At 71.3% G+C, this 57,671-nt stretch carries 45 protein-coding genes and 1 pseudogene; 25 read left to right on the forward strand and 21 right to left on the reverse strand.

Going from position 1 to position 57,671, the window contains the following annotated elements; translation table 11 throughout:
* Positions 1–112 precede the first annotated feature (112 nt).
* A complete protein-coding gene (locus ACWCQK_RS27495) occupies positions 113–1,672 on the reverse strand; it encodes a CehA/McbA family metallohydrolase (protein WP_451159328.1) in 1,560 nt (519 codons plus the stop codon).
* Between the two features lie 467 nt (positions 1,673–2,139).
* Between ACWCQK_RS27495 and ACWCQK_RS27500 the strand changes: the two genes are divergently transcribed.
* The 4 genes from ACWCQK_RS27500 to ACWCQK_RS27515 all read left to right on the forward strand — a co-directional run bounded on the left by ACWCQK_RS27500 (position 2,140) and on the right by ACWCQK_RS27515 (position 7,726).
* Positions 2,140–2,835 carry a FadR/GntR family transcriptional regulator gene (locus tag ACWCQK_RS27500; protein WP_451159330.1) on the forward strand — a complete coding sequence of 232 codons (696 nt, stop codon included), beginning with the start codon at positions 2,140–2,142 and terminating at the stop codon, positions 2,833–2,835.
* Complete coding sequence (locus ACWCQK_RS27505) at positions 2,832–4,217, forward strand: hypothetical protein (protein WP_451159332.1); 1,386 nt, start codon at positions 2,832–2,834, stop codon at positions 4,215–4,217. The genes ACWCQK_RS27500 and ACWCQK_RS27505 overlap by 4 nt, the downstream gene beginning before the upstream one ends.
* Positions 4,214–6,064: a GMC family oxidoreductase N-terminal domain-containing protein gene (locus tag ACWCQK_RS27510; protein ID WP_451159334.1), complete on the forward strand. Its 1,851-nt coding sequence runs from the start codon at positions 4,214–4,216 to the stop codon at positions 6,062–6,064. The genes ACWCQK_RS27505 and ACWCQK_RS27510 overlap by 4 nt, the downstream gene beginning before the upstream one ends.
* A gap of 447 nt (positions 6,065–6,511) precedes the next feature.
* Complete coding sequence (locus tag ACWCQK_RS27515) at positions 6,512–7,726, forward strand: MFS transporter (RefSeq protein WP_451159336.1); 1,215 nt, start codon at positions 6,512–6,514, stop codon at positions 7,724–7,726.
* A gap of 73 nt (positions 7,727–7,799) precedes the next feature.
* Here the strand turns inward: ACWCQK_RS27515 and ACWCQK_RS27520 are convergent, their stop codons facing one another.
* Complete coding sequence (locus ACWCQK_RS27520; protein ID WP_451159338.1) at positions 7,800–8,705, reverse strand: AraC family transcriptional regulator; 906 nt, start codon at positions 8,703–8,705, stop codon at positions 7,800–7,802.
* Positions 8,706–8,849: 144 nt separating this feature from the next.
* On the opposite strand from ACWCQK_RS27520, the gene ACWCQK_RS27525 reads away from it, so the two are divergent.
* The 4 genes from ACWCQK_RS27525 to ACWCQK_RS27540 all read left to right on the forward strand — a co-directional run bounded on the left by ACWCQK_RS27525 (position 8,850) and on the right by ACWCQK_RS27540 (position 11,711).
* On the forward strand, positions 8,850–9,167 hold the full coding sequence (locus ACWCQK_RS27525) for a putative quinol monooxygenase (protein ID WP_451159340.1): 318 nt from the start codon (positions 8,850–8,852) through the stop codon (positions 9,165–9,167).
* A gap of 98 nt (positions 9,168–9,265) precedes the next feature.
* The gene (locus ACWCQK_RS27530; RefSeq protein WP_451159342.1) at positions 9,266–10,342 is read left to right on the forward strand and encodes an alpha/beta hydrolase; all 1,077 of its coding nucleotides are present in this window, start codon (positions 9,266–9,268) and stop codon (positions 10,340–10,342) included.
* Positions 10,343–10,607: 265 nt separating this feature from the next.
* Positions 10,608–11,216: an SRPBCC family protein gene (locus ACWCQK_RS27535; RefSeq protein ID WP_451159344.1), complete on the forward strand. Its 609-nt coding sequence runs from the start codon at positions 10,608–10,610 to the stop codon at positions 11,214–11,216.
* 126 nt (positions 11,217–11,342) lie between these two features.
* Positions 11,343–11,711, forward strand: coding sequence for a low affinity iron permease family protein (locus ACWCQK_RS27540; protein ID WP_451159346.1), 369 nt, complete (start codon positions 11,343–11,345; stop codon positions 11,709–11,711).
* Positions 11,712–11,884: 173 nt separating this feature from the next.
* Here ACWCQK_RS27540 and ACWCQK_RS27545 read toward each other — a convergent pair whose 3' ends face one another.
* Complete coding sequence (locus tag ACWCQK_RS27545; protein WP_451159543.1) at positions 11,885–12,826, reverse strand: L,D-transpeptidase; 942 nt, start codon at positions 12,824–12,826, stop codon at positions 11,885–11,887.
* Between the two features lie 367 nt (positions 12,827–13,193).
* Between ACWCQK_RS27545 and ACWCQK_RS27550 the strand changes: the two genes are divergently transcribed.
* Entirely contained in the window at positions 13,194–13,469 is a 276-nt protein-coding gene (locus tag ACWCQK_RS27550; protein WP_451159348.1) for a hypothetical protein, read from the forward strand.
* A 161-nt stretch (positions 13,470–13,630) separates the two neighbouring features.
* Here ACWCQK_RS27550 and ACWCQK_RS27555 read toward each other — a convergent pair whose 3' ends face one another.
* Positions 13,631–14,221 carry a flavodoxin family protein gene (locus tag ACWCQK_RS27555; RefSeq protein WP_451159350.1) on the reverse strand — a complete coding sequence of 197 codons (591 nt, stop codon included), beginning with the start codon at positions 14,219–14,221 and terminating at the stop codon, positions 13,631–13,633.
* Between the two features lie 279 nt (positions 14,222–14,500).
* Between ACWCQK_RS27555 and ACWCQK_RS27560 the strand changes: the two genes are divergently transcribed.
* A complete protein-coding gene (locus tag ACWCQK_RS27560) occupies positions 14,501–15,904 on the forward strand; it encodes an FG-GAP-like repeat-containing protein (RefSeq protein WP_451159352.1) in 1,404 nt (467 codons plus the stop codon).
* Positions 15,905–15,993: 89 nt separating this feature from the next.
* Here ACWCQK_RS27560 and ACWCQK_RS27565 read toward each other — a convergent pair whose 3' ends face one another.
* Both ACWCQK_RS27565 and ACWCQK_RS27570 read right to left on the reverse strand, forming a co-directional pair.
* Positions 15,994–16,881: an NAD-dependent protein deacetylase gene (locus ACWCQK_RS27565; RefSeq protein WP_451159354.1), complete on the reverse strand. Its 888-nt coding sequence runs from the start codon at positions 16,879–16,881 to the stop codon at positions 15,994–15,996.
* 242 nt (positions 16,882–17,123) lie between these two features.
* Complete coding sequence (locus ACWCQK_RS27570; protein ID WP_451159356.1) at positions 17,124–17,795, reverse strand: hypothetical protein; 672 nt, start codon at positions 17,793–17,795, stop codon at positions 17,124–17,126.
* 227 nt (positions 17,796–18,022) lie between these two features.
* Here ACWCQK_RS27570 and ACWCQK_RS27575 point away from each other — a divergent pair, with 227 nt between their 5' ends.
* The 5 genes from ACWCQK_RS27575 to ACWCQK_RS27595 all read left to right on the forward strand — a co-directional run bounded on the left by ACWCQK_RS27575 (position 18,023) and on the right by ACWCQK_RS27595 (position 28,171).
* Complete coding sequence (locus tag ACWCQK_RS27575) at positions 18,023–19,234, forward strand: HupE/UreJ family protein (RefSeq protein ID WP_451159358.1); 1,212 nt, start codon at positions 18,023–18,025, stop codon at positions 19,232–19,234.
* A 128-nt stretch (positions 19,235–19,362) separates the two neighbouring features.
* On the forward strand, positions 19,363–21,339 hold the full coding sequence (locus ACWCQK_RS27580) for a fibronectin type III domain-containing protein (protein WP_451159360.1): 1,977 nt from the start codon (positions 19,363–19,365) through the stop codon (positions 21,337–21,339).
* 71 nt (positions 21,340–21,410) lie between these two features.
* Positions 21,411–22,487, forward strand: a complete 1,077-nt coding sequence (locus ACWCQK_RS27585) for a WxL protein peptidoglycan domain-containing protein (protein WP_451159362.1) — start codon at positions 21,411–21,413, stop codon at positions 22,485–22,487.
* Between the two features lie 397 nt (positions 22,488–22,884).
* The gene (locus tag ACWCQK_RS27590; protein ID WP_451159364.1) at positions 22,885–25,737 is read left to right on the forward strand and encodes a TIGR03767 family metallophosphoesterase; all 2,853 of its coding nucleotides are present in this window, start codon (positions 22,885–22,887) and stop codon (positions 25,735–25,737) included.
* 211 nt (positions 25,738–25,948) lie between these two features.
* Positions 25,949–28,171 carry a TIGR03767 family metallophosphoesterase gene (locus ACWCQK_RS27595; RefSeq protein WP_451159366.1) on the forward strand — a complete coding sequence of 741 codons (2,223 nt, stop codon included), beginning with the start codon at positions 25,949–25,951 and terminating at the stop codon, positions 28,169–28,171.
* A gap of 302 nt (positions 28,172–28,473) precedes the next feature.
* Here ACWCQK_RS27595 and ACWCQK_RS27600 read toward each other — a convergent pair whose 3' ends face one another.
* The 3 genes from ACWCQK_RS27600 to ACWCQK_RS27610 form a co-directional block, all read right to left on the reverse strand.
* Entirely contained in the window at positions 28,474–30,450 is a 1,977-nt protein-coding gene (locus tag ACWCQK_RS27600; RefSeq protein WP_451159368.1) for a hypothetical protein, read from the reverse strand.
* A 180-nt stretch (positions 30,451–30,630) separates the two neighbouring features.
* Entirely contained in the window at positions 30,631–31,410 is a 780-nt protein-coding gene (locus tag ACWCQK_RS27605) for a DUF1963 domain-containing protein (protein ID WP_451159370.1), read from the reverse strand.
* 88 nt (positions 31,411–31,498) lie between these two features.
* The gene (locus tag ACWCQK_RS27610; RefSeq protein WP_451159372.1) at positions 31,499–32,470 is read right to left on the reverse strand and encodes a GlxA family transcriptional regulator; all 972 of its coding nucleotides are present in this window, start codon (positions 32,468–32,470) and stop codon (positions 31,499–31,501) included.
* 102 nt (positions 32,471–32,572) lie between these two features.
* On the opposite strand from ACWCQK_RS27610, the gene ACWCQK_RS27615 reads away from it, so the two are divergent.
* The 4 genes from ACWCQK_RS27615 (at position 32,573) to ACWCQK_RS27630 (ending at position 37,119) form a co-directional block, all read left to right on the forward strand.
* On the forward strand, positions 32,573–33,211 hold the full coding sequence (locus tag ACWCQK_RS27615) for an HD domain-containing protein (RefSeq protein WP_451159374.1): 639 nt from the start codon (positions 32,573–32,575) through the stop codon (positions 33,209–33,211).
* 147 nt (positions 33,212–33,358) lie between these two features.
* On the forward strand, positions 33,359–35,152 hold the full coding sequence (locus tag ACWCQK_RS27620) for an FAD-dependent oxidoreductase (RefSeq protein WP_451159376.1): 1,794 nt from the start codon (positions 33,359–33,361) through the stop codon (positions 35,150–35,152).
* Positions 35,153–35,155: 3 nt separating this feature from the next.
* The gene (locus tag ACWCQK_RS27625; RefSeq protein WP_451159378.1) at positions 35,156–36,211 is read left to right on the forward strand and encodes a maleylacetate reductase; all 1,056 of its coding nucleotides are present in this window, start codon (positions 35,156–35,158) and stop codon (positions 36,209–36,211) included.
* The gene (locus ACWCQK_RS27630; RefSeq protein ID WP_451159380.1) at positions 36,208–37,119 is read left to right on the forward strand and encodes an intradiol ring-cleavage dioxygenase; all 912 of its coding nucleotides are present in this window, start codon (positions 36,208–36,210) and stop codon (positions 37,117–37,119) included. The genes ACWCQK_RS27625 and ACWCQK_RS27630 overlap by 4 nt, the downstream gene beginning before the upstream one ends.
* 58 nt (positions 37,120–37,177) lie before the next feature.
* Here ACWCQK_RS27630 and ACWCQK_RS27635 read toward each other — a convergent pair whose 3' ends face one another.
* Together ACWCQK_RS27635 and ACWCQK_RS27640 are read right to left on the reverse strand one after the other, a co-directional pair.
* Positions 37,178–38,119, reverse strand: a complete 942-nt coding sequence (locus tag ACWCQK_RS27635; protein WP_451159382.1) for a helix-turn-helix domain-containing protein — start codon at positions 38,117–38,119, stop codon at positions 37,178–37,180.
* On the reverse strand, positions 38,116–39,039 hold the full coding sequence (locus ACWCQK_RS27640) for a LysR substrate-binding domain-containing protein (protein ID WP_451159384.1): 924 nt from the start codon (positions 39,037–39,039) through the stop codon (positions 38,116–38,118). The genes ACWCQK_RS27635 and ACWCQK_RS27640 overlap by 4 nt, the downstream gene beginning before the upstream one ends.
* 84 nt (positions 39,040–39,123) lie before the next feature.
* Between ACWCQK_RS27640 and ACWCQK_RS27645 the strand changes: the two genes are divergently transcribed.
* From ACWCQK_RS27645 to ACWCQK_RS27655, 3 genes are read left to right on the forward strand one after another with little or no spacing between them, the layout of a single operon-like run.
* Positions 39,124–40,326, forward strand: coding sequence for a thiolase family protein (locus ACWCQK_RS27645; protein ID WP_451159386.1), 1,203 nt, complete (start codon positions 39,124–39,126; stop codon positions 40,324–40,326).
* A complete protein-coding gene (locus ACWCQK_RS27650; RefSeq protein ID WP_451159388.1) occupies positions 40,323–40,994 on the forward strand; it encodes a 3-oxoacid CoA-transferase subunit A in 672 nt (223 codons plus the stop codon). Before ACWCQK_RS27645 ends, ACWCQK_RS27650 begins: the two co-directional genes overlap by 4 nt.
* On the forward strand, positions 40,991–41,659 hold the full coding sequence (locus ACWCQK_RS27655) for a 3-oxoacid CoA-transferase subunit B (RefSeq protein WP_451159390.1): 669 nt from the start codon (positions 40,991–40,993) through the stop codon (positions 41,657–41,659). Before ACWCQK_RS27650 ends, ACWCQK_RS27655 begins: the two co-directional genes overlap by 4 nt.
* 82 nt (positions 41,660–41,741) lie before the next feature.
* On the opposite strand, the gene ACWCQK_RS27660 is transcribed toward ACWCQK_RS27655, so the two are convergent.
* The 5 genes and pseudogenes from ACWCQK_RS27660 to ACWCQK_RS27680 all read right to left on the reverse strand — a co-directional run bounded on the left by ACWCQK_RS27660 (position 41,742) and on the right by ACWCQK_RS27680 (position 47,979).
* Positions 41,742–42,980 (reverse strand): hypothetical protein, encoded by a 1,239-nt coding sequence (locus tag ACWCQK_RS27660; RefSeq protein ID WP_451159392.1) that lies wholly within the window; start codon positions 42,978–42,980, stop codon positions 41,742–41,744.
* Positions 42,981–43,003: 23 nt separating this feature from the next.
* A pseudogene (locus ACWCQK_RS27665) lies at positions 43,004–43,726 on the reverse strand (dolichyl-phosphate beta-glucosyltransferase); the annotation flags it as partial.
* Between the two features lie 173 nt (positions 43,727–43,899).
* A complete protein-coding gene (locus tag ACWCQK_RS27670) occupies positions 43,900–44,394 on the reverse strand; it encodes a hypothetical protein (protein ID WP_451159394.1) in 495 nt (164 codons plus the stop codon).
* An 11-nt stretch (positions 44,395–44,405) separates the two neighbouring features.
* Entirely contained in the window at positions 44,406–44,912 is a 507-nt protein-coding gene (locus ACWCQK_RS27675; protein WP_451159396.1) for a SigE family RNA polymerase sigma factor, read from the reverse strand.
* 88 nt (positions 44,913–45,000) lie between these two features.
* Complete coding sequence (locus ACWCQK_RS27680) at positions 45,001–47,979, reverse strand: FAD-binding and (Fe-S)-binding domain-containing protein (RefSeq protein WP_451159398.1); 2,979 nt, start codon at positions 47,977–47,979, stop codon at positions 45,001–45,003.
* Between the two features lie 566 nt (positions 47,980–48,545).
* On the opposite strand from ACWCQK_RS27680, the gene ACWCQK_RS27685 reads away from it, so the two are divergent.
* Both ACWCQK_RS27685 and ACWCQK_RS27690 read left to right on the forward strand, forming a co-directional pair.
* A complete protein-coding gene (locus ACWCQK_RS27685) occupies positions 48,546–49,220 on the forward strand; it encodes an SDR family NAD(P)-dependent oxidoreductase (protein ID WP_451159400.1) in 675 nt (224 codons plus the stop codon).
* 306 nt (positions 49,221–49,526) lie between these two features.
* A complete protein-coding gene (locus tag ACWCQK_RS27690; protein ID WP_451159402.1) occupies positions 49,527–50,492 on the forward strand; it encodes a phosphotriesterase family protein in 966 nt (321 codons plus the stop codon).
* A gap of 21 nt (positions 50,493–50,513) precedes the next feature.
* On the opposite strand, the gene ACWCQK_RS27695 is transcribed toward ACWCQK_RS27690, so the two are convergent.
* Positions 50,514–51,476 (reverse strand): AraC family transcriptional regulator, encoded by a 963-nt coding sequence (locus tag ACWCQK_RS27695; RefSeq protein WP_451159404.1) that lies wholly within the window; start codon positions 51,474–51,476, stop codon positions 50,514–50,516.
* A 252-nt stretch (positions 51,477–51,728) separates the two neighbouring features.
* Between ACWCQK_RS27695 and ACWCQK_RS27700 the strand changes: the two genes are divergently transcribed.
* The gene (locus ACWCQK_RS27700) at positions 51,729–52,568 is read left to right on the forward strand and encodes an SDR family NAD(P)-dependent oxidoreductase (protein ID WP_451159406.1); all 840 of its coding nucleotides are present in this window, start codon (positions 51,729–51,731) and stop codon (positions 52,566–52,568) included.
* Positions 52,569–52,605: 37 nt separating this feature from the next.
* Here ACWCQK_RS27700 and ACWCQK_RS27705 read toward each other — a convergent pair whose 3' ends face one another.
* The 4 genes from ACWCQK_RS27705 to ACWCQK_RS27720 all read right to left on the reverse strand — a co-directional run bounded on the left by ACWCQK_RS27705 (position 52,606) and on the right by ACWCQK_RS27720 (position 57,492).
* Positions 52,606–54,426 (reverse strand): ATP-binding protein, encoded by a 1,821-nt coding sequence (locus ACWCQK_RS27705; RefSeq protein ID WP_451159408.1) that lies wholly within the window; start codon positions 54,424–54,426, stop codon positions 52,606–52,608.
* A gap of 221 nt (positions 54,427–54,647) precedes the next feature.
* Positions 54,648–55,406 carry a hypothetical protein gene (locus ACWCQK_RS27710; RefSeq protein ID WP_451159410.1) on the reverse strand — a complete coding sequence of 253 codons (759 nt, stop codon included), beginning with the start codon at positions 55,404–55,406 and terminating at the stop codon, positions 54,648–54,650.
* A gap of 182 nt (positions 55,407–55,588) precedes the next feature.
* Positions 55,589–56,449: a DUF427 domain-containing protein gene (locus ACWCQK_RS27715; RefSeq protein ID WP_451159412.1), complete on the reverse strand. Its 861-nt coding sequence runs from the start codon at positions 56,447–56,449 to the stop codon at positions 55,589–55,591.
* Between the two features lie 173 nt (positions 56,450–56,622).
* Entirely contained in the window at positions 56,623–57,492 is an 870-nt protein-coding gene (locus ACWCQK_RS27720; RefSeq protein WP_451159413.1) for an alpha/beta fold hydrolase, read from the reverse strand.
* Positions 57,493–57,671: the final 179 nt, after the last annotated feature.

Raw genomic sequence — 57,671 nt, forward strand, 5'->3', positions numbered from 1 at the left:
CCCCTCGGTTGGCTGGCCCGGGCTGGGAAACCCGGGGGGCGCGCCCCCCCCACACCTCCCACCCCCCCCCCTTTCCCCGGCCGGGGCCATCGCCCCTCGCCGGACGGTCCGGTCAGTCCCGGACCTTCAGCACGATGGGGTTGGTCAGCGCCGCCATCGGGCCCCACTGCAGGTCAGCCGCCATGGTGTTGCCCTTGCCCGGCGTGCCGTCCGCCTTCGGGTGCCGGACCTCGGCGCGCACGTACGCGGCCAGTGAGGCGGTCGTGCGCCAGACGACGGTGCCCGTGCCGGACGCGCCCAGCGACTCCTGGTGCATCTGACCCTCGTCGGTGATGAGCCGCACCGTGCCGCCCGGCACGCCGGTCACGTCCAGGCGCACGTCCACGGGTGCGTCGGCGGCCACCTTCAACGTCTCGGCGATGCCTGCCTGACGGCCGCCGCCGGTCGCGGTGAAGGCGACGGTGACGGCGGACGACTCGGCGACGTACGTGCGGCCCTCGCGGATGCCCTCCAGGATCGCGGGCCGGCTGAGGTCGTCCGCGTACACGACCGTCTGCGGCAGTCCGATGACCTGCGGGACGCTGTGCGCGTCACTGTTGGCCATGGCCGGCAGCCAGCCCTTGCCGGTGCGCATCGCGGTACCGAGCATCGCGTCCCAGGTGTCGACGGCGGACTCGTCGTCGTACGTCCAGGGGCCGTTCCACACCTCGACGGCGTCGGCGTCCTCGTAGCCGAACTTCCACTGGCAGGCCACGTACGGGCAGTAGGGGTGCGCCGGGACGACCAGGCCGCCCTGGCGGCGCACCTGGCGTGCGAAGCGCGGGAAGTGGTCGTCACGCGAGCGGTAGCGCCAGTCGATCCACGAGCCGGAGTCCAGGCCCAGCGCGAGCCAGTGGCCGTTGCGGGTGGTGATCTCCTCACCGTTGATGATCAGCAGGTCCGGACCCGCGTACTCACCCCAGACCCCGTGCGCCGACGAGGTGTTGTGGTCGGTGGAGATCATGAAGTCCAGGCCGGCCGCGCGCGCTCCGGCCGCGACCTCGGACGGCTGACGCTTGCCGTCGGAGTGCACGGTGTGCAGGTGGCAGTCACCTCGGTACCACGCGCGCCCGCGGCCCTCGGCGCGCTCGCTCGGGTAGTTCGGCTTGTACGGGGCGCCCGCGGGGCCGTACCGGAGGGTGATGGTCACCGAGTAGTTCATGCCCTGCGGGGCCACCTGGTAGGGGCCGAGCACCACGTGCCAGGTGCCGTGGTTGACCGGGCCGGGCAGGTAACCGGGCGTCGTGGCGTCGCTGTTGACCACGAACGACGTGCGCGCGCCGCCGGACCAGCCGCGGAAGCCCCGGCCGCCCAGCGCGATGCCGTGCTCGTCGAAGATGCCGATGTCGCACGAGTTGCCCGGCGTGCCGCTCGGGACGCCGGGCTTGTCGTAGGTGTACGAGACGGCGATCTGGTTGACGCCCCGGGGAACCTCCACCGGCAGGTAGACGAAGTCGGCGGCGCCCGTGTCCAGGTGGCCGGTGACGACACGCGTCACCTCGGTGCCGTCGGCGGGCACACCCGCGGTGCCGGTGCCCGCCTCGTCGGCCTCGGCGAAGCCGACCGGGGCGAGGGTCAGCGCACCCGCCGCGCCGAGCGCCGCGCTCGCCATGAGCAGGTTGCGGCGCCCCATGCCGGCCGTTTCCTCGGCGGCCGGCGGCGAAACGTGTTCACAGGCTCCGGATTGACACATGGATGTCCCCTGCTGAGTCGAGTGTGTGGTGTTCAGGACCCCGGAACCCTCGTTCGCCCAGGTGAACGGTCCACCACGCCTCGGCGACCGCTTGCCGTTTTCCACAGGTCGGACTGTGGCGACCGCGTGCCTGTGAATGAGGGCTTCGGCATGCGTGCGGTGGCACCGCACGCGCGGACCTGGTCGTGACGGTCGGTCGCGCCGACTCGGTCGTACCGGTCGACAACGCTGCCCTGACGCGGTGAACTGCCGCGTACGACAGGGCAGTACGCCACGAGCGACCGTGCGGTGCGCCACGAGCGCCGAGCTTCCGGCGATCCGCCGTGGATGCCGTGCACGGATCTTGACCGCACCCCTTGAGCAGTGGTGCAGTGGATGAGCCACTGGACCACTACGCAGGAGTCGCGATGGAACCGCTCGCCCGTACCTCGGTCGTCGACACGCTGGAGCGACAGATTCAGCAGGACATCTTCGCCGGCAGCCACCAGATCGGCACGCTGCTGCCCCCGGAACGCAACCTCGCCGAGAGCTACGGCGTCACCCGCGCCACCCTCAAGCACGCGCTGGGACGCCTGGTGGGAGCAGGTCTGCTGGAGACCCGGCACGGAGTGGGAACGCGCGTGCGCGACTATCTGCGGACCGGCGGTGCCGACCTGCTGCCGATGCTGGTGCGCTTCGCGCCCGACTGGCTGCACGAGGTCTTCGAGGTGCGCCGGTCCATGGGCGCCGTCATCGCGCAGCGCGCCGCCGGCCGCATCACCGCACGTCAGGCGGACGAACTGCGGAACCTCCTCACCGCCGTCGGGGCGGCGGACCGGCCCGCGGCGATACAGCTCGCGGACGCGGAAGTGCACCGCGCACTGGCCCGCGCCACCGGCAACCGCGTGTATCTCCTGCTCACCAACACGCTCTTCAACGCCTACTTCCCCGCACGGAAGCAACTCGTGGGCCCCTTCCAGGAAGCCGAGGTGGCGCATGCCCGGCTCGCCCCGCTGGTTCGCGCTGTGTGCGCCGGGGACCCGGAAGCCGCCGCCCGCGCGGCCGACGTCTATCTCCAGGAGACCGAGCGCATCATGCTCGGTGACCTCGGGCTCGCTCAGTGAGCGGCCGCGGGACGCGCTTCACGGAAAGCCTGTACGGCACGGTGGAATTGACCGACGCCGAGGAAGCCCGCCCGATCCGCGTCGACCTCACGGTGAGCTCGGACGCCCTGGTCACGCCGCACCGTACGACGCACGCCAGGGCCACGGGCCGGGTACGCATCCCAGGACGCGCCGACGACGCCGCGGCGACCGGCGAGATGGACATCTCCCCGCTGGCCAGGCGCAGGATCGACTACCGACTCCAGTTCCGCTCGCAGGGCCGCACCCTCACCCTGCGCGGATGGAAGTCCGTGTCCGCCCGCCGCCCCTGGGCCTCCATGACCGTTCTCCCCTTCACCCTGTACGACGGGGACGCCGTCGTCGGCCACGGCACCCTGCGCTTCCCCCTCACCCAGCTCGCGCCCTTCCTGAAGAGCTGGCGATTCCCCTCTCAGCGGGGCGGCGAGCAGCATCTCGCACCGCGCTGGGACGGCACACCCGGGCGAACCGAGGTCTGGTACACCACCCTCACGGATCCCACCGACGGCACCGGGGTCTGGCTCCATCACGAGATCACCGCACCCACCGACGGATCGCCCGCCTTCGCCCACGGCTGGGTCGCGCTCTTCCCGCCACAAGGCCCGGTGACGCACGCCAGGTTCGGGCCCCACCCGTGGACACCTCAGGACGCGGGATTCACAGCCGACGGCATCGAGGCCACGGCGGGAACCCTGCGGGGCTCCGCGGGCGACTTCCGGTGGGACCTCACGGAGACGCCCGAGAGCGACCCCCTCTACACGTTCCCCCGCTGGGCATGGCGCCGGCCCGTCCTGCCCGCGGCCCAGATGCTCCCGTCCGCGCGGGCCCGGTACAGCGGCACGATTCGCCACCCCGGAGGCGAGATCGTTCTCCGTGACGCGCCGGGCGCCAGCGCCAGGATCTACGGCCACGGCAACGCGCAACGCTGGGCGTGGCTCCACGCGGATCTGGGCGACGGCGACGTCCTCGAAGTGGTGGCCGCCGTCTCCAGGCGTCCGCCACTGGACCGGCTGCCCCCACTGGTCTTCCTCCGCCTGCGCAGAAACGGCCGCGACTGGCCCCGCCGGGCACTCCGCCCCGCGACGGGATACGCCGGGCTCGGACGGTTCCGCGCACGGATCGGGCTGCCGCAGTGGCAGATCACCGGCAGAGCCGGACTCCGTCGCCTGCGCGTACGCGTGACACAGGCCGAAGAGAACACGGTGACGCTCCAGTACACCGATCCGGACGGCAGCCACGCCCTGTGCCGCAACAGCGAGCGCGCCCACGCGCACGTCGAACTCGAACGCTGGTGGGGCCGATGGCGCACGGAGGCGACCTGGACACTGGACGCCACCGCGCACGCGGAGGTCGGCACACGATGAACCGCAGCCTCGACGGCCTGGTCTCCGCCCTGCTCGCGACAGCCCCGGAAGCGGGGAACGCCCACCGGGCGGCTGGAGTACCCCAGCGGCTGGACCGTCTCCTGGAGGCCATGCCGCGGCCCGCCCGCGCCGGCTTCCGGGGTGCCGCGGGCCTGCTGGACGCGTACGCCGTGGCGCGCACCGGACACCGGCTCGACCGCCTCACGGCGGACGAACGTGAGACTCTCGTGACCGGGCTGCCCTCTCGGCTGCTGGACATGGTGAAGATGCCGGTCATCCTCGCCGCGGGAACCGAGCGGATGGTCCGGCGCCAGGCTCCCGCCTCACCCACGCGCGTTCCGCCCGACGACCCGCCACTGGACTGCGTGCCGTCCTCGTCGTGGCCCGACCGGCACACCGCGGACGTCGTCGTCATCGGATCGGGAGCGGGCGGCGCCGTGGCCGCCCGCACCTTCGCACGCGCGGGGCTCCGGGTGATCGTCATCGAGGAAGGCCGGCACCACACCACCGCCGACTTTCGCGCCGCTCCACCCCTGGACCGTTTCGCCGAGCTCTACCGGGACGGCGGCGCCACGATCATGATGGGGGATCCGCCGATCCTGCTGCCCACCGGCCGTGCCGTCGGCGGTACCACCGTCATCAACTCCGGCACGTGCTACCGGACTCCCCATCGTGTCCTGACCCGCTGGCACAGTGAATACGGGATAGACCTCGCCGAACCCTCGCTGTTCGCCGCCGACCTCGACGACATCGAGCGCACACTCCGGGTGGCACCGGCACCGCTCGACATCCTCGGCCGCAACGGCACGCTCACCCTCGACGGAGCTCGCCGACTCGGCTGGGAAGCCGCTCCGTTGCGACGCAACGCCCCCGGATGCCAAGGGTCCTGCGCCTGCGTGGTCGGCTGTCCGACCGGAGCGAAACAGAGCGTGCAACTGTCCGTCCTCCCCGACGCGTGTGCCGCGGGTGCCCAGATCATCACCTCCGCCCACGCCGAGGGGATCATGGTCGACCGTGACCCGCGGAGCCGGCCGCGAGCGGCGGGAGTGGTGGCGAGGCGGCCGGACGGCACCCGGTTCGAGATTCTCAGCCCGCTGGTCGCCGTGGCGGCCGGAGCGTTGATGACACCGCTGCTGCTGCGCCGTTCCCAGCTGGGCGGCCACCGAATGACCGGCCGCAATCTGGCGGTTCATCCGGCGATCAGCGTCGGCGGCCGTTTCGACGGACAGGTCACGGCCGGCCCCGCCGTGCTGCAGAGCGCCGCGGTGGAAGAACTGCACGACGACGGCATCCTGATCGAGGCGACCGCGCCTCCGCCCGGGATGAGCTCCTTCCTGCTGCCAGGAGCGGGCCGCAGGCTCCGTGCGGAGATGGAAGGACAGGGCAGCCTGGCGACGGTCGGCGCGATGATCGCCGACCGGCCGGGGGGCAGGGTATGGGGCCGGCGCAGGCCCACCCTGACGTACCGGCTCGCTCCGGAGGACGCCCAGCGCCTCATCCGGGCGATCGAGGCCGTGGGCCGCCTCCTGCTGGCCGCCGGCGCGGAGGAGGTGCTGACGGGCGTGCCCGACACACCCGGCGTCCGCACGACAGCGGAACTGAGGAGCGTCGTGCGGAACGTCTCCGCCCGACAGCTGCACTTGTCCGCCTTCCACCCGACAGGCACCGTCGCCATGGGAGCCGACCCGGGCCGGGCTCCCACGGACAGCGACGGCTGGCTGCGGGGCGTCGACGGCGTCCTGGTGACGGACGCCTCCGCTCTGCCGAGCTGCCCGGAGGTGAACCCGCAAGTCACCGTCATGGCCGTGGCGCAGGCGGTGAGCCGCGCCGCACTGAACCGTCTTTGAGGTCTCTGGGGTCTTTGAGTCGGCGAGTCGACAGGTCTACGGGTCGACGAGTCGATGAGCCGGCCCTGGGGATGGCCTGTTTCCAGGTGGCGTACGGCGGCGGCGGTCTCGGCGAGCGGGTAGGTCCGGCCGGCGGCGCCTTTGCGCGCCGCCGGGGGATTGTGGTGTCATCACCCGGCGGTGGTCAGGGCCTGGACGGACGCCGACGGAGCGACGGCGCGGAGGAACGCCGAGCACGTCGACGTGACCTGGCTCACGGCTCGGCCGGCCTGATCTTGGAATCAGTGGGCCCCCGCCACCGTTGTCGTGTTCAGGTCTTCGCCCTGTTCCGAGGGGTGCCGGGCAAGGGTGCCCGTCAGGTGACGGGAGCTGGACACGATCCAGGACCTTTCCCGCTTCCTCGTTCCTGGATCGCTGTCCGCTGTCTTCGAAGGGTTCTTCTGCGCCATGCCACTCGCCCTGCTGGCCCTGGCCGTCGTCGCGTTCGGAATCGGTACGACCGAGTTCGCCACGATGGGACTGCTGCCCCAGATCGCCGACGGGGTCGGCGTGTCGGTGCCGCACGCCGGCAACCTCGTGTCGGCATACGCGCTCGGCGTCGTCGTAGGCGCGCCCGTGCTCACGGGCATCGGCGCGCGCATCCCCCACAAGCGGCTGCTGCTGCTCCTGTCCGGGCTGTTCGTGGTCGGCAACCTCGCGTCCGCGTTCGCTCCCGGTTTCGGTCTCCTGTTCGCCGCGCGCTTCCTGGCGGGTCTGCCGCACGGGGCGCTGTTCGGCGTGGGCGCCGTGGTGGCCTCACGGCTGGTCGCGCCCGAACGGGCCGCGCGCGCGGTCTCGAAGATGTTCCTGGGCCTCACCATCGCGAACATCATCGGTGTCCCCGCCAGCACGGCCCTCGGCCAGCACCTGGGCTGGCGGACCGCCTACGGCGCCGTCGCCGTCATCGGCCTCGTCGCGCTCGCCTCGCTGGCCTTGTTCGTTCCCCATCAGCCGCGCGGCCCGCAGGCGGGCATCGGGCGCGAGCTGCGGGCGATGGGCAACAGGCAGGTCGCGATCGGTCTGGCCACGGCGGTGGTGGGCTTCGGCGGATTCTTCGCCGTCTACAGCTACCTGGTGCCCATGCTGACGAACCTGACGGGCATCTCCGACTCCTCGACCACCCTGGTCCTCGCCCTCTACGGCGTCGGCATGACACTCGGCACGCTGGTCGCGGGCCCGCTCACGGACCGCGCGTTGCGTCCGACGCTGTACGCGGGACTCGCGCTGCTCGGCGCGGCCCTGGTGACGTTCTACTTCACGGTGCACAGCACCGTGCCCGCCTTGGTGACGATCACCTTCATCGGCGCGATGGGCGCACTCGTGACCACACCGGTCCAGATGCTGCTCATGGCCAAGGCGAAGGACGCTCCCACGATGGCGGCGGCTTCCAACCACTCCGCCTTCAACCTCGCCAACGCGGGCGGCGCCTGGCTCGGCGGCCTGGCCATTTCGGCGGGCTGGGGCTGGGGCTCGCCCAACCTGGTCGGTGCGGCGCTCGCGGCGGCGGGCCTCGGCCTCGCCTTCGTCGGCGGCTTCATGGACCGGGGCAGCTCTCGCTCCGTGGTGATCACGTCGTCCGACGGGGAGGCCTCGAAGACCGCCGGACAGGACGTGCCCGCCTGACGGCGGGAGATCCACCCCCACGGGCACCCCGCCGTTCGCGGCTTCGCTGCCCCTGACGCGGTGAGGGCGGTGTTCAGGGCAGGACGCTCACCGGGGTGTCCACGGTGCTGCGCAGGCGGGCCGCGTCCCGGCTCGGAGGTGCGCCGAACTGGCGGCGGTACTCGCGGCTGAACTGCGACGGGTTGTCGTAGCCGACGCGCCGTCCTACCCCGGTGACGTCACCAGGGTGGGTGGCGAGCAGCAACCGGGCCTCCTGGAGCCGGATCTGCTTCTGGAACTGGATGGGACTCATCGCGGTCACCGCCTGGAAGTTGCGGTAGAAGGCGGAGACGCTCATCCCGGACAGACGTGCCACGTCCTCGACCCGGAAGGGCTGCGCGTAGTGCTCGCGGATCCAGCCCACGGCCCGGGAGACGTGGCTGAGACCGCTGTCGGCGAGTCCGAGCTGGCGTACCGTCGCGCCCTGCTCGCTGGAGATCAGGCGCCACAGGATCTCGCGCTTGACCAGTGGCGCCAGGACCGCGCGGTCGCGGGGTTCGTCGAGCAGGCGCAGGAGCCGGACCACCGCGTCGAGCAGAGCGGGCGGGGCGTCGCTGACGGCGATCGCCGACGGCGCGCTTCCGCCTGCGCGGGGGATGTCTCCGGGACCGGCCCGCAACAGCAGTTCGGCGACGGCTGACGGTTCCAGCGTGAGACCGAAGCCGAGGGCGGGCTGTTCGGGGTCGGCCTGGGTGAACTGTCCCGTGACGGGCAGGTCGACGGACGCGACCAGGTACTGCCCGGCGCCGTACTCGTAGACCCGCTCGCCGAGCGCGAGGCGTTTGGCGCCCTGGGCGATGACCGCCAGTACGGTGCCGGACATGGAGGGCGCCGGCGGATCCTGCTGATCGACCTTGGAGATCAGCACGCCGTCGATGGCGGTGGTCCAGTCGGGTCGGGCATGTCGGTTCAGCAGGGTGCGGAACTCTTCAAGTTGCATGCGTTCATTGCAGCACCCTCGCCCGTCGGGGCTCTCGCTTTCGCGAGGATCGTGCAAGTGCAAGCCAGCATCGTTCTAACGTTTTCGCAGGTCAGGCCGGTTGAATGGAGTCATCGCACTCCACCACTGACGAAGAGGACAGCCATGATCGCGAACTACGGCTTCCAAGCCACCCTGACCGCCGCACCCCGGATGGGCGACCGACTGGTCGAGCTGTTGCTGACCGGACTGGACGCGGGCAGCCCCGGCGCGAGCGAACACTGCGTCGTCTACCTGGTCTCCCGTTCCGCGTCCGACCCCGACGTCGTCCACGTCACCGAGGGCTGGACCAGTGAGGAGGACCACCACCGGATCTTCGCCGGCGAGGCCGCCCAGGCCATCGTGGCCCGGATCGCCGGGCTGCTGGCCAAGGAACCCGAGTACACCGACCACGTCCCGGTCCGCGGCAAAGCCGCCTTCTGAGGTCCCGGACCGACGTACCGGCGTTCCGCCTCGGCACCCGCCCGCACGGCTCCCCGCTCACCGACCGTCCCGCACCCCCTCACGAAAGGCCTACGACCATGACGACAGCGCGACCCGCCCTGGACCCCGAACTGCGCGAACTCCTGGCCGACATGCCCCTGATGTCCCAGCTGAGCCCGGAAGTGCTCACGTATCTGCGTCAACTCCCCTCGACGCCCGTCGAACCCCTGCTCGCCCGACGGGAGGTCGTCCGGCGCGAGATCAGCGTGCCCGCGCAGGACGGTGCACCGATCCCGCTGTCGGTCTTCAGCCCCGCGCCCACCGACCCCGCGACCGCCGCCGCACCCTGTGTCTACTGGATGCACGGCGGCGGGATGGTCATGGGCGACCGCTTCTCGCAGATCGACATCCCCCTGGAGTGGCTGGACCGATTCGGCGCGGTCGTCGTCTCCGTGGACTACCGCCTCGCCCCCGAGGCCACCGGCACCGCCCTCGTCGACGACTGTTATCAAGGGCTGCTCTGGATCGCCGAGCACTCCGAAGAACTGGGCATCGACCCCGCCCGGATCATCGTGGCCGGCGCCAGCGCGGGCGGTGGCCTCGCCGCCGGTGTCACCCTGCTGGCCCGCGACCTCGGCACCCCGGCGATCGCCGCGCAGATGCTGATCTGTCCCATGCTCGACCATCGCAACAGCACCACCTCCAGCCGCCAGTACTCCGGCGGCCCCGGCGTCTGGACCAGGGAGATGAACGAGTTCGGGTGGCGCGCCGTCCTCGGCGACCTCACCGACGACGAGGTACCCGCCTACGTCTCACCCGCGCGGGCCACCGACCTCTCCGGCCTGCCGACCACCTACGTCGACACCGGCTCCGCCGAGGTCTTCCGCGACGAGGACACCGACTACGCCACCCGTATCTGGGCGGCCGGCGGTCAGGCCGAACTCCATGTCTGGGCGGGGGGTTTCCACGGCTTCGACGCCTTGTACCCGCAGGCACACCTCTCGGCCACCGCCCGACGCACCCGCGCCGACTGGCTCGCCCGACTCCTGTCCGCGTACTCCGCCACCTCCCGGCCGCCCGGCGAACCGGGCGCCGCCCACGCGGATCGACGCGAGGACATCGGGGCGGCGACCGAGCACGAACGCGGGACATCCGCCGGGACGTCCGGCACCTGACGCGTCGCCTCGGTCACGCGCGCCGGGACGGGACGCCGGGCGCTGATGGCGGGCACTGGTGGCGGGCGTGGAGCCGGCCGCGGGGCCGGCTGCGGGAAGTCCCCGCGCCGCGAGCTTGCGTTCACGGCTCCGACTGTCGGCGTCCCGGGACGGCGGTGCCTGCCCCGGCTGGGGATAGGCACCGGAGGGTCTGGCTCCCCGGCCGCGCCACCGGTGAACTGGGCGACGCCGGATCCGGCAGCCCGCACCCACCCGGGAGGACGCCTTGAGCGCCACCACCAGCGCACACGATCCCTTCGAGACCCTGGACGCGACCGACTACGCCTTCACCAGACGCGCATGGGTCGACGCCCCGCCCGCCCGCGTCTACGGGCTGGTCAGTGAGGTGTCCGCGATCGGCCGCTGGAGCCCCGACGCGACCGACGCCGCATACGACCACGGCGCCGGGCCCCGGGTCGGCGCCTGGTTCAGCGGCCGCAACCGTAGGCAGGGACGGGAGTGGACCACACGCTCCCAGGTCGTGCGAGCCGACCCCGCGGCCGCGTTCGGCTTCGTCGTCGGCGGTGCCGAGGACGGCATCGTGCGCTGGGACTGGACCCTCCACCCCGAGGGACGCGGCACCGTCGTCCAGCAGTCCTGGCAACTCCTGCGCCTCGACCCGGTCCTGGGAACCACTCGCGCGGACCTCGACGCTCTGCGCCGCTCCATGGAGGACAGCGTGGAAACCACCCTGGCGACCCTGGCCCGATGGATCGCCGCAGAGACCGCGGACCAGCCGTGCCGCTGCGAGGCCGTCACAGCGGGTGCCGCCGCTGCGGAGGGCGGATCACCGCCGTCGCCTCGACGGGCGGCGTCCCGTGGCCGGGTCAGGTAGGGATCCGCACGCCGGGGTACCCGTCCCCCGACGGCCGCCGTGGGGGATGAGCCGGTTTCGGGCGGGATCGGCGCGGATCCGCCCGGCTCAGGGGTCCATCGCGCGCCGCAGAAGGGCAGGAAGTCCATGACCGTGCCGCATCCGGCGAAGCGTTCCCGTGACGGACGGGGCTGGTTCGAGCGGCTGGCCGAAGAGGCCTCCAACTTCACCAGTTCCCTGGTGTTCTACGGCATCTGCCTCGCTCTCGTGGCCACTTTCGTCGTCGCCCACGCGGCGGGCGTCCCGTTGACCTGGCAGTTGTTGATCGGTGACGTGATGACGGCGGTCAACCTTCTGCTGCTGGCCCTGCTGAAGAACTCCGAGCGCCGTGCCGAGCACGCCGTTCAGCGCAAACTCGACAGCATCGCGGCCGCGCTGCTCGACCAGGACGAGGCCGGCCGGCGCAAGGCCGACCAGGACCTGCGCAAGGCGATCGGGATGGAGGAGGACGTGTAGGAACGTTCTCCGCGGGTCCGAGTCCGACCGCCTCGGCCGACGCAGTCCGACGGCCGCGGCGGCAGTCGCTGCCCGGGCGGCCGGTGGAGTTGTCAGGTGACGCTCTCACCGGCCGCTTCGTGCAGGTCCACGGGGTGCTGGCGCGGAGGGCTCACCGCCGCCGCCGCGGCCCGTCACAGCGTCGCGGTGGTTCCCTCCCCGGACGCGCTGCCCGCGAGCCACTGGTCCCATCCCAGGTTGAAGGCGGCGTAGCCGTTGTCGGCCGAGGCCTTGGCGCGGGGCGAGCCGGTGATGGTGACGGGGTCGCCCTGCTTGACCTGGCCGTAGAACCACTTGGCGTCCGAGATGGACAGGTGGACGCAGCCGTGTGACCCGCGGGCACTGCCGCTGCCCGGATTGGGGTCGCCGGTCGAGTAGTGCACGTACGTGCCCGACTGGGTGAGGTGGACGTCCCAGGGCAGGGTCAGGTCGTAGAAGTCCGGACTGCCCTTGTCGCAGCTGATACCGACACTGCAGGAGGTCATGTGGACCTTCTCCTGCTTGTCGATGACCGCCATGGTGCCGTTCCACGTCGGATACTCGGCACTGCCCGCGTTGATCGACAAGGTGCGCACCGCCGCGCCGTTGCGGGTCACCTTCATGGTGTGGCCGGTCACCGAGACATCCGCACGCACATCGTCACCGACCTTGAAGGTGTGCGTGTAGCCGTGCACGCCGTAGCGTCCGTTGCCGTTGCTGACGCCCGTCATGTCGGCGTCGATCTTCACCGTCGTGCCGGAGGGCCAGTACGCCTTCGGGCGCCAGTCGGCGCGCCTGTCGCCGAACCAGTGCCAGGCGCCGGCCACCGGCTGCGAGGCGCTGACCTTCATGTGCTTCTCGACCGTGGCGCGCGCCTTGGCCGCCACCGGATTCGTGAAGATCACCGAGATCGGCATGGCCACACCGACCGTGGTCCCCGTCTGTGGCGTGATCGTCTCCAGCAGCATCGGGGGTCCCGCGGGCTTCGTCGGTGACGGCGAGGCACTCGCGCTCGGCTTGCCCGACGCCTTCGCGTCACCCCCGGCCGCCTTGTCACTGCCGCCCCCGCTGCCGCAGGCACTCGCACTCGCCAGCATCACACACGTGACGAGCGCGATCCCTATGCCGCTCTTGCGCCGTCCCACGACCTGCCCCACTCTCTCGCTCCACGGTCCTGACGGACCCGACTCACCTGTCAGACGGTGACAACGCGGGCCGCAGTTGCGTGCGTTCGCGTAAAACGTGTCTCAAGACCCGGTGCGTACCGCCGGATCGGGGACGTAGGGAAATGGACGTCACCGGCTGCTGTGTCGCGGCCGGGTACCCCGTCGGGCCCACCCTGACCGTCATCGAAGCCAAGTGCGTCTCGCGCCAAGCCCGGGGCGAAGGACGCCATCCACCTGGACACTTCGCAACCGTCCTGGTCAGGGCTCGTTGTCGGTGGTCGCTGGCAGGCTGAACGTCGTGAATGGTGACGAGCAGCTACTGCGCGGCCGTGTCTACGGCCACGACCACGACGATCCCGACCCGGGCCCACGCGCCGGGCGTACCTACGTCGAACTGGCCGGCGGCCCCCTGGACGGCCTGTTCCTGGACGTGACCGACTGGACGCCCGACGAACTCGCCGTCGGCGCCGCTCTGCCCACCGAGCTCGGCCGGTTCGGCGCCGGCGGCCGCGCGCTGTACGACCCGTGTCCGGGCGACGCGGGCCGTTTCGTCTGGTCAGGCGACAGTCCATGACCGCTTCAGGGACGCCTGGCCGGCCGGCCGTCCCCTGACCGCTTGGGGAACGCCCGGCCGCGCGGTGGCCGCGCACGGAGTCGCGCGGCCACCGCGCGTCGTCCCGGCCCGTCCTGGCGGACTTGTGGTCGTGACAGGAACGGGCTGGTGGAGGGGGCGGCTCAGACGGCCGCGGCGGCGCGTCCGGCGGCGTAGATCCGGGCCTGCTCGGCAACGCGCTGACCGAGGTACTGGGCGGTGGCGATGTCGGCCTTGTGGACTTCCTCGGGGCCGTGGTCGGTGTGGGTCTGGGCGCCCGCGCCGAGGTAGAAGCCGAGGCGGTTGAGGTCGTCCTCGGAGCCGGTGGAGCTGTTCCAGCCGGGCTTCAGGCCGAGGTTGACCCAGGTCATGCCGTGCTGGGCCGCGAGGACGGCGAAGTACTGGAGGGTGTGGAGCTTGTCGCCGCTCTTGGCGCCGGAGTTGCTGAAGCCGGCGGCGAGCTTGTCCTTCCAGGAGTGGACGAACCAGCGCTTGGAGGTGGCCTCGGCGAACTGGTGGAAGGCGCCGGAAGCCGTGCCCATGTAGGTCGGCGAACCGAAGATGATCGCGTCGGAGGCGTCGAGCTGAGCCCACTGCTCGTCGGTGATCTCGTCGACCTTCACCAGGTGGACGACGGCGCCGGCCTCGGAGGCGCCCGCGCACACGGCTTCGGCGAGGACGGTGGTGTGTCCGTAGCCGGAGTGGTAAGCGATCGAGACGACAGGCATGATCATGAGTGTTCTCCTTGGCATGGCTCTATGAGTGTCGGCTCCTCATGGGAACCGCGAGGCCGGCGACCACCTGACGTGACAGCGTGATGCGGCTCGTACCCAGTAGGACCGGACAGCCTCCCCGGTTGTGACACGAGGGAAAGATTTCTCACGCCATGACTCCACCGAAGGTGAATCAGGGGTGGAGCGGCGGCGTACAACCATTGAAGCCCGGTGTGGGTCTTCTCGGTCGCCGGGCGCGTGAGGCGCGCGGTCAACCACTCGCTTTCCAGGGGGTTCGTCTTGTCATCCCGGAGACTGCACCTGTCCGTCGCCACCGTGGCAGCCGTCGTGGCCGTGACGGCGGCGGCCCCTGCCGCGTCCCACGCGGAAGCCGCTCCCGCGGGTGCCCTCGCCGTGGGCACCGCCCTGTCCGCGCGGGCCGACTTCGACGGTGACGGATACGCCGACGTGGCCGTCGGCGCCCCGGGCGGCAAGGTGAACGGCAGGTCCGGGGCCGGATACTTCGCCGTCGTCTACGGCATGGCGGACGGCCCCGACGGGGTCAAGCGCCAGGTGATCAGCCAGGACCGGTACGGGATACCCGGCGCCGCGGAGGCGGGCGACCGCTTCGGCAGCGACCTCACGGCGGCCGACCTGGACGACGACGGCTTCACCGACCTCGTCGTCGGGGCCCCGGGCGAGGACGTCGGCGGTGCCCGTGACGTCGGGCGCTACACCGTCCTGTGGGGAGGGGTGGGCGGCCTCGTCACCGCCGCCACCCTCGGTCAGGGCAAGTCGTCGCTCCGGTCTGGTGACTTCGACGGGGACGGGCACCTGGACCTGGTGACGGCCGACCGAGTGCGGTTCGGGCCGTTCAGGCGCACCGGCGAAGCGGCCCGCACCGCGCCCCTCATGGCCCCGGACATCCGGGTCGCCACGATGGCGGCGGGCGACGTGGACGGTGACGGCTTCACCGACCTGGTCGTCAACGCGGGCTCGAAGACCGCGAGCGGTACGGGGGCGCTCCCGCCGCTCCGTCTGCAACTGCTGCGGGGCAGTGGACGCGGCCTCACCGCCGGGCCGGTCATCGCCCGCCAGGACACCGCGTCCGCGGACAGCGTCGCCATCGGGGACATGGACGGCGACGGCCGGCAGGACATCGTCTTCGGGCGCAGTACGGCGGCGGGCGGCGGTCTCGTCGGGGTGGTGCGCGGCACGGTGCACGGGCCGGCGGCGCGGGCGGCGCTGATCGGCCAGAACACTCCGGGCGTCCCCGGGACGGGGGAGAGCGGCGACGCGTTCGGCACGGCGGTCACCGTCGGAGACGTCACCGGCGACGGCTACGCCGACGTCGTCGCGGGCGTGCCCGGCGAGGATCACGCCGGGAAGACCGACGCGGGCACCTTCGTCGTCCTCAGGGGGAGTGCGGCGGGTCTCACCGGCACGGGGTCCAAGGTCTTCAGCCAGAACACGGCCGGGGTGCCCGGTACCGCCGAGAACGGCGACCGGTTCGGCGGTCGCGTCGCCCTGGTCGGCGGGCATGTGCTCGTCTCGGCGCCGCGGGAGAACAGCGGCTCGGGTGCGGTCTGGGTCTTCGCCACCGGGGCTTCCGGCCTTGCCACGGCCGGCTCGGTGAGCTTCGGACCGGGCACGCTCGCCGCGCCCGTGCCGGGCGCGCTCTTCGGCTCCGACTTCCACCACTGACCGTGAGCGCGGCTCGCCGGTCCGGAGCGTAGCCGTCCAGGAGGCGGCTTCGCCTCTCGGTGCTTGACCGGGATGGCCGGTCGTCCGGCTCAGTCCTCGACCGGGATGCCCAGTAGTCCGGCCGTCGTGGTGAGGGCTGTGCCCAGCGGGAGGGCGACCCGGGTGACCGCGTGCGGGTCGCCCCGGGTCGGGTCGCGGTTGACGATCAGCACCGGTTTCCCGGTCTGGGCCGCCTGGCGGACGAACCGCAGCCCGGACATCACCGTCAGCGATGAGCCGAGGACCAGAAGTGAAGTCGCCTCACGGACGAGCGTGCGGCAGTGCTCCACGCGCGGCGGCGGCACGGACTCGCCGAAGAACACCACGTCCGGTTTCAGGATGCCGTCGCACACCGTGCAGGGCAGCACACGGAAGTCTCCGACCTGCTCGTCGATCAGGTCGGCGTCACCGTCCGGATTGATGCCGGCGGCCACCGGCTCGAAGCCCGGATTGGCCTCCTCCAGCCGCCGGGCGAGTTCGCGGCGCGGGCTGAGGGCGCCGCAGGAAAGACAGACGACCCGTTCCAGGCTTCCGTGGAGTTCCACGACACTGTCACTGCCGGCGGCCTGGTGCAGGCCGTCGACGTTCTGGGTGATCACACCCGAGAGCAGGCCGTTGCGCGCGAACGCGGCGACGGCCCGATGCCCCGCGTTGGGGCGGGCGCGGCCGAAGGTGCGCCAGCCGAGGTGGCTGCGCGCCCAGTACCGGCGCCGGGCCTGTGCGCCGGTGGTGAAGTCCTGGTAGGTCATCGGGGTGTGCCGGCTCAGGCTCCCGCCCTCGCCCCGGTAGTCGGGGATGCCCGACTCCGTCGAGAGGCCCGCGCCGCTGAGCACCAGGACACCGCCGGTACGCAGTGCCTCGGCGACCGGCTCCAGATTCGTGGTGCCCGGCGGCAGGTCCTCGGACGGGGTCCAGCTCAGAGTGGGACGCATGCGCATGCCGCCAGGGTACGGAACCGGCCGCGCGGTCGTGCTCGCCGATCACCGGGGTCCGGGACGACGATCAAGGTTCTCGGATCATCCTCCGGCGATCTTCGCGGTCCTCGCGGTCCCCGCATCGCCGAGCGGGTGCGAGCGCGTCGCCGAGCGCGGCGGTTTCCGCGCCGTTGAGGCACCCCCCGGCGCCCTGGGTGTCGGCTTCAGCCGTGTCCCGTCGGCGCGCTCGGGGCCGTAGGACGCGGCTAGACGTCATCCAGCCACAGCACGATCCCGGTGTGCTTCGCCAGGACCGCCGCCGTGCCCGCCCGGACGGCGGCCGCGCAGCGCGCGGCGGTGAAGGAGGAGGCGTCGTACGTGGACGACATGCCCAGTCCTTCACCGCGGAACGACGCCCCGGACCAGTCGACCGCCGTCACGTTCTGGGTGGGTTCGGCGAGTTCCGCGCCCACCACCAGGAACTGCTGGGCGAGATGGTTGGGGGTGACCGCCGCCAGGGGGTCGATGAGGTCGTTGCCCGCGCTGACGACGAGGTCGGGGCGCATGTCCATCGCCCGGGTGATGGCGGGGAGGAGGTCGCCGGCGTCGGACGCGGTCACGGTCCTCAGGTCGACGTCCTCGTCCCGCGCCCACTCTTGGACAGCCGTCACCAGGGTCTTGGTCGGCCGGTCGTGGCCCGCGGTGACCAGGACGACTCGGATGCCGTCCGAGGGGTGCACCCGGGACCAGGAACCGGGACTCGGGGTGACGGTCGACTCCGGTGCCGGTGATGCGTCCGCGCCCAGGAAGCCCGCGCTCAGTTCACCGACGGCGGAGGGGCGAGGGTGTGGTTCCCCTGACCAGTCGTCACCCGAGGCGCATCCGGTGAGGAGCGCGGCGGCCACCGCCAGTGCGGCGGCGAAGAGCGGGCGGTGCAAGACGATCGTCCTCCGGGCGTGGGGCCGCCACGGCGGCACGACGGGGGGCCGGTCCGCGGCCCGAAGGCGCCGGTACGCGGCGGCTGTTCCCTCATCCTGCGCCGCGGTTCCCCACGATCTCCATCGGCCGACCATCTATCGAACATTTGTTTTCTCATGATTCGCCGATGAGGCAACTCCGGTTCACTCGCGACCAGCACGGTGCACGGGCAACCTCAAGGAGCCCCATGTCACAGCGCGTCCGCCGTCCTCTGCTCGTCCTCGCCGCGGCGGTTCTCTTCCTTCTGGGCCTGGTGCTGCCCGCCGCCGCCCACGGCTTCACCTCGACCGTCTACGCGCATGTCACCGCCGAAGACGACGGCCCGCTGCGGACCGAGCTGAAACTGGAGTACGACCTCCTCATCGTCTCGGCGGCGGACGCCGGTTCCGACGACGCCCTCTTCCGTGCCGGAACCGACGCGTTCGAGTCGGAGGACACCGCCGCCGAGGCGGCGGCGCTCAACGCCCACCGCGCCGCCGCCGTCGGCTACGTCACTCGGCGGCTCACGGTCACCGAGGCCGGAAGTGCCTGCGAGGCGTCCCCGGTCGGCCCGTTCCGGATGGGCCAGGAGGAGGGCGTGCCCTACGCGTTGCTGACGCTCGACTGGACATGCGCCGAACACGGCTCCGGTGACCACGAGATCCACAGCCGTCTCTTCCCCGACTCCGAGGGCTACGTCAAGGGCGTCAAGACGATCGTGACCTATGCCGTCGGCGGCCACACCGGCAGCGCCGCCCTCGACGCCGGGCACCCGTCCTTCTCGATCAGTCAGCCCTGGACACAGCGCTTCTGGGAGTTCTTCCGTCTGGGCGCCGAGCACCTGCTGACCGGCACCGACCACATCCTGTTCCTGCTCGCCCTGATCGCCGGATCCCGACGGCCGCGCGAAGTCGTCCTCGCGGCCACCAGTTTCACGCTGGCCCACTCGGTGACGTTCCTGCTGGCCGCGCTGGGTCTCGTCGACGTTCCCGGGCGCCTGGTGGAACCCGTCATCGCCCTGTCCATCGCCGTGGTCGCCGGCTGGCACCTGTGGCGCATCCGAGGGCGCGGCACCCATGTCACGGACCTGGAGCCGTCGGCCGGCGGCCGCTTCGCCCTGGACCGCGCCGGGTGGAGCAGGCTGGGCGTCGTGTTCTGCTTCGGCCTGGTGCACGGCCTGGGCTTCGCGGGCGCGCTCGGCATCGAGGCCGCGTGGTCGTGGACCCTGCTGTGGTCACTGCTGGTGTTCAACATCGGCATCGAGGCCGTGCAACTCGCCATCATCGCGGCGGTGTTCCCGCTGCTGTTGCTGCTCAGGCGCCGCTCGCCACGTGCCGCGCTGTGGGTCACCGGTGTGCTGGCGGGAGGTGTGGCCGTCATGGGTCTCGTCTGGTTCGCGCAGCGTGCTTTCGGACTGTAGTGACCCCTTGGCCGACAGCGATATTCAGTCCCCACCAAGATCGCATTCAAGTGCCGTTCATCTGGCGCCGAAAGCTTGGCGATCTCCACTGAATGTGCACCGCATGCACACAGAAGAATCGAAACTCAATGAGATCGAACCACTTCCAGCAGGTCCGCGGTCCGGTGCGGCACCGCGTGGCGACCGGAGCCTCCGCCGCCTTCCTCGGTCTGACCGTGGCCTTCGCGGGCGGACTCGCCTCGCCCGCCGCCGCGGCCGACTCCACCACCCTCTCCGGCATCGTCCTCGGTGTCGGCGCCAACGAGACGCAGCGCACGGTCAGCTGGTACTCCTCCACCGACACCGCGCAGAAGGTCCAGCTCGCCCCCACCGCGCAGCTCGTCACGGGTGAGTTCCCCGCGAACGCGGTGACCTTCGACGCGATGGGCGCCGCCAACATCGCCACCAGCGGCGGGTACAACCGCCACGCCACCATCACCGGCCTGAAGGAGAACACGACTTACTCCTACCGGGTCGGCACCGAGGGCAACTGGTCCACCGCGTACTCCTTCAAGACGCAGGACTTCGAGGGCGACTACGACTTCCTGTTCCTGGGCGACCCGCAGATCGGCTCCTCCGGCGACGTCGCGCAGGACCAGGCGGGCTGGCAGGACACCCTGGGCGTGGCCACGCAGGCCAACCCGAGCGCCGAACTCCTCGTCTCCGGCGGCGACCAGGTCGAGACCGCCAACACCGAGTCGCAGTGGAACGCCTTCCTGGCGCCCGACCAGCTGCGCCAGTACCCGTGGGCGGCCACCATCGGCAACCACGACGTCGGCGGCAAGGCCTACGAGCAGCACTTCTCGACGCCGAACACGGACCGCTCGGGCTCGCTGTACGCCAACGGCAACCCGGCCTCCAACACCTCCGGCGGCGACTACTGGTACATCTACAAGGATGTGCTGTTCATCGACCTCAACAGCAACAGCTACGCCACCTCCCAGGGCGGCGGGGGCGACGCGGCGCACACCAAGTACGTCACGGACGTCATCAACCAGCACGGCTCCGAGGCCAAGTGGAAGGTACTCGTCTACCACCACTCGATCTACTCGCCGGCCGCCCACGCCAAGGACGGCGACAACAAGACGCGCCGCGTCGACTTCCCCACGACCTTCTCCAAGCTGGGCGTCGACCTGGTCCTCCAGGGACACGACCACAGCTACTCCCGCAGCTACCTCATCAAGAACGGTGAGAAGGCCGACCCGAAGGAGCAGCCGGGCGCGGCCGACGTCTACCCCGGCCCCGGTGGCGTCCTCTACGTCACGGCCAACTCCGCCTCGGGCTCGAAGTACTACGACATCACGGCGCCCGACTCCAGCGGGACCAGCGGTGCGGGCAACGGCGCCGACCCGCTGAACCCGAAGAGCTACTGGTACAACTCGGTGCAGAACCAGGAGCACGTCCGCACCTACGTCAAGGTCCAGGTGCGCAAGGACAAGCTCGTCGTGGAGAACCTCCGCAGCGGCACCTGCGACACCCCCAACTCCGCGGTCTCGCACGGCGACTGGTGCAACAACACCGCCGCCGGTCAGCCCGTCGGCTCGGTCGTCGACAAGGTGAGCGTCCACCCGTACAACGGTGACGGCCAGTCGCTCCAGGTCAACGTGCCGAACCCGGCTCCGGGCGAGTTCGGCTGGACCATCGACGGCTACAACGGTCTGGTCGACCTCGGCACCGCCAAGGAGATCACCGGCGACCACTTCACCGCCGCCGGCAAGATCAACCCCATCCTGGTGTCCGACACCCGCCGTTCGCTCTCGCCGTGGTCGGTCTCGGCCAACGTGAGCGCGTTCAAGGACGCCGACAAGGTGTTCGCCGGCTCCTACCTCGGCTGGACGCCCTACGTTCTCGACGCGGGTGCCGGGGCCAAGGCCGGTTCGTCGGTGGCCTCCGGCTACGACGACAACGGTCAGGGCCTCGCGGTCTCCCGGGGTCTCGGCTCCGCCGACCAGGGCCACCCGCGCGGCACGGCCAAGCTGGGCGCCGACCTGGACCTCAAGGTCCCGGACTCGGTCCAGAAGGGCGGCTACCGCGCGACCCTCACGATCACCGCGCTGAGCAGCTGACCGATCCCGCTCCACCGGCGGGGCGGGTCCTGCCGGACCCGCCCCGCCATCGTTCCGAGAGAGACCCCGAGATGCACGCAGTGGCACCACTTCACCGCACCACGACCGCCGTTGTCCGCACGGTCACACTCGCCCTGTTCACGGCGCTGGCCTTCGTCGCCGCGCTCGCCGGCCCGGCCCGGGCGGCCGACGGCGATGTCACGTGGACCGTCCGGACGGCCGCGAACGGCTTCGGAGACGACCGGTCGAGCTACAGCTACGGCGTCAACCCCGGCGGTGAGGTCGAGGACGCCATGGTCGTCGCCAACCACGGCACCGCCCCGCTGCGTCTCGCGGTCTACGCCGCCGACGGCTTCACCACCGAGAAGGGACAACTCGACCTCCTCACCCGGGACAAGAAGTCCCGCGGCATCGGCACCTGGGTGCACACCGCCCATGACAGCGTCCTGATCGCCCCGGGCAAGAGCGCCGCGATACCGTTCGCCGTCACCGTCCCGCGCGACGCCACCCCCGGCGACTACGTAGGTGGCATCCTCACCTCGCTCAAGCAGGCCGACGACGCCGAGGGCATCGCGGTCGACCGCCGCCTCGGCATCCGTATCAAGCTGCGGGTCAGCGGAGCCCTGCGGCCCACGCTCGCCGTGGAGAACCTGAGCGTCCACTACGACGGCACCGCCAACCCGTTCGGCCAGGGCGACGCCTCGGTGACGTACACCCTGCACAACACGGGCAACGCCGTGCTCTCGGGCACCCAGAAGGTCTCCCTCACCGGCCTCTTCGGGACGCTGAACGTCGACGCCGGCCGCATCGCCGCGCCGCCGGAACTGCTCCCAGGCGAGCAGTGGAAGGTGACCGTCCCGATCCACGACGTCACCCCGGCGGTCCGTCTCACCGCCACCGCCACCGTCACCCCGCTCATCACCGACGCGGCCGGCTCCACCACCGCGCTCGCCCCCGTGCGCGCCACGGCCCACGGCTGGGCCGTCCCCTGGTCGCTCCTGGTGCTCGTGGTCCTCGTCCTCGCCGCGGCCGCCACGGCGTTCGTCCTCGCCCGACGCGGTCGGGCGCGGCGCAGGCAGCGCGAGGACGAGCGGGTACGCGAAGCCGTCGACCAGGCCCTGCGCGAGAAGGCCGCCCAGGGCTCCTGACCCGGCCGAGTGCGGTCCGACATCGCCGCCCATCGGTTCTGACGCGGCTGCCCGCGGTCGGACATCGCCGCCCACCGGTCCTGACCCGGCGGCCCGCGGTCCGGCATCGCCGCCCGCCGACACAGAGATCATCCGCTGCCCGTACCGGGAGACCGGTCCGGGCAGCGTGTCGGTTTCCGGCGGTCGTGAACCACACCGTCACAGCGCCCTGTTCGTCGCCGATGGCGCCGCCGGCTCCGCCTCCCTCGCCGTGCGGGGCGCCCGCCCCGACAGCACCGGGGCCCGCGCCGCGCCCCGACGTACCGCGGCCCGCCCGCGGACGGCTGCGTGGAACGCGGCGGAACGGAATGGAACGCCGGAAGAGGAGACGAGTTCGACCTTTCCTGGGAGACATGGCGTGGGTATCTCGCGAAGAAGGCTACTGACGACGACGGGAGTCGGTGTGGTGGCGGCGGCCATCGACGCGGGCGGTTTCCGCGCCGCCGCCGAAGCCGCCACCTCGGTCCGCGGCGGCAAGGCGGCGGCCGCCTCCCCATCGGACGTGCCGCTGGTCACGACGTGGGACCAGACGGTGCAGCGGGCGAGCTACGCCCAGGGCTCGGGCTACCAGCGGCTCGTCGCCGGGCCGGGGGAGCCGCACACCATCCGCACCGACCTCTGGTCCCGCTTCGGTCCTCCGACCATGGCACTGGCCGCGTTCGCCCAGCTGACCGACCTGCACATCGTCGACGACCAGTCGCCGGCCCGCCTCGAGTTCATGGACCGCTACGCCGACGCGGGCGCCCCGCACTACGCTTCGTACCCCACCGAGTCGGCCTACCGGGGCCACGAGTTCCTCTCGACCCAGGTCGTCGACGCGATGTGCCAGGCCATCGCGGGGATCGGCAAGGGCCCGCGGAGCAAGAAGCCGCTCCAGTTCACCATCGTCACCGGCGACGCGATCGACAACTGCCAGCACAACGAGAATCGTTGGTACATCGACCTGCTCGACGGCGGTCAGACCATCGTCCCGGACTCCGGCACCATCGGCCTGGACCAGAGCTTCGCCAGTGGCGCCCTGACCGGCGGCGGATCCGCCGACAACCACTACTACTACCCGTCGGTGCCTCCGCAGCAGGTGCCCGGCAACCAGTACACCGGCACGTCAGGGCTCGGATTCCCCTACGTCCCGGGCCTGCTGGACGCGAGCGGTGTGGTGGGCGCGGCCCGCCGCCCCTTCGTCTCCCACGGCCTCGGCATGCCCTGGTACGCGGCGTACGGCAACCACGACGGCCTGTGGCAGGGCAACGAGCCCATCGACAACAACCTCGTCGACGTGCGGGGCATGACGCTCGGCACGACCAAGACCACCGGCACCTCCGCCGACCTGCCGGACGACTACGACGACCTCGGCACCTTCGGCAAACTGATGGTCGCCTGGGAGCTGGAGGGCACCCGGGTCGCCGCCGACCCCAACCGGCGGCTGCTCACCCGCAAGGCGTTCATCCAGGACCACTTCAACACCGCGGGCCTGCCCGTCGGCCACGGCTTCCAGGGCGTCGGCATCGACAAGGCCTACTACGCCATCCCGTCCGGCTCCGGCGACCTGATCCGCTACATCACCCTCGACTCCACCAACACCAACACCGACGGATTCGGCTCCGGCGCCGCGGGCGGTTCGATCGACACCGACCAGCTCGACTGGCTCGAACAGCAGCTCAGGGCCAACAGCTCGCGCTACATCGACACCAGCAACCGCGTCGTCACGCGCAGCGGCGTGCAGGACAAGATGTACATCCTCTTCTGCCACCACACGCTCAACACCATGGACAACCTCGACGACGGCATCTTCGGGGGGATCTTCGGGGACCGGCACACCGGCGACGAACTCAAGGCGCTGCTGCTGCGCTACCCGAACGTGATCGCCATGGTCAACGGACACACCCACGCCAACAAGATCGTCCCTCATCCGACGCCGTCCAACAGCCCGATCCGCGGCGGCTTCTGGGAGATCTCCACGGCCTCGCACATCGACTGGCCGATCCAGAGCCGCATCATCGAGATCATGGCGAGCCCCGACGCGCAGAACACGGGTGAGTTCGGCTCCGCCGCCGGACCCGCCACCCTCTCGATCTTCACCACCATGGTCGACCCCGCCGCGCCCCTCTCCTTCGCGGGTGACACCAGCACCCCCGCGCAACTGGCCTCCCTGGCCCGGGAACTGGCCACGAACGACCCGCAGGAGGTGAGCCGCGGCATCACCAACCGCATGGGTGTGGGCGGGGACCGCAACGCGCAGCTGCTCCTGCCGGCCCCCTTCCCGCTGCACGCCCCGAGCCCGCTCGGCTCGCCGATCGCCGCGGCCCGCAACAAGGACGGGCGGCTGGAGCTGTTCGGCACGGACGCGCAGGGCAACCTGTGGAACACCAGCCAGCAGACCGTCGGCGGCAGCCCACAGCCCTGGACGAAGCTCGCCACCGGGCCGGGGTGGCGGTCCGTCACCGCCGCCAGTCACCAGGACGGCCGGGTCGAGGTGTTCGCCATCGACCAGAACGGCGCTGTGAACCGCCGCGCGCAGACCGGCGTGGGCAGCAGCACCTATACGGCGCCCCAGCTGTTCGACGCCGCCTTCACGTCGGCGACCGCCGTCCAGGACCAATGGGGCGGCATGCAGGTCTACGCGACCCGCAACGACAACTCCATCCGCCACCGCTGGCAGGACTTCCTCAACGACGACACGCCCTCGAACGGCTGGTTCACCCCCTGGACCCAGCTCGGCGGCACCGCGATCCAGCTCGCCGTCGAGACCGGCTCCGACGGGCGCGCCGTACTGGTCGCCATCAAGGAGGACGGCCTGCTCATCCAGCGCAAGATGAACGTCGCCAACGCGCAGACGGAGAGCGAGTGGGGTGGGGTGCTGCCCGTCGACGGCATCCTCGACTCCATCGACATGGCCCGCAACCTCGACGGACGCCTGGCCATCTTCGGCACCAACCCCGACGGTATGCTCTGGCGCCGCTTCGAGACCGCCCCCGCCTCCGGCACCTGGCAGTCCTGGGCCCAGATACCGACGCAGTTCGGTGCCACCACGCTGAGGATGCGCCACGTCGCCGCCGAGCGGAACGGCGCCGGGAGGATCGAACTGTTCGCCGTCGACGACACGGGCGCCCTGTACCACTGCGCGCAGACAGGCTCCAGCAGCACCACATGGTCGGCCTGGGAGTCGTACGGTCTCCAACTGCGCGCCACGCACACCGCCACCGGGCTGTGACGGGCACGGCAACCCCTGGCCCGTCCCGCTCCCGTGCCTGAACGCGGGTGCCGGCCCCGCCGCCCTGAGCGGCGGCGCCGGCACCCGCGCGGAGTTCCGCCTCCCCGACCGTTCCGCCACGGGCCCCACGCGACCGCACCGCGGCCGAAGGGATGCCCGGCGGACGTACGACGACTTCGCAGCCTGTCACGCCCACACCGAAGGAATCGACATGGCAATCTCCCGTCGCCGGATCCTGACCGCCGCCGGAGTGGCCGTGGTGGCCGCGGCCATCGACGTCGGCGGTCTGCGCGCCGTCGCCACCGCCGCGGCGCCGCCCCTCGGCACCGGTGCCGCATTCGGGCTCACCACCCTGGACCAGACCGTGCAGATCGGCCCCGACCTGGGCATGGGGTACCACGGCGTGGTCACCGGCCCCGGCGAACCGCACCTCGTCCGCAACGACTTCACCCTCGCCACCGCACCGCAGGTCAACCGGTCGCTGATCGCCTTCGCCCAGATGTCCGACCTGCACATCGTCGACGACCAGTCGCCCCTGCGGGTCGAGTGCCTCGACCGGCTCGCGGACTACGGACCGCCGCACTACAACTCGTACCCGACCGAATCCGCCTACCGTGCCCACGAGTTCCTCTCGACACAGACGACGGACGCGATGTGCCGGGCCGTACGCCAGGTCGTGCGCGGTCCGCGGACCGGCGCGCCGCTGTCCTTCACCGTCGTCACGGGCGACGCGGTCGACAACTGCCAGTACAACGAGTCACGGTGGTACATCGACCTGCTCGACGGCAGCACGGTACGCCCGGACTCCGGCGACCTCGCCAGGGACGAGAGCGTGGGGAGCGGCCAGTTCGGGGTGGAGACCCACTACTGGCATCCGGAGGCGCGGCAGACTCCGCCGGACAACCACGGCCAGCACGGCTTTCCCGTGGTGAGCGGTCTGCTGAACGCCGCCCGCAGACCGTTCACGGCGACCGGACTGGGCATGCCCTGGTACGCCGCCTACGGCAACCACGACGCCCTCGTCCAGGGCAACGTCCCGATCGACGTCCTCCCGTTCGACCCGCTCAAGAGCATCGCCACCGGCTCCACCAAACTGACGGAGGTCGAGGGAGTCCCGGATGTCTTCGACAACTCCGCCAGTTACTACCTGAACCTGCTGAAGGACATCCTCACGGGCGAGTTCACCCTCCAGACGGCCCACGTGACGGCGGACCCGTCCCGGCGGCTGCTCACGCGGGGCGACTTCATCGCCGAGCACTTCAACACCACCGGCACTCCCCGCGGACACGGCTTCACCTCCGGCAGCGACAAGGGCTACTACGCGATCCCCTCGGGGCCGAACGACGTAGTCCAGTTCCTGGTGCTGGACACCACCAACACCAGCGGCGGCGCGGGCGGCGCCATCGGCACCAGCCAGTGGAACTGGCTGAACGCCCAGCTCAAGGCCAACAGCTCACGCTACGAACTCGACGACTCCAACGGCACCCGCGCCAGAACGGTCGTCACCCAGCCCGGCGTGACCGACAAACTCATCGTCGTCTGCTGCCACCACACGCTCGACTCCATGGACAACACCGACAGCGGATCACCGTACGGCGGCACGGAACTGCGCAACCTGCTGCTGCGCTTCCCGAACGTCGTCCTGATGGTGGACGGGCACACCCACACCAACAACGTCACCGCCCACAAGGCCTCCTGGCCGTCCGCCATCGGCAACGGCTTCTGGGAGGTGAACACGGCGTCGCACATCGACTGGCCCATCCAGAGCCGGATCTTCGAGATCGCCGAAGGCGGCGGCATCCTGTCCATCTTCACCACCATGGTCGACTCCGACGCGCCGCTGTCGTGCGACGGGGACACCAGCACCCCCGCCGCACTGGCCGCGCTGGGACGCGAGCTGGCCGCCAACGACCTCCAGGCCGTGGCGGCCGGGATCGGCAAGCGCCGTGGAACGGCCGACGCCCGCAACACACAACTGCTCCTCCCCGCTCCCTTCACCCTGCCCACGGGCAGCGGCACCCCGCTGCCGAGCGTCGCCTGGCCGGTGATCCAGCAGGGGGCGGCCGGTGAGCGGGTCAGGACCACGCAGTACCTGCTCAACGCCCGTGGGGCGGTACTCACCGTGGACGGCTCCTTCGGGACGGCCACGGTCGGCGCGGTGCGGGCCTTCCAGACCGGCCGGGGGCTGACCGCCGACGGGATCGTCGGAGCCGCGACGTGGCGGGCGCTCGCCCTCACCGTGCAGCAGGGCAGCGGCGGGGCCGCCGTGACGGCGTTGCAACGCCAGCTCAACGCCCACGGGGCGGCGCTGAGCGTGGACGGCTCCTACGGTTCGGCCACCGGCAACGCGGTGCGGTCCTTCCAGTCCGCCCACACCCTGCCGGCCGACGGGGTCGCGGCGTCCACGACCTGGCAGACGCTGATCGCGCTGTGACGGGGACCGTCCACGCGCGTGCCGACCGGCGACCGCCGCCCGCTGGTGCGGCGGCGGGCGCGCACGGCACCGCGCGGACGGCCGACCGGGAGCGGTGCGGTACCGCCGACGGGCCTGTGCCGGGTGAACATCCCGCGGGTCCCGCCGGCGCTCGTCACGCGGATCGAGGCGTCGAACGTACGTCACGCGGGGCATCGGCGTGCTCTCCCGTCCGGCCGGCACCGAGGCCGGGTGCCGGCCGGACGGCCCCGCCCATCGGCCGCGGCCCGTCGGTCCGGGGCGCGAGCGCCGCCGGGCCCACGTCAGGCGGGCCAGTACGAGCACCGCACCCCGGTGTGCACCGCGTGCTGGAGGTGTTCACCGATCACCGGATCGGCTGCCGTGATCCGGTCCAGCGCCCGGCGGATGGCCTTGCTGACCGCGACCCGGGAGCGTTCCTTGCCCTCGGGGAACCGGCGGACGCGTCCGCCGAGGCCCGTGGCACCGGCCAACTGGTTCATCAGCCAGTCGTGTTCGGCCTGCGCCGCGGCGGCGCGCTCGTGGTCGTCGGCCGCCTTGAACTCGTCCAGTTCGGCGCGCAGCCGGGTCAGTCGGTCGCGGTACTCCAGTGCCGCCACCCGGTCCAGTGCCGGCTGCCGGGACAGGGCCGTGTGCTCGGCGGCCTCGCTGACCGCGGTCAGCCCGGCCACGAGGTCGACGGCCTGGATCTCCTGGCGCGGGTTGGCGATCAGCACCACCAGGTGCAGCATCCCCACGCTGTGCTCCACCAGCACGCTGCGCCCGCCGAACCCGACCCGCCACTTGCGGCCCAGCCGGGTACAGAACGCCGAGGCCTGCTCCCGCCCGTCCTCGGCCCGCTCATCCGTCTCGCCCGCGGCGGTGGTCTCCGGTGGCGGCGCCGCGGCCTCCTCAGCCGCCATGGCCATCTCCCGCCGTACGGCCTCGGCCTCGGCGGGCCGGCCCGCGCGCACGAGCGCCACCGCGAGCCGGTCCCAGGAGGCCGTGACCGCGGGCCAGTGCGCCAGGGCGAGGTTCTGCCGTACCGCGTCCCGCAGATGGGTCACCGCGCGCTCGACGTCTCCCATGGTCAGCGCGGCCACCCCGAGCGCGTGCTGGGCCGAGCCGAAGCAGGCGACGGCGAGACTGCCCACGATCGGCAGGTGACCGTACGGACCGAGCAGTTCGTAGACCCGCGCCGCCGTCGCGGCGTCGTCGAGAAGGTAGGCGGCCTCCGCGACACCGTGCATCGTCACCATCCAACTGCTCGACCGAGGCAGGTCGCCCAGGTCGTCGCCGCACAGCGTGGCCAGGGCGCTGACGGCCTTGCGCCGGTCCCCGGCCGTCACGGCGGCCACCGCCAGCGCCGCCTGGGCGTGGTCGTCCACGGCGCTGAGCGTCGGAGAGTTGACCACTTCGCTCAGCAGCGGCACGAGTTCGACCACGCGGCCCTGGTACCAGCGGATGGTCACCAGCTGAGCGGCCTGCCACACCGTGGCGTTGACGTCACCGGCGGCGATCCCGCGCTCCGTGCAGGCCCTGGCCAGGGTCTCGGCTTCGTCGAGACGGCCCGCGCGGACGGCGAGCATGACGTCCATCGCGCTCACGACGAAGCCCACCGCGAGATGGTCCTGCTCGGCCAGCAGACCGCGCAGTTCCGACAGACAGCGTTCCGCGTGGGGATCGCCGTCCAGGAACATGTCGACCGTCTGCCACAGCAGGCCCATCAGCAGATCGCTGCGCCGGGAGGTACGGAAGCTCTCCGCGACCAGCTCGGCGGCCAGTTCCCGGCGCAGCGCGCCGTGCTCCGGGCCGATGAGGCAGTGATGGGCCAGACTCAGCGCCTCCGCACGCGCCATCGGGTTCTGCTGCGCCCTGGCCTGTTCGAGCAGCGCCAGTACCGCCGTGTTGTCACTGTTGCGGTAGTCGCTCTCCCCGGCGAGCCGGATGCGCAGCCGCAGCGCCAGGGAGGACTGCGGGTCCAGCAACTCCAGCGCCCGGCGTATCTGCGATTCCAGGAGCACCGAGCCCGCCACCGTGCGGTGTTCGTGCACGCACAGGCCGCCGAAGCCGAGGGCGGCCACCGCCATCGCCCGATCCTCGCCCAGCGACTCGGCGATCCGGTAGGCACGCGCGAAGCGGTCCCGGCCGGTGCGCAGATCCCCGCCGTCGACGACGGCACGGGTGCCCTCGTCGAGCAGGACCCGAAGGTCACCGGAGCGAGCGGCATCCGGTCCGGCCGGACCGGGCGCGTCCCGAGCGGGCGCATCCACATTGTTCACGGCGGTTCTTCTCTCCTGGGTGTGCTCGACAACGCCAGGTGAAGCCGGCCGGACCGCCGCGTCGGTCGTGATCGGTGGCCTTGCCACAGGCGGGGGACGGCGAGTGATCCTATCGCAGCGGCCGCGACGGGGGAACTGCCGCAAGCCGTACGGCGACTGGACACCGTACGAGGTTCCGGCTCAGCACTGCTGCTCGTACCGGAGGCCGGTGTACCGACGGGCGGCGAGGTCCTGACGGGTGCCCACGACGAGGTTCATGGTGAACACGTCGTAGTCGATCGCCTGACCCGCCAGCTGCGCGAGGAGTACGAGGCCTCCCTCGTCCGGTGCCACGTCCCACGGGTCGGAGAATCCGCCGATCTGCACACAGACGCCGGGGCGATGTCCGCCGGCGGCCAGGTCGAGGACGGCCTCCTCGAAACCGTCCAGCGCCTCCTCGTCCCCGCCGCCGTCCAGGAACGCGCGGGCCCGCGGGGCCTGTTGCCGGTCGCTGTCGAGGGTCAGTCCGGCCACGGGATACAGGGTGCGTGGTTCGTAGACCCTGACCCGTACGGCCTCACCGTCGACGTCGTACGTCGCGGCGCGCTCCGTGGTGTGCGCACCGGCGGGGACGTGGAGCAGCACGGACGAATCCGGCGGGTACTCGATGTCGGTGAAGAACAACAGGTGGCCATCGGCGGGTAGTTCGATGTCCAGGAGGCCGTGCGGCAGGGCCGCGCAGTCGACGCTCAGCACGAGCGGCTCTCCGCCGTCCGGCCAGTCCACGCCGTCGGGCAGTGCGGGGAGCCCGCCCGTCCGCGCGGCGGGACGGGCGTTCTTCCGCTGGGACGGGGGCACTTGCTCGAACGGCACCAGATACAGGCATGGCCGGGAGCCGGCCATCAACTCCTGTGCGACGGGGCCGGGAACGCCGTACTTGGCGGCTGTCTCGTGAATGAGCCGCTCGTCGATCGCTGTCATGCCCGCGATCGTGCCACGGGCCACTGACACGTCGCGGAACGCGCGTGGCTCGAACCGTTCGTACCCGGGGTCGGGCCCGCGCGCCGTGCTACCCCGGTGCCGTGCCGCTCCCGTGCGTGGTGGTGAAGCGCCTTCGGTACTCGCTCGGGGTGATGCCCAGGTGGCGGTCGAAGGCGCGGCGGAGGGTCTCGTCGCTGCCGAGGCCGCTGTGGTGTGCCGCCGAGGTGATGCTGTGTCCGTCCAGGAGGAGTTGCCGGGCGTGGTCGAGGCGGACGCGTTCGACCCACCGGGCGGGTGTGGTGCCCAGTTCGGTCTGGAACAGTCTGGTCAGATGCCGGGTGCTGATGGCCGCGGAGGCGGCCAGGGCAGGCAGACTGTGATCACCGGCCGGGTCGGCGAGCACGGCGGCGATGAGCGCGCGGAGCAGGTCGCTGCGGGCCGGCGGGGTGGTGAGGGCCGTGGAGAACTGGGACTGACCGCCGGGGCGTTGCATGAAGACGACCAGTTCGCGGGCGATGTCCCGGGCGGTCTCCGCTCCGTGGTCGTCCTCCACCAGTGCGAGGGCCAGATCGATGCCCGCGCTGATCCCCGCGGAGGTGACGTACCGCCCGTCGCGGATGTGGAGGGCGTCCGGCTCGACCCGTACCCGGGGGTACTGGTGGGCGAGCGCCTTGGCGTGCCGCCAGTGTGTGGTGGCCCGCCGTCCGTCGAGCAGACCGAGAGCCGCCAGGACGAAGGCCCCGCTGCACACAGAGGCGACCCGGGTGGCCCGCTCGGCGAGGGTCCCGGCCACGGCCAGCAGTTCGTCGTCGAGAGGCCGTTCGGCCAACCGGTCGGCACCGGCGATCACGACCGTGTCGAGGGGCCCGGCGTCGGCCGCCGCGGTCGTGCCTCCCAGGGCCAGTCCCGAGGACGTCGTCACGTCGCCACCGCGGGGGGAGACGAGCGTCAGGCGGTAGGGGCAGCCGAGCCGCCCCGCCTGGTGCAGCACCTCTGCCGGGCCGCTGACGTCGAGCATGGTCACACCGTCGAACACCAAGAAGGCCACACGCTGTGTCATGTCCGAATCCGTGGTTCTCCTGGCTGAATGGACATGGCCCCAGGTTACGGCACTGGACGAAGGTGACAGTACTCACCTACCGAGGAACGAGAGGCGCACACAATGAGTGACACGATCGCCGGCGTGCGGATCCCGGACAGCGGCCTGGCGCGGGAGGCCACCGAGCTGGTGCGGGAGGCCGCGTCCCCGTTGATCTTCGACCACTCCCGCAGGGTGTTCCTGTTCGGGGCGCTGCGAGGCCGTGAGCAGGGGCTGAGTTTCGACCCGGAGCTGCTCTACGTGGGGGCGATGTTCCACGATCTGGGGCTGACCGAGCGCTTCCGCCGCACGGACCAGCGTTTCGAGATCGACGGCGCCGACGAGGCCCGCCGCTTCCTGCGCGCGCACGGCATCACCGGGGAGCAGGCCGACCGGGTCTGGACGGCCATCGCCCTGCACACCACACCGGAGATCCCGCTGCACATGGCGCCCGAGGTGGCCCTGGTCACCCGCGGGGTCGAACTGGACGTCCTGGGCATCGGCTTCCACTCCGTCTCCGAGGAGCAGCGGGCGGCGGTCGTCGCGGCGCACCCGCGACCGGACTTCAAGAACCGGATCCTCGCCGCGTTCACCGCCGGGATCAAGGACCGCCCGCAGACCACCTTCGGCAACGTCAAGGCGGACGTACTGGCCCACTACGTTCCCGGTTTCCGGCGCGGCGACTTCGTGGACGTCATCAAGGGTTCGGACTGGCCCGAGTGACCGCCGCGGACGCGGCCCCCGTCTTCGTGGATCCGCCATCTCTTGGCGTTCCCGCCGACCTCGGGGCGGTTCCGTTCCGTGGGCGGCCGCCCGGTCCCAGACTGGCGTCGCCGGCAACGATGCCGGAATGATGAAAGGCCCCACGCGATGCCCATATTCAGCGACGGGATCTCCGAGACCGAACTGCCTGTCGACTCGGCCGTGACGACCGACGTGGTCGTCGTCGGTTCCGGCCCCGCGGGCGCTTCCGCCGCGCTGCTGCTGTCGACGCTCGGTGTAGGCACCATCATGATCACGAAGTACCGGTGGACGGCCAACACCCCCCGCGCGCACATCACCAACCAGCGGTCCATGGAGGTCTTTCGCGATCTCGGCATCGAGGACCAGGTGCTGGCGGACGCCACCGAACACGGCCTGGTCGGCGACACCGTCTTCTGCACCAGCATCGCCGGTGAGGAGATCGGCCGGATCCACACCTGGGGCACCCGCGCCGACCGGGAGGCCGACTACCGTCTCGCGTCCCCCTGCCTGACCGTGGACATCCCGCAGACCTACCTCGAGCCGATCCTGGTGCGCAACGCGGCCGCACGCGGCGCCCAGACCCGGTTCTCCTCCGAGTACCTCTCCCACACCCAGGACGCGGACGGCGTCACCGTCCAGGTACTGGACCGGCTCACCGGGCAGCAGTACAGCATTCGCGCCAAGTACCTGATCGGCGCGGACGGCGCCCGTTCGAAGGTGGCCGCGGACATCGGCCTGCCCTTCGAAGGCGCCATGGACATCGCGGGGTCGATGAACATCACGTTCAAGGCCGACATCACCCGTTTCGTCTCGCACCGGCCGTCGGTCCTGTACTGGGTCATCCAGCCGGGCTCGAACGTGGGCGGCATCGGCGCCGGGCTGGTGCGCATGGTGCGCCCCTGGAACGAGTGGCTGGTCGTGTGGGGCTACGACATCGCCGAGCAGCCCCCGGTCGTCGACGAGCAGGCCGCCGTGCAGATCGTGCGCAGCCTGCTGGGCATGCCGGAGCTCGAGGTGGAGATCACCGGCACCAGCCTGTGGGGCAACAACGAGATGTACGCGACCCGGCTGCACGAGGGTCGGGTGTTCTGCGCGGGCGACGCCGTTCACCGGCACCCGCCGAGCAACGGCCTGGGATCCAACACCTCGGTCCAGGACGCCTACAACCTCGCCTGGAAGATCGCCGCCGTGCTCAAGGGACACGCGGGCCCCGACCTGCTGGAGACCTACACCACGGAGCGGGCGCCCGTCGCGGAGCGCATCGTCAAGCGGGCCAACAAGTCCAGCCGCGAGTTCGTCGACATCTTCAAGGCGCTGGGTGTCCTCGACGCCAAGAGCGAGGCCGAGATGGCGGCCGCCATCGAGGAGCGCAAGGACAACACCCCCGCCGGCGCCGCCAAGCGGGACGCCCTGGTGCGCGCGATGGACCTGAAGAACTACGAGTTCAACGCCCACGGTGTCGAGCTCGGCCAGCACTACACCTCGAGCGCTGTCGTCTCCGACGGCACCGAACGGCCCGCCCCGGCGCGTGACGCCGATCTCTACTACGAGATGTCCACCGTTCCCGGCGCGCGCCTGCCGCACGCCTGGGTCGGCGACAGCGCGCACCGGCACGCCCTCATGGACCTGGCCCCCTACGACGGCTGGACCCTGCTCACGGGTATCGCGGGCGAGGCGTGGGAGGACGCGGCCGCGAAGGTCGGCAAGGCCCTCGGTATCCCTCTCACGGCCGTCGTCATCGGCCCCGGCCGCGAGGTGACCGACCTCTACTACGACTGGGCCAAGCTGCGCGAGATCGACGAGAGCGGTGTCCTGCTGGTACGGCCCGACAAGCACATCGCCTGGCGGGTGATGAGCCTGCCCGAGAACCCCGAGGCCGAGCTGCGCCGGGCCCTGCTCACGATCCTGGGAAGGGACTAGCTCATGCGGTTCGTTCACGACACGCTGCCGCAGCGGGTGCGGTTCGCTTCCGGCGGGGCCGCGGAGGGGCTCGCCGAAGAGGTTGCCGCGCTCGGCGCGCGCCGGGTGATGGTGATCGCGGGAACGTCCGAGCAGGAGCCGGCCGCCCGGGTCACCGCCGGGCTGCCCGTGGTCCACCGGCACGACGACGTCGTCATGCACGTGCCCGTCGAGGTCGCGCACAAGGCGCGCGCCGCGGCCGCCGAGCGGGACGTCGACGCCCTGGTCAGTGTCGGCGGCGGTTCGACCACCGGCCTCGCCAAGGCGGTCGCGCTGACCACCGGGCTGCCGATCATCGCCGTACCCACCACCTACGCCGGCTCCGAGGCCACCGCCGTATGGGGGCTGACCGAGAACTCGGTCAAGACCACCGGTACGGATCCCAAGGTCCTGCCGCGCGCCATCGTCTACGACGCCGAACTGACACTCACGCTGCCCGTGCGGCTCAGTGTCGCCTCCGGCCTGAACGCGCTGGCGCACTGCGTGGACTCCCTGTGGGCCCCGCGCGCCGACCCCATCAACCAGGCGCTGGCCATCGAGGGCGCCCGGGCACTGCGCGTCGGCCTGCCGCTGGTCGCCGCGGAGCCGGATGCGGTGGAAGGCCGGGAGAGGGCGCTGTACGGCGCGTACCTGTCCGCGTCGGCGTTCGCGTCCGCGGGTTCCGGACTGCACCACAAGATCTGTCACGTGCTGGGCGGCATGTTCAACCTGCCGCACGCCCAGACCCACGCAGTCGTCCTGCCGCACGTCCTCGCCTTCAACGCCCCCGGCGTCCCGGAGGCCGAGCGGCGACTGGCCGACGCCCTCGACGCGCCCACCGCCGACGAGGGGCTGGCCCGGCTGCGCGAGCAGCTGAACGCCCCGCACTCGCTGCGCGAGCTCGGCATGCCGTCCGACGGGATCGCCGACGTCGCCGAGGCGGTCGTCGCCGCAGCCCCGGCCGGCAACCCGAGGCCGGTCACCCTCGACGCGATCACCGAGCTCGTCCGGACGGCCTGGGAAGGAAACGACCTCCGATGACCGACAGCCTCAACACTTCCGGTGCCCCCGTCCCGGCCGACCAGCGGGAGCGGGAGGCCGAGATCACCCGGCGGGTGCTCGAATCCTTCGGCGACTGCACCGACCCCCGGCTGCGGCAGGTGATGCAGGCGCTGGTCCGGCACCTGCACGCCTTCGTGACGGAGGTCCGCCTCACCGAACAGGAGTGGGACGCGGGGATCGACTTCCTCACCCGTACCGGTCACATCACCGACGAACGCCGTCAGGAGTTCATCCTGCTGTCCGATGTGCTGGGCATCTCCATGCAGACCGTCACCGTCAACAACGAGGCCTACGGTGACGCCACCGAAGCCACCGTCTTCGGCCCGTTCTTCGTGGACAACAGTCCCGAGATCGAACTCGGCGGCGACATCGCCTTCGGCGCGGCGGGCGATCCCTGCTGGGTGGAGGGAACGGTCACGGACACCGCGGGAAAGCCGGTCCCCGGAGCGCGGATCGAGGTGTGGGAAGCGGACGAGGACGGCTTCTACGACACCCAGTACGGCGACGACCGGATGGCGGCGCGGGCGCACCTGTTCACCGATTCCGAGGGACGCTACCGCTTCTGGGGCCTGACACCGACGCCGTACCCCATCCCGCACGACGGACCGGTGGGACAGCTGCTGGCGGCGACCGGCCGCTCGCCCATGCGGGCCTCGCACCTGCACTTCATGGTCGGCGGACCCGCCCTGCGCACGCTGGTCACGCACATCTTCGTCCGAGGTGACGAGCTCCTCGACAGCGACTCGGTGTTCGGGGTCAAGGAGTCGCTCGTCAAGGACTTCCGGACGCAGCCGGCCGGTACGCCCGCGCCGGACGGACGCGACCTCGGCGACAGATCGTGGTCCCGGGTGCGTTTCGACATCGTGCTGGCCCCCGACGGCACGTGAGCGGGCCGTCCGGTCTCCGGGCGGCGGGGGACGTCCGCCGCCCGGAGACCGGACCGGCTCACGCCATCTGTGACCGTGCCTCGCGCAGCACATCGGTGGCCCGCAGCCCGAAACGCTCCTTGAACCGGTGCGAGAAATGGGCGGCCGACGCGAACCCGCACCGCGCGGCCGCCTCGGCGACGGTCGTCGCCCCGCCTTCCCGCAGCAACGACCGGGCACGCTCGAGACGGCGCAGCAGCAGATACCGCGGCACGCTCGAACCCCCCGCCGCGAACACACGGGACAGATGGCGTTCGCTGATCCCGATGCCCTGGGCGATACGGGTCGCGGAGAGTCCCACGTCGGCCAGGTGCTCGTCGATGTAGGCCTTCGCGACGGCCAGGTGCACCGTGGACAGGGAGGGCGCGCGGCCCGTCACCACACAGGCGAGCAGGTCCAGCAGCGTGTCCTCGTCCGGACTCCCGGAGGAGTCCCGGCGCAGTGCCCGGGCGACCAGCGTGGCCAGGGTCCTGGTCTGGACGAGTCCGTCGTCGACGACCAGCGGCTGCCGCAAGGACACCGGCCCCCCGAGATCACGCCACACCGCGTGGGGGACCTTCACCGCGAGTTCCTCCAGGCCGTGCGAGAACCCCCGCATGAAGGGCAGGTCCGCGTCGCAGACCAGCAGCTGTCCCGGATGCAGCAGCCGGACACCGTCGTCGTGGTAGAAGAACGCGTCGCCCGCCAGGTTCAGATAGCACGCCACGGCGTCCGAGGGCACCCGACGGATCTCCGCCTGTGGCCGTTCCACGACGTGGGGGCTGCCGAGCACCCGCGCCAGATGCACCCTGGGGAGCTGAAGGTTGATCTCCGTCGCGTCCAGGGCGCCGTCCTGGAGGGAACGGCAGCGCAGTCCGATCAGGGTCTCGGCGTTGTGCTCTTCCCACAGGGCGATACGTTCGGCCTCGGGTAGGCCGACGGTGCTGAAGCGCACCGGCGCGCCCGTCGTCCCGCTCGTCATCCCTCCAGGGTAGGGGTACGGCTCTCCCGACGCTCCAGGTCGTCGACGCATTCTTTGATCATCGTGGCGACCTGCTCCGTCGCCGGGGTCCCGCGACCGGCTCGGCCCGCCAGGACCAGATCGACGGATTCGCTCTCGGTGATCGGCACGTAGGCCACGCTGCCGAGACGGAGGCTCTGCACGGACTCGGGGACGAGGGCGACGCCGTGTCCGGCCGCCACGAAGACCACGAGGGTGGCCGTCTCGCCCACCTCCATCAGCGACGCGGGCTGGAATCCGGCCCGCCGGCACGCGGCCAGGACCCAGTCGTACATGGAGGAGCGGGACCGGGACGGGTGGATGACGAAGGGCTCTCCCGCCAGGTCCTTCAACGAGATGCGCTGCCGGCCCGCCAGGGGATGGTGCGACGGCAGCACGGCGACCAGCGACTCGGAGCGCAGCGGTGTGGTGCGGATCTCCTCCCGGTCCACCGGGCCGCGCAGGAGCGCGAGGTCGTAGGTGCCGGCGAGCAGGCCGTCCACCAGGTCGGGGGTGAGGAGCTCGCCCCGCAGATCCATGGTGATCTTGGGCAGCCGCGCCCGTACGGTACGGGCCACCTGCGGCAGCACGTCGTAGGTGGCCGTGCCGATGAAGCCGATGGAGACGCGGCCGGCGTGACCGGTGGCCAGTTCCCTCATGTGCAGCCGGGCCCGTTCCTCCTCCGTGGTCAGGGCGCGTGCGTGCTCGACGAGGTGCTGACCGGCTTCGGTCAGCGCGACATGCCGGGTGGAACGGGTGAACAGTGTCGTCCCCAGCTCCTTCTCCAGCTGTTTGATCTGCTGGGAAAGGGCCGGCTGCGCCACATGCAGGCGGGCGGCCGCGCGCCCGAAATGACATTCCTCGGCCAGCGCCAGGAAGTACCGGATCTGCCGTAGTTCCATGAGCACCATCCTATAAGGCTCCCTTATCAATCCATCGTGATTAAGTCTTGGACGGGCTGAAGCGGAGGCTCCTACGGTGGCGGTATGACCGACAGCTATCTCTACACGGCGACGCGAACCCCCTTCGGCCGGTTCGGAGGCGCTCTCGCCCATGTCAGGCCCGACGATCTCGCGGCCCAGGCCATCACCGGGACCCTCGCCAAGGCGCCCGAGCTGGATCCGGCGGAGATCGGCGACGTCGTCTGGGGCAACGCCAACGGCGCCGGTGAGGACAACCGCAACGTCGGCAGGATGGCCGTGCTGCTCGCGGGACTGCCCACCTCGGTCCCCGCCACGACCGTCAACCGGCTGTGCGGATCGTCCCTGGACGCCGCCCTCATCGCCTCGCGCGCCATCGAGACCGGCGACGCGGACATCGTCCTCACCGGCGGGGTCGAGTCGATGACCCGGGCCCCCTGGGTCCTGCCCAAGCCCGAACGCGCCTTCGCCCCGGGGGACATGACCGCGGTGTCGACGACGCTCGGCTGGCGCCTGGTCAACGAGCGCATGCCCAAGGAATGGACGGTCTCCCTGGGCGAGGCGAACGAGCAACTGGTCGACCGCTTCGGCATCTCCCGGGAGCGCCAGGACGAATTCGCCGTCCGGTCCCACCGTCTCGCCGACGAGGCGTGGAACGCGGGCTTCTACGACGACCTGATCGTCCCCGTCGCGGGCCGCGACGGGGAGCCGGTGCGGCGCGACGAAGGGATCCGTCCCGGATCCACCACCGAGAAGCTCGCCACGCTCAAGGCGGCCTTCCGCACCGGCGGCGTGATCACGGCCGGCAACTCCTCACCGCTGAACGACGGCGCCTCGGCGGTGCTGCTCGGTTCGGGCTCCGCCGCGGCCCGCATCGGCGTCGATCCCGTCGCCCGCGTCGCCGGCCGGGGCGTCGCCGCGGTGGACCCGCAGATGTTCGGCTACGCCCCCGTCGAGGCCGTGAACCGGGCGCTGAAGCGCGCGGGCATCTCCTGGTCCGATGTCGCCGCCGTCGAACTCAACGAGGCTTTCGCCGTGCAGGCGCTGGCGTGCGTGGACGCCTGGGACATCGACCCGCGGATCGTCAACGCCAAGGGCGGCGCGATCGCGCTCGGCCATCCGCTGGGCGCCTCCGGCGGCAGGCTGCTGGGCACTCTGGCCCGCCGGCTGCAGGAGTCGGGTCAGCGATGGGGTGTCGCGGCCATCTGCATCGGGGTCGGCCAGGCACTCGCCGTGGTCCTGGAGAACGTGTCCGGGAGCAACCGATGACCGCGCGGGTGTGCGCCGGACCGGACGAGGCGGTCGCCGGTGTCCAGGACGGCTCGACGGTACTCGTCGGAGGGTTCGGCATGGCAGGAATGCCGGTGGCCCTGATCGACGCCCTGATCCGGCAGGGGGCCACGGACCTCACCGTCGTCTCCAACAACGCAGGGAACGGCGACACCGGTCTCGCCGCGCTGCTGGCCAAGGGCCGGGTCCGCAAGGTGATCTGCTCCTTCCCCCGCCAGGCCGACTCCTGGGTGTTCGACAACCTCTACCGGGCGGGCCGCATCGAACTCGAAGTGGTCCCCCAGGGCAACCTGGCCGAGCGGCTGAGGGCGGCCGGAGCGGGCATCGGCGCGTTCTTCTGCCCCACCGGCGCCGGCACGCTGCTCGCCGAGGGCAAGGAGGTACGCGTCATCAACGGCCGTACTCATGTACTGGAATACCCCATCAGCGGAGACGTCGCCCTGATCGGTGCCCACCGGGCCGACCGTATGGGCAACCTCGTCTACCGCAAGACCGCCCGGAACTTCGGCCCCGTCATGGCCACCGCGGCCACCACGGTGGTCGCCCAGGTCCGCGAGATCGTCGAGACCGGGGCGATCGACCCGGAGACCGTCGTGACCCCGGGCATCTTCGTCGACCGAGTCGTACAGGTGGCTGATCACTCATGAACCAGACCCCTTCGGCGAACGCGCCGGGCCGGCTGAGCAAGCACGACATCGCCGCCCTGGTGGCCCGCGACATCCCGCACGGCGCCTTCGTGAACCTGGGCATCGGCCAGCCGACCCTCGTCGCCGACCATCTGTCCCCCGACTCCGGCGTCGTCCTGCACACCGAGAACGGCATGCTCAACATGGGACCCGCGGCGAAGGAGGGCCAGGTCGATCCGGACCTGACCAACGCCGGCAAGGTTCCCGTCACCGAACTGCCCGGAGCCGCGTACTTCCACCACGCCGACTCCTTCGCCATGATGCGCGGCGGACACCTGGACATCTGCGTACTCGGCGCGTTCCAGGTCTCCGCGCACGGAGACCTGGCCAACTGGCACACGGGCGCGCCCGACGCGATCCCCGCGGTGGGCGGGGCCATGGACCTCGCGATCGGAGCGAAGCAGGTCTTCGTGATGATGGACCTCTTCACCAAGGACGGAACGCCGAAGCTGGTCCGCGAGTGCACCTACCCGCTCACCGGACTCGCCTGCGTGAACCGCGTCTACACGGACCTGGCGGTGTTCGACATCACCCCGCGCGGCGTCAGCGTGAGGCAGACCTTCGGTATCGACATGGAGGAACTCACCGAACGTCTGGACCTCGACTTCCTCGCCGAGGGCGTCTGATCCGACGGCCGTGCGTGGCGGGTGCTGCCCCGTGCGCAGCACCCGCCCGCCGCCGGTATGACGGGCACGGCGTCAAGGCCGCCTAGGGAACGCCGAGTTCGAACAGGGCGTAGCCCGCGTACGAGCCGGAGGCCACGGCCGCGATACCGAGCACGGCGCACTGGGTGCGCAGACCGAGACGGCCCATCGCCACGGCCAACGGCACCATCAAGGGAAAGCAGGGGAGCAGATAGCGCGAGACGTTGGCGAAGATCTGCTGGCTGCCGAGGACCAGGACGAGCGTGAGCACGGTGTGGACCACCAGGACCGCGGGTGGGCGCAGCCGGAGCAGCAGCGGGAGCAGCGCGAGGGCCAGCAGGACGACACCGACGCCGATCACGTCCGCGAAGGGCCAGGCGGACAGGTAGGTGAAGTGGCCCACCGGTACGGAGGTCAGCACGTCGAAGGTCTGCTCGCCGTAGTCGAAGCGGTGCGCCCAGGCCCCCGACTGGAGGGAGAAGTAGCCGCCGTAGTCGCCCATCCGGTGCCCCACCCAGGCCAGATAGCCGAGCAGGCCGAGCGGCGCCAGTGCCAGGGCGAGGAGGGGGCGCAGGACGCCGTCACGGCGCTCGCGCAGCGCGCCGAGCGCGGCGACGCAGAGTGCCGCGATCAGCGCGGCCGCGGTGGGGCGGTTGAGACCGGCGGCGAAGGTGAGGACCCCGGCGGTGAGCCAGCGCCGGGTCATGACCGCGTAGCAGATCCAGGCGGCGAGGGCGACGTACAGGGAGTCGGAGTAGACCGCCCATTCGATCCCGGATCCGGGCCAGACCGCCCACAGCCCGGCCGCCGCGAGGCCGGCTCGTCGGCCGCCGAACCAGTCGGCGACGAAGTAGATCCCGAGGGCCGCCGCGAACGAGGCGAGTACGGACACCGTCAGGCCGGCGCCGTACGGTCCTAGGCCCGTGACCATGGACGTCAGTCTCATCAGCGCCGGATAGAGCGGGAAGAAGGCGGCGGAGTTGCCCTCCAGCGTGATCAGTCCGGTGGCGCCGGAGATCGGGACGAGCCGGGGGTCGTAACCGTGCAGCGCGATCTGCTGGTACCACCAGCCGTCCCAGGTCGCCAGGACGTCCCACGCGTGGGCGCCGCCGCCGAAACGGGGCGGCTTGGTGCGGAAGTCCCCCGACGAGTCCAGCAGATACATGAACGAGCAGAACCCCACCAGCTTCAGCACGCCGTAGAAGGCGAGCACCGGTCCGTGCCGGCGGACGGCGGCCCGCACGCGTTCCCGCGCACCGGGGACGGTGCCGGACCGCCGGGCGGGGTTGAGGGTCGCGCTCACGAGGCATCGGATCCCATACGTCGGCGGGCCGGATCGCGGCGCAGCCGGGCGATCCCGCGCAGGTCGGCCAGCGCGGTGGCGAGGAGGTCGACCCGGCTGTCGGGATCGTCGACCCAGTCCACCGGCACCTCGTGGATGCGCAGCCCCTGCCGCTCGGCGAGGACGAGCAGTTCGGTGTCGAAGAACCATCCGCCGTCCCGCACCAGCGGCAGGAGCCGCTCCGCGACATCCCGCCGCAGCGCCTTGAATCCGCACTGCGCGTCCGAGAAGCGGACGGCGAGGGTGCGGCGCAGCAGGACGTTGTAACAGCGGGAGATGACCTCGCGCCTGGGCCCGCGCACCACCCGGGCGCCAGGGGCGAGCCGGGTGCCGATGGCCAGGTCGGAGTGGCCCGAGATGAGCGGCGCGACCAGGGGCAGCAGCGCGGTCAGCTCGGTCGACAGATCGACGTCCGTGTACGCGAGGACCGGCGCCCCGGAACGCGACCAGACCGCGCGCAGGGCCCGCCCCCGCCCCTTCTCGGACAGCCGTGTCCACTCCACCTCGGCCAGTTCGGCGGCGAGCGCCGCGGCGATGCGCGGGGTGCGATCGGTGCTGGCGTTGTCGGCGACGGTGATCCGGAACGGATAGGGGAACGTGTCCCGCAGGTGTGCGTGCAGTCGTCGTACGTTCGGGTCCAGGTCCGTCTCCTCGTTGAACACCGGCACCGCCACGTCCAGCACGGGCTCGTCATGACGGGCCGGCAGCGGTGCGCGCCGGGGCGGCGTCGCCCGGACCGGCGACGTACGAGCGGGGTGGTGATTTATCACGTACATCCTTTTTGTTCTCTGGTTCGGGGTGCGCTGGAGGAACGCACGGCGACAAAGGCGGGGGAGGGGCGACCGGGCCGCCCGGTGAGGCGGTCGGCCGGGCGGGTCTCCTACGAGGGGTCGCCCGACGGGCTCTCGGACCCCGTGGGCGGTGGGGAGGTCGCCGCGTCCGCCGAGCCGGCGGTCGAGGTGGCCTGCCCGGTGGGTGGCGCGGCGGTGTCCGTCGGGCTCTCCGGCGCTCCGGGCGGCAGGGAGGTCTCCGCCGTGCCGCCCGGGGTGGATGTCCCGGTGCTCGCGCTCGAGCTGGGTGTCGAGCTCGCTGAACCGTGCGGCGTGGGTGAGGTGTTCGTGGTGGGTGCCGGGCTGACCGAAGGCCGGGGGTGTGGTGCGCTCGGGCGGTCGGCGCCGGGTGTGCCGGGCCACAGGAACAGCCCGAGACCGAGGGCGGCCACCGCCAGGACGGACCCGGCGGCCCGCCGGGCCGCCCGCACCCGGCGGCGGGCCTGTACGCCCGCGTGCAACCGCTGCCGGTGTCCGGCCTCGTAGGGAACAGGCTCCCGGGATTGGTGCATGAGCTGTGCCAGCTGCCGTTCGAAGTGGTCCATGGCTCCTCCCCTCACCTCACCGGCTCGATGACATCGGCCAGCAGCCCGCGCAGCCGGGCCACTCCGCGCGCGGCGTGCGACCGCGCTGTCCCCACCGGGCAGCCCAGGATGTCCGCGACCTGCCGGTCGGGCAGGTCCTGGTAGTAGCGCAGCACGACGGCGGCCCGCTGCTGCGGGCTCAGCAGGGCCAGCGCCGCCTCCAGCCGCGAGCGCTCGGCGACGGTCGCCGACACGTCGACGGTCGCCGCCACGTCGGGCAACACCTCGACGGGCCGCTCGCCCCACCAGCGCCTGCGGGCGGAACGGGCCGCCGCCCGCGCCAGCACCTTGCGCACGTATGCCTCCGGCGCCTCGTCGGCGACCTTCGGCCAGGCGAACCACAACTTGACCAAGGACTCCTGCAGCAAGTCCTCGGCACGGTGCCGATCGCCCCCGGCGAGCAGACGGGCGAGATGGAACAACACCGACCAGCGGGCCGCCACGAACGCGTCGTACTCACCGGCCCTGGCCTGCTCCATCCTGATGGTCCTGTCCTCGCCGGCTGTCTACACCAGGGGAAAGGCTCTGGACCCCCTCGCGCGCTGCACTTGGCGAGCGTGATCCGCGTCACTCACCGGTGTCGCGCGATGTGCGACCGGCCCGAGGCGACCGCGTGTCGGCCGTCGGGCGGGTCAGTTCTTCCAGGAGGAAGACGAAGGACTCGTACGGGCGGCCGGTGGCGTGACGCATGCCCATCTCGCAGGTGCGGTTGGCCGACAGGTAGGCGTCCGCGGGGTTCTGGTCCAGGACGGCCTTCTCGTCCCGGGTCGCGGAGACGACCAGTTCCGGATGGAGGAGGCCCCGGTCGCCGGCCGTGCCGCAGCAGGTGGTGCCGACCGGCACCAGCACCTCGTGGGCGAGTTCTCCGGCGATGGCCTCCAGCGTTGCGCTGAGCCCCAGATGCGTCGTCGAACAGGTGGGATGGACTGCCACGCGGCCCAGCCGCCGGGTGATGGTCAAGCGGGGGAGCAGGCCGGCGCACCAGGTGATCGAGTCGAGCAGGGTGATCTGTTCCAGCCGGCTCCGGTGCTCGTCGTCGAGGTAGTTCTTGACGTCGTCGAGGAGGCCGTTGGTGCAGGAGGCGGCGTCGATGACCACGGGCAGGGTTCCCTGCGCGCTCCAGGCCCACAGCGCGTCGCACATGGTCGCGGCCATCCAGGTGTGCCCTCGCGTGTAGCCCTTGCTGCTCCACGGGGTGGAACAGCACTTGCCCACCACGTCGTCCGGGATCCACAGGGGGCGGTCCGCGCGTGCCGAGACGTCGACCAGGGCCTGTTGCAGGGACGGATGCCGGGGCATTCCCGGGTCGCGGCCGAAGATGCGGTTGACGCAGGCCGGGAAGTAGACGGCCGCCGCGCCCGCGCGGGTGGTCGCGGGCGGCTTGCCGGTTGCGGCGCGCGGCATGGGCCCCGGGACCGCCGGCATGAGGTCGTTGCTGATCGCGAGCCGCACCCCCGCGGTCAGGCCGGTGAGTGCCTTCGCGCCGACGGTGCGCTGGACGATGTCGGCGGCGCCCATGGCGGTACGGGCGAGTTCCTCCACGGTCGCCCAGCGCTGGGCGATCCGCAGCGCGACCTTCTCCCGCTGTTCCGTCGACTCGTCCCGCCGGAACTCCTTGATCAGCGCGCCGGTGTTGATGTGCACGGGGCACGGCAGGGCGCAGGTGCCGTCGACGGCACAGGTCTCGATCCCGTCGTACTCGTACTCGGCCAGCAGCCGGGCGAGCAGGGGCGATCCTTCCGGCTGGCGTGCCATCTCCCGGCGCAGCGCGATGCGTTGGCGCGGGGTGGTGGTGACATTGCGGCTGGGGCAGACGGCTTCGCAGTACCCGCATTCGATGCAGTGGGTCGCGACGTCCTCGATGTCGGGCGTCGACTTGAAGGACTTGAGGTGGATGTCGTCGTCCCGGGTGAGGACGACGTCGGGGGCGAGGACGCCGTGCGGGTCGGCGAGCTTCTTGATACGCCACATGAGGTCGGTGGCCTTGTCGCCCCATTCGTGGCGCACGAACGGCGCCATGTTGATGCCGGTGCCGTGTTCGGCCTTGAGCGACCCGTCGTACTTGTCGATGACGAGCTCCACGAGGTCGGACATGAACGCGGCGTATCTGTCACGGTCGGCGGGGTCGGCCAGTTTCGGTGTCAGCGTGAAATGCAGGTTGCCGTAGGCGGCGTGGCCGGCGACGCCGGGCAGGAAGCCGTGCTCGGCCAGAAGGGTGTGCAGATCGCTCGCGCCCTCGGCGATCCGGGCCGGCGGGAAGCAGACGTCCTCGTTGACCACGGCGGTGCCTGGCGGGCGCAGTTGGCCGACGATGCCCAGGAGGCCCTCGCGGATGCGCCAGTCCAGTTCGATGAGTTCCTGGTCGCGGGTGAAGTCCACAGGGTGCAGCAGATCGGCGCCCGCGACGAGCTCCGCGACACGGGCCTCGGCCCGGTCGAGGCCGGCCGTGTCGTCGGCGGCGAACTCGACGAGCAGCGCCGCGGCTCCGGGATCGAGCGTCTTCCAGTACTCGGGTGTGTGCGGGAAGGACTGCGCGGCCGCGGTGAGGGCGGGTGCCACCATGAGCTCGACGGCCTCGGCGCCGAGGCCGACGAGACCCGGCACGAGCGACACCGCTTCCTCCACCGACGGGAGCGCGATCCAGGTGACCGTGGTCGCCGTGGGCGCGGGCAGGGTGGTGATCACTGCCTCGGCGATGAACGCGAGAGTGCCTTCGGAACCGATGAGGAGCCGCCGGAAGATCTCCAGAGGGGTGTCGCCGTCGAGGAGCGCCGCGAGGGTGTATCCGGTGGTGTTACGGATGGAGAACTTGTGCCGTACGCGCGCGGTCAGTTCGGCGTCGGCGAGGAGCTGCTCGCGCAACTCGGCCAGTCCGACGGCCAGTTCGGGTTCCGCCGCGGCGAACCGCGCCTCGGCGTCCGGTGCCGCGGTGTCGATGACCGTGCCGGACGGCAGGACGAACGTCATCGAGGCGACCGTGTGGTACGCGTTGCGTTCCAGGGTGCAGCGCATCCCCCCGGCGTTGTTGGCCAGCACTCCGCCGATCGTGGCGACGTCCGAGGAGGCGGGATCCGGCCCGAGACGTCGGCCGTGCCGGCGCAGCACCGCCGCGGCGTGACCGAGAATCGTCCCCGGCCGCGCCCGCAGGCGCGCGCCGCCGTCCTCGACGGCCATCCCGCTCCAGTGCCGGCGCACGTCGATGAGGATGTCGTCGGACTGGGCCTGGCCGTTGAGACTCGTCCCGCCGGCCCGGAACGTGGCGTGCCGTCCGCTGCGGCGGCAGTAGCCGAGCAGTTTCCGGACGTCTTCGACATCGCGGGGCAGCACCACGACCTGGGGCAGATAGCGATAGGGGCTGGCGTCGGAGGCGTAGCGGACGAGGTCGGATATGCGGTGCAGCACCTGGTCCTCACCGAGCAGCGCGACGAGATCCCGCCTGAGCGCGTTGGGTGTCCCGCCCGTGTGCGCGGGGGCGATGGCATCCGCCTGTGGGAGGCCCGGCGGTCGGCCGATGGCGGGGACGCTCGGGCTCAGCAGCTTCTTCACGGCGTCAGCCTCTCCGCCACCGCACCAGCACCGCAGGTGCCCATGGCTTCTGCTGCGGGTCGTCGGAACGGACCGTTCGGGAACGGGTCCGCGTGGCGGTCCGGACTCGTGCCGACGTGCGCGCGGGCCGACGCGGAGGGGGCACGAGGTCGAGCCGAGTGATTCACCCGACCGGCGACCAAGGGGCGGCACCTGGGGAGCGGCGTGACTCCACCGGCCGGGGCCACTCCGCATCGAGGCGACCTGTCCCAGCGAGTTTACCGGCGGCGTCTGTCCGGCGCCCGGCGAGGACGGCGCCGCGGACTGCCCCGTGCTCGGCACCCGTCCGGTCCGGCCGGCGCGCCGGAGACGGGGCGCCCCACGGCACCCTCCGCGGCGGCCACCGAGCGTACCGACTGCGCCCGTACGCAACGAGTGTGCGCCCGAGTGAAAGACACCCCGAGCGCGCTGACAGAAGAGTGGACGCCGTGCGGGCGGACCTCCCGCCCGCACGGCCACCCGCGGATCGGGCACCCGGCAGCGCCTGCCCGCTGCCGGGTGCCTCAACGAAGTACGAAGGAACAACTGTGACGAGCATCGCCCTCATCGGAGCCGGTCCCGGACTGGGACTGGCCATCGCCCGGACCTTCGGATCACAGGGTTTCGACGCGGCCCTGATCTCCCGTGACCGCGCCGAACTCGACGCTCTCGTCGGGCGGCTCACCGCCGAGGGCGTGACCGCCGCCGCGTTCCCCGCGGATGTGCTCGCCCACGACGCGCTCACCCAGGCGCTGAAGGATGCCGCCACGCGGTTCGGCGGCATCGATGTCCTGGTGTACGCCCCGCAGGCGACCCCTGACCCGACCGTTCCGACCATGCAGTCCGAGAGGGACGGGTCCCCTGCGCGGGAGCGGACGGACGGTCTTCTGCCCGGGGCGCTCGCCGCCACACGGGCGGTGCTGCCCGCGATGCGCGAGGCCGGGTCAGGCACCCTGATCTACACCACGGGAGGCGGTCCCCACCGGTCGACGGCCGCGACCGCCGACGCCAGGACGGCGGCGACGGCCCTGCGCGACTGGGTGTCGGACCTGCGCGAGGAGTTGACCGGCACGGGGATCCACGCCGCCCACGTCGCCCTCGACGTGACGATCGGCGACCCCACCTTCTACGGGCAGCCTCGGGTCACGGCGGAGCAGATCGCTCCCGTCTACTGGGACCTCCACATCGACCGCGACAGGGCCGAGCGGATCTTCACCGGCTGAGACGGTCCGTAGATCGTGAGACGGTCCGCAGGTCGTGAGACCGCCCATAGGTCGTGAGACCGTCCGCAGGTCGTACGCGCCGTGCCGGATCAGACTGCGCCTGCGGACAACGACCGTGCGTCACGGCGAAAGACGCCGCGCGCGTGGTGCCAGAGAGTGGAGGCCGTGCCGACGGGCGTCCTGCCCCTCGGTCACGCGCCACCCGTCACGCGGCAGACCGGGCATGCCAAGCCCCCGGCTCCTTTCTGCCTGACACAGATATCAGCCGGTGCCTTCGAGACGCCGGCGAGAATCCGAAGGACAACCATGACCTCGCCCTCCCAGGTCCAGACCGTCGGCGGCTCCGTGTCGGTCGACGACCTCGGTACCGTTCTGATGCACGAGCACGTTTTCGTCCTGAGCGAGGAGTTCCGGCAGAGCATGCCGGAGACCTGGGACGAGCAGGAACGCGTCAGCGACGCGGTGCGCCGGCTGAAGGCGCTGGCCGCCACGGGCGTCCGGACGATCGTGGACCCCACCGTGATCGGCCTGGGGCGTGACGTCGGCCGGGTCGCGCTGGTGAACGAGCAGGTCGACCTGAACATCGTCGCGGCCACCGGCATCTACACGCTGGGCGACGTGCCGAACTTCTTCAAGTACCACGGGCCGGGCACCATGCTCGGTGGCCCCGAGGGGATGACCGAGCTGTTCGTCCGGGAGCTCACCGAGGGCATCGCCGGCACGGGCATCCGGGCGGCGTTCCTGAAGTGTGCGATCGAGGAGGAGCTCACCCCTGGCGTGGAGCGGGTGCTGCGGGCCGTGGCCCAGGCCCATGTGCGTACCGGAGCACCGATCACCGTGCACACCAACGCGGTCGCCCGCACCGGCCTGGTGGCGCAGGAGATCCTGCGCGGCGAGGGAGCGGACCTCGGCGCGGTGGTCATCGGCCACAGCGGCGACACCGACGACCTGGACTATCTGCGCCGGCTCATCGACAACGGCTCGTACGTCGGCATGGACCGCTTCGGTCTCGACATCATGCTGCCGGGCGACCAGCGCGTGGCGACCGTCGCGGCACTGGCCGGGGAGGGACTGGCCGACCGGATGGTGCTGTCGCACGACGCGTCCTGCCACGTCGACTGGTTCCCGGCCGGTGTGCGCGAGCAGATCGCGCCGAACTGGCACTACACCCACCTGCACGACGAGGTGCTCCCGGCGCTCCGTCAGGCGGGCGTCACCGAGGAGCAGCTCACGACCATGCTGGTGGACAATCCGCGTCGGTACTTCAGCTGACCCGCCGACGGCGCGGCACACTCAGCCCGGGTCGGCCGCGGGCGGGCGGACGCCGTGCCGGGCGTCACGGGGCGTCATGCCGAACTCGTGCCGGAAAGCGGTGCTGAACGACGCGTGGCTGCCGAATCCACAGGAGTGAGCGATCTGCGCGACCGAGTGTCCCGCCCAGCTCGCGCTGGCCAGCCGGGTCCGCGCGAGGTGCAGCCGTTCACGGCGGATGAGCTCACGCGACGTCGTGTCGGCGGCCTGGAGCACCTGCTGGATGTAGCGGGTCGACCAGCCGAGGGCGCGCGCGATCACCGTGGTGTCGAGGTCGTCCTCGGACGCGTGGCGTCGGATATAGCGGCGGATGTCGGCCTCGACCGTCGCCCGCTGCCCGGCCGGCGCGGAATCGGTCGCGCCCTCCGCGGCCAGGCACACCAGGTCGAGCAGACGCTCGCAGGCGAGGTCGAAGGTCGTCTCCGAGAGCTGTTCGCGCTCCTCCTGCAGCGTGGTCACCATAGTGCGGATCACCCGGCCCAGGCCGTCGGCCCCGCTGAGCATCCGCGGCTCACGGACGGCGGCCGGGTTGCGGCGGGCCACCTCACGGCCGGGCACGATCAGCGCGATCGACAGGAAGTCGTCGTCGTGGGCGAAGGTCAGCGGCCGGTCCATGTCGCACAGTGCCATCACACCGGCCTGGACCTCGCCCGACGACGGTCCTTGCTCCACCCACGCGGTACCGGCCAGCGGGACGAGCAACTCGTAGGTGCCACGAGGATCGGCGGAGATGTGCCGGGCGTCCCGGACGACCGTCTCCTGGCCTCCGCTGCACAGGGCCATGCCGTAATTCTGCGACTGCCGGGCGTCGAGCCGTCCCGTCCACGGCGCCGAGCGGTCCGTCACCGTGATACGGCTCGCCCCGTGCAGCGCGGTGAACGCGGTGTTCCAGTCCGTCACCGAGGGGAGCGGAGCGGTCGAGGTCCACCGGTACATGTCACGCATCTACCCGTCCCCTCGGCCGGCGGCATTCCGTCGTCTGACATCGCCCGGTCGTGTCCACGCGATCGCCCCAGCCTAATCGGGACGGGGCCGCGGCCTTGCCAGGTGATCGGGCCGGTCATGGCACGGCGATGCCCGGTCCGCGCTCTCGGACACAAGCGCCACCCTTGAGCCCCGTCCCCTGGCAGAGCCACACCGCACCGCCACAAGACCAAGAGACACACCGCACCATCAAGAGAACGGAAACCACCACCCATGCCGAAGACGATCGTCATCACCGGCGCCAGCGATGGCATCGGCGCCGCCGGAGCCCGTCTGCTGCACCAGGAGGGCCATCAGGTCGTCATCGTCGGGCGCTCACCGGAGAAGACCGCGAAAGTCGCCGCCGAACTCGGGGCCGACCACTTCCTGGCCGACTTCGCCTCCCTGGCGGACGTGCGGAAACTCGCCACGGAACTCGACGCCGCGTACCCGCGTATCGATGTCCTGGTCAACAACGCCGGGGGGATCTTCGGCGACCGTGACAAGACCCTTGACGGGTTCGAGAAGACCCTCCAGATCAACCACCTGGCACCGTTCCTCCTGACGAACCTGCTCATGGCCAAGCTCCTGGCCGGCAAGGCGTCGGTCATCCAGACCTCCAGCGTGGGGGCCCGACTGTTCGGCAAACTCGACATCGACGACCTCGACCACGACGCGAACTACACGGCGCAGCGCGCCTACGGCACCGCGAAGCTCGAGAACATCCTCTTCACCAAGGAACTCCACGCCCGCTACGCGCCCCACGGCCTGTCCGCCGCCGCCTTCCACCCCGGCGCCGTGGCCACCAACTTCGCGGTCGGCAGCAAGAGTTTCATGCGCCCGATCTACACCAACGCGCTCAGCCGGCTCTTCATGGCCAGTCCCGAGAAGGGGGCCCGGCAGATGGTCCGGCTCGCCGCGGGCACTCCCGGCACCGACTGGCGGTCCGGTACCTATTACGAGAACGGCAGGCCCGCCCGGCGCACCCACCCGCAGGCCGAGGACGCCGACCTCGCCCGTCGGCTCTGGAACCGCTCCGCCGACCTCGTCGGAGCGGACACCCTGACTCCCTGACGAGTTGTCACACCCCGGGCGGCCGGACCGCCGTCGTTCAAGGGCTGTCCTGTTCGTCCGCGAGCGGTTCGGCGGCGGGCAGCCGCAGGGTGAACACCGCGCCCCCGCCCGGCTCGCTCGCGGCCTCGGCGGTGCCGCCGTGCGCCTCGACCAGGTGGCGCACGATCGGCAGGCCCAGGCCGCTCCCGCCGGTGCGCAGGCTGCGGGACTTCTCGGCCCGCCAGAACCGGTCGAAGACGTGCGGCAGGTCCTCCGGCGGGATCCCCGGCCCGGTGTCGGCGACGGTGAACACGACGTCCTCTCCGTCCCGGCGGGCGACGAGAGTGATCGTGCCCTCGGCCGGGGTGTGCCGCACCGCGTCGGAGACCAGGTTGCCCAGCGCCTGCCGCATCCGCACCGGGTCGGCCGACAGCCAGGCCGCGTCGTCGGCCTCGGCGTGCAGGCTGACCCGGGCGGCGCCGGCCGACACCCGGTGGGCGGCGGCGACCTGGTGCACGAGGTCCCGGGCGCGCGCCGGCTCACGGTGCACGCGCAGGGTCCCCGCGTCGGCGGCCGCCAGATCCTGCAGGTCGTCGATGATCCGTTGCAGTACGAGTGCCTCCTCGTGCAGGGAATCCAGCAGTTCGGGGTCAGGTTCGACGACGCCGTCGCGGACGATCTCCAGCCAGCCGCGGATGTTGGTGAGCGGGCTGCGCAGTTCGTGCGCGATGTCGCTGACCAGCGCCTTGCGCCGGAGTTCCAGGCGTTCGCTGCGCTCGGTCAGGTGGTTGAACGCCTCGGCGAGGGCGCCGGTCTCGTCGCGGGTGGTCACCGGCACCCGCACGTGCAGCTCCGGTGGTGCCTGCGCGGCCTCGATCAGCGCGCGCAGCGGCCGTACGAGCCGGACGCCGATCAGGGCGGTCACGGCCACGGTGACCGCCAGCACCAGCCCGGCGGCAGCGAACACCTTGGCCTTGTTCGCCGGGGTCATCTCGAAGCGGGAGGCGCTCTGGCCGCCGATGCCCAGGAAGAGGTCGGCGACCGGAGCGACGTAGGGCTCCAATTGCGTACGGCGGGCGGAGGCGAGACAGGACCGTTCCGCCCGGTCGGCCGCCCTTTCGTCCCGCACCTTCCTCACGAGCAGAAAGGCGCCGCTCACGGTGTTCCTGCCCTGGGCGTCGATGGAGAACTTCAGCGGTCCGCCGAGTTCGATCCCGGCCCGCGCGAGGCAAGGGCTGACGAGTTCCGACAGCTTGTCCAGGGCCTCGCGTTCCGTGGGCATGGGGGTGTCCAGCAGGGTGCCGCCGCACCGGTCGGCCGCGTAGGAGATGTCCACCCGGGCCGCTCCCCGGAGTACGGGCCGACCGCTCGGGACGCGCACCACCTTGGAATCCGCGCCGTACCGCCGATAGCAGTGCTGGTATTTGGCGGCCAGCAGGTCCAGTGTCCTTCGCTCCTCGACCGTGACGCGGTAGGGGCCGACGGCCCGTGGGTCGATGCCGCTGAGCTGCGCGCCCGAGTTCGTGTAGGTGTCGGTGCGCAGCGGGTCGACGGTGGCCGCGGGCCGGAACGGAAGGGGCGTGCCGCGCGCGGCCGAGTCCGCGATGACGGTGTGGTCAAGGCTGGTCAGCGCGATGCGACGGCCGGTCCTGGCGGAGAGCTCACGTACGGCGTGCCGGACGTCGGACCAGTCGGGGTGCGTCGCGGCGAATCCGCTCAGTTCGGAGAGGATCAGACTGTCCGCGGTCAGATCCTGGCTCTGCTCGTCCTGGAGCGCGCTGGTGGTGGTGGTGACCGCGAGCCAGGCGGTGGCCGTGACCGAGCACACGGCGATCAGCGCGGAGACGGAGAGCAGCCGGACAAGGAGCTTCTTCCGCAACGGCGTTCGGTGTCCGACGGCTCGGGGAGGTGTCTCGCTCACGCTCGGCCATCACCGACTTCGCACGCGGCGCCGAGCACGGTCACCGGCCCGACGGGGCCACCGCCGCGACACGGCTGCCGGCCGGCAGGGAGCGGGGGGTCGGTTCGACCCGGTTCCCGTTGCCCTGGGCGACCAGGATGCGTGCGTATATGTCGTACATGGGTTCGGATCCTAGACTGTCAAGCTGAGAGCCACGTCGCGTGTCCCATGACGACGACCGGATGCCGGGCCGGGTCGAGGATGCGGACGAGCTCCTTCATATGGCCTTTGGCGACGCTGACGCAGGCGTGGGTGGGGCCGCCGTGGTCGACGTGCAGCCAGACTCCGCCGCCGCGGCGGGGCCCGAGGGGGCGGGTCCAGTCCAGGGGCGAGGTGCCCGGTACACGGTTGTAGTCGATGGCGACGACGTAGTCGAAGGAACCTTGGAGCGGCTCGCCCTGGAAGCCGGTGCCGGGCGAGACGAACCCCCCGGAGTGGTGGTACGGGAGCTTGCTGCCCGGGTCGGGGAGCAGGCCGCCGGCGTCGCTGAGCGTGTAGACGCCGAGCGGGGAGCGCAGGTCGTCGAGCACATGGTGGGCGCTCCAGCCGTGCAGCGCGTTGTGCGCGGGCCAGGTGGCGCCGGCCTGCCAGCCGTCGGTGGTGCGCGTGTGCAGGACGACCGAGGAGACCGGGGAGTCGACGCCGCGACCCGTGACCACGACCGCCTGTCGGCAGCGGTCCGGTATCTCGGCGCTTCGTTTCGGTCCGAGCCCGGCTATGCCCGCTGGACCGGCGGGCGACGAGGACGGCCCGTCCGCATCGGGGCGTGGATCGGAGGAGGTGGCCGGGGCCGGGCGGTTGTCGGTGGTGCGGCGTCCTGCCGCCGCGATGCCCCCGCCACAGCCGGTGATCAGCAACGGGGCACCGAGAAGGGCGACGGCGGCTCTGCGATGAATCATGCGTTGATCATGGCCTCCACATGTGTGGAACTTGTCAGGTCGGGCCGCGCTTCGGCCTGCTCCCCGCGTACCCCCGAGGCCCCGGTCCACCCGCGCGCGGTGGCGTTGATCCACTGCTGACCCGTTTCGACGGGCATCCGGGAGCGGGGCTTCCGCGCACCTGGACCGGCCGGGCGCCCGAGTCAGCGGGCTTTGGCCTCGTCCGCGTCCAGGCCTCGGTCGACGCCGTGTGGGATGACGTTCTGCCCGGGCTCGGGAAGCAGCCGCGTCCCGTCGAGGCGGACCTCGACCTTGTCCGCCTCGAACGACACAAGGCCGCCGATCCGTTCGACCTCCCGGTAGGCCTGCGGGTACGTCCAGGCGGCGCGGCGCGCCCCACCGATGTCGTAGTAGTCGCACAAACCCTTGTAAGGGCAGAAGGTCTGGCCTTCGGCGGGGTGCAGTCGGCTCTGGTCGATGTCGGCGCGCGGGACGTACCAACGCGGCGCGAACCCCGACTCGTAGAGCACGACAGGATTCTCGGAGCGGGCGATCACGCTGTCGCCTTGGCGGACCTCCAGGGTGCGGGAGGTGTCACGGATGTCGATACGGTGGTACGGATCCGCCGCGTGTCCCAGGATGCGTTCGTCCTCCTCGTAGAAGGCGTCCATCGCCCGCCAGGCGAAGGCGACCCGCCCCCGCAGTTCGACGGCGTGACCGGGCAGGTCGGTGAACTCCCAGGCGGCGCGTTCGGATGTACGGCCCCCGGCGTGCACCGCGTACCAGGTGGTGTCGCCCAGGTCCTTGTGGTGGGTGACCTTGCCGCTGGGGACCAGGGCCTGTCCGTCGACGTCCTCGCGCGGGAAGTAGGCGACGGGATAGCGGCCCGGTTCGTGGAGCAGGATCACGTTCTCGCTGTCGGCGATCCAGGCGCCGGCGCACTCCACCCGCATGCGGCGGCGCAGTCGCTCCGCGAACAGGAGGCGCTCGGGCAGGGGTTCGGGGGTGAGGAAGTGGCCGATGGCGCCTGCGGAGAGGGGGCCTTGTTGCCAGGACAGTCCCATGGCGTGGTCCTTCCGGAGGACGAGGGCGCGGCTGACCGTGCCCGGGGTGGTGTGGTCGTCGTGCGGACGGTCAGGGTGCAGCGTTCCCGCGCCTGCCTCGACGGAGGACTTGCCTGCCGCGACGGAAGGGGTGTCCGCTCCGCGGCCGTCGCGATCCCTTCGCGCACCGCGTGTCAGGCGAGGACGCGGGCCAGGAAGTCGCGGATGTGCCCGGTGATGGTGTCGAGGTGGCTCTCCAGGGCGAAGTGCCCGGACTCGACCAGGTGGATCTCGGCATCCGGCAGGTCCTGCCGGAACGCCTCCGCGCCCGCGGGGCCGAAGATCTCGTCGTTGGCTCCCCAGACCGCCAGGACGGGGACCTGGGAGTCGCGGAAGTACTGGTGGACCTGCGGGTAGAGGTCCACGTTGGTGGGGTAGTCGCGGAAGAGCCGGAGCTGGATCTCGTCGTTGCCGGGGCGGTCCAGCAGCGCCTGGTCGTGAACCCAGTTGTCGGGGCTGACCAGACTGGGGTCGGCCACCCCGTTCACGTACTGCCAGCGGGTGATCTCGGGGGTGAGTGCGCCACGCATGACTGCCTCGGTGTCCGGTCCCGGCGCCTGGGCGTAGGCGAACGCGCCGTCCCAGAAGGGCTTGACGAAGCCTTCCTCGTAGGCATTGCCGTTCTGGGTGATGATCGCCGTGACGCGGCCCGGGTCCTGGAGCGCGAGGCGCCAGCCGATGGGGGCGCCGTAGTCCTGCACGTACATCGCGAAGCGGTCGACGCCCAGCTGCCGGAGCAGCCCGGCGGTGACTTCGGTGAGGGCGTCGAAGGTGTAGGGGAAGTCCTGGAGCGACGGCATCGCGGACTGGCCGAAGCCGATGTGGTCGGGGGCGACGACGCGGTAGCGGTCGGCGAGCGCGGGGATCAGGTGGCGGAACATGTGCGAGCTGGTCGGGAAGCCGTGGAGCAGGAGGACCGTGGGCGCCTCGGGATGGCCCGCCTCGCGGTAGAAGACCTCGAGGCCGTCGACGGCGGCGGTGCGGTGGTGGACCGGGAAGACCATCTGTCTAACCTTTCATCTGTCGTTCAGTGGTTATGTATCCAGTCGAGCACGCTCCATCTAACCTGTCAAGGCTGTTTGGATGGTTAGATTGTCGCCGTGGCCGGGTCGTGTCGCGTGGGGCGGCACCCTCGGCTGGGGCGGTGTGGCGAACGTGGTCCTGTTTCCGAGCCTCCGTCCGC

The sequence above is a fragment of the Streptomyces sp. NPDC002306 genome (assembly GCF_053593435.1).

Coding starts and splice junctions, on each gene's coding strand:
- ACWCQK_RS27540 (WP_451159346.1), top strand. CDS start 11,343: ATGACCGTGCCGCATCCGGCGAAGCGTTCCCGTGACGGACGGGGCTGG.
- ACWCQK_RS27530 (WP_451159342.1), top strand. CDS start 9,266: ATGACGACAGCGCGACCCGCCCTGGACCCCGAACTGCGCGAACTCCTG.
- ACWCQK_RS27520 (WP_451159338.1), bottom strand. CDS start 8,705: ATGCAACTTGAAGAGTTCCGCACCCTGCTGAACCGACATGCCCGACCC.
- ACWCQK_RS27635 (WP_451159382.1), bottom strand. CDS start 38,119: ATGACGAGCGGGACGACGGGCGCGCCGGTGCGCTTCAGCACCGTCGGC.
- ACWCQK_RS27650 (WP_451159388.1), top strand. CDS start 40,323: ATGACCGCGCGGGTGTGCGCCGGACCGGACGAGGCGGTCGCCGGTGTC.
- ACWCQK_RS27500 (WP_451159330.1), top strand. CDS start 2,140: ATGGAACCGCTCGCCCGTACCTCGGTCGTCGACACGCTGGAGCGACAG.
- ACWCQK_RS27615 (WP_451159374.1), top strand. CDS start 32,573: ATGAGTGACACGATCGCCGGCGTGCGGATCCCGGACAGCGGCCTGGCG.
- ACWCQK_RS27545 (WP_451159543.1), bottom strand. CDS start 12,826: ATGCTGGCGAGTGCGAGTGCCTGCGGCAGCGGGGGCGGCAGTGACAAG.
- ACWCQK_RS27715 (WP_451159412.1), bottom strand. CDS start 56,449: ATGGGACTGTCCTGGCAACAAGGCCCCCTCTCCGCAGGCGCCATCGGC.
- ACWCQK_RS27720 (WP_451159413.1), bottom strand. CDS start 57,492: ATGGTCTTCCCGGTCCACCACCGCACCGCCGCCGTCGACGGCCTCGAG.
- ACWCQK_RS27695 (WP_451159404.1), bottom strand. CDS start 51,476: ATGCGTGACATGTACCGGTGGACCTCGACCGCTCCGCTCCCCTCGGTG.
- ACWCQK_RS27625 (WP_451159378.1), top strand. CDS start 35,156: ATGCGGTTCGTTCACGACACGCTGCCGCAGCGGGTGCGGTTCGCTTCC.
- ACWCQK_RS27610 (WP_451159372.1), bottom strand. CDS start 32,470: ATGACACAGCGTGTGGCCTTCTTGGTGTTCGACGGTGTGACCATGCTC.
- ACWCQK_RS27585 (WP_451159362.1), top strand. CDS start 21,411: ATGCACGCAGTGGCACCACTTCACCGCACCACGACCGCCGTTGTCCGC.
- ACWCQK_RS27495 (WP_451159328.1), bottom strand. CDS start 1,672: ATGGGGCGCCGCAACCTGCTCATGGCGAGCGCGGCGCTCGGCGCGGCG.
- ACWCQK_RS27675 (WP_451159396.1), bottom strand. CDS start 44,912: ATGGAGCAGGCCAGGGCCGGTGAGTACGACGCGTTCGTGGCGGCCCGC.
- ACWCQK_RS27515 (WP_451159336.1), top strand. CDS start 6,512: ATGCCACTCGCCCTGCTGGCCCTGGCCGTCGTCGCGTTCGGAATCGGT.
- ACWCQK_RS27645 (WP_451159386.1), top strand. CDS start 39,124: ATGACCGACAGCTATCTCTACACGGCGACGCGAACCCCCTTCGGCCGG.
- ACWCQK_RS27605 (WP_451159370.1), bottom strand. CDS start 31,410: ATGACAGCGATCGACGAGCGGCTCATTCACGAGACAGCCGCCAAGTAC.
- ACWCQK_RS27630 (WP_451159380.1), top strand. CDS start 36,208: ATGACCGACAGCCTCAACACTTCCGGTGCCCCCGTCCCGGCCGACCAG.
- ACWCQK_RS27655 (WP_451159390.1), top strand. CDS start 40,991: ATGAACCAGACCCCTTCGGCGAACGCGCCGGGCCGGCTGAGCAAGCAC.
- ACWCQK_RS27700 (WP_451159406.1), top strand. CDS start 51,729: ATGCCGAAGACGATCGTCATCACCGGCGCCAGCGATGGCATCGGCGCC.
- ACWCQK_RS27575 (WP_451159358.1), top strand. CDS start 18,023: ATGTCACAGCGCGTCCGCCGTCCTCTGCTCGTCCTCGCCGCGGCGGTT.
- ACWCQK_RS27510 (WP_451159334.1), top strand. CDS start 4,214: ATGAACCGCAGCCTCGACGGCCTGGTCTCCGCCCTGCTCGCGACAGCC.
- ACWCQK_RS27640 (WP_451159384.1), bottom strand. CDS start 39,039: ATGGAACTACGGCAGATCCGGTACTTCCTGGCGCTGGCCGAGGAATGT.
- ACWCQK_RS27525 (WP_451159340.1), top strand. CDS start 8,850: ATGATCGCGAACTACGGCTTCCAAGCCACCCTGACCGCCGCACCCCGG.
- ACWCQK_RS27620 (WP_451159376.1), top strand. CDS start 33,359: ATGCCCATATTCAGCGACGGGATCTCCGAGACCGAACTGCCTGTCGAC.
- ACWCQK_RS27555 (WP_451159350.1), bottom strand. CDS start 14,221: ATGATCATGCCTGTCGTCTCGATCGCTTACCACTCCGGCTACGGACAC.
- ACWCQK_RS27565 (WP_451159354.1), bottom strand. CDS start 16,881: ATGCGCATGCGTCCCACTCTGAGCTGGACCCCGTCCGAGGACCTGCCG.
- ACWCQK_RS27580 (WP_451159360.1), top strand. CDS start 19,363: ATGAGATCGAACCACTTCCAGCAGGTCCGCGGTCCGGTGCGGCACCGC.
- ACWCQK_RS27595 (WP_451159366.1), top strand. CDS start 25,949: ATGGCAATCTCCCGTCGCCGGATCCTGACCGCCGCCGGAGTGGCCGTG.
- ACWCQK_RS27670 (WP_451159394.1), bottom strand. CDS start 44,394: ATGGACCACTTCGAACGGCAGCTGGCACAGCTCATGCACCAATCCCGG.
- ACWCQK_RS27690 (WP_451159402.1), top strand. CDS start 49,527: ATGACCTCGCCCTCCCAGGTCCAGACCGTCGGCGGCTCCGTGTCGGTC.
- ACWCQK_RS27710 (WP_451159410.1), bottom strand. CDS start 55,406: ATGATTCATCGCAGAGCCGCCGTCGCCCTTCTCGGTGCCCCGTTGCTG.